The sequence below is a fragment of the Affinundibacterium fentianense genome, assembly GCF_018139545.1.
In the GTDB taxonomy this organism is placed as follows: Bacteria; Pseudomonadota; Gammaproteobacteria; order Burkholderiales; family Burkholderiaceae_D; genus Undibacterium; species Undibacterium fentianense.
In genome coordinates, this window is the sequence record NZ_JAGSPJ010000001.1 from 728,006 (window position 1) to 785,676 (window position 57,671).

51 protein-coding genes and 2 riboswitches (1 of these 53 cut by a window edge) are annotated in these 57,671 nt (G+C 45.9%); of the genes, 19 read left to right on the forward strand and 32 right to left on the reverse strand.

The window, feature by feature from the left end:
• The 15 genes from KDM90_RS03245 to KDM90_RS03315 form a co-directional block, all read right to left on the reverse strand.
• Window positions 1-746: the 5' end (the start) of a serine hydrolase gene (locus KDM90_RS03245; RefSeq protein ID WP_212674116.1), read on the reverse strand. 1,258 nt of this gene lie to the left of the window's left edge; only the first 746 of its 2,004 coding nucleotides appear in the window; its start codon is at window positions 744-746; the stop codon falls past the left edge of the window.
• A gap of 284 nt (window positions 747-1,030) precedes the next feature.
• The gene (locus KDM90_RS03250; RefSeq protein ID WP_212674117.1) at window positions 1,031-1,471 is read right to left on the reverse strand and encodes a hypothetical protein; all 441 of its coding nucleotides are present in this window, start codon (window positions 1,469-1,471) and stop codon (window positions 1,031-1,033) included.
• A gap of 698 nt (window positions 1,472-2,169) precedes the next feature.
• Complete coding sequence (locus tag KDM90_RS03255; RefSeq protein ID WP_212674118.1) at window positions 2,170-3,090, reverse strand: helix-turn-helix transcriptional regulator; 921 nt, start codon at window positions 3,088-3,090, stop codon at window positions 2,170-2,172.
• A gap of 449 nt (window positions 3,091-3,539) precedes the next feature.
• A complete protein-coding gene (locus KDM90_RS03260; RefSeq protein ID WP_212674119.1) occupies window positions 3,540-4,469 on the reverse strand; it encodes a TerB family tellurite resistance protein in 930 nt (309 codons plus the stop codon).
• A 104-nt stretch (window positions 4,470-4,573) separates the two neighbouring features.
• The gene (locus tag KDM90_RS03265) at window positions 4,574-5,002 is read right to left on the reverse strand and encodes a hypothetical protein (protein WP_212674120.1); all 429 of its coding nucleotides are present in this window, start codon (window positions 5,000-5,002) and stop codon (window positions 4,574-4,576) included.
• Window positions 5,003-5,605: 603 nt separating this feature from the next.
• Window positions 5,606-6,181 carry a hypothetical protein gene (locus KDM90_RS03270; RefSeq protein WP_212674121.1) on the reverse strand — a complete coding sequence of 192 codons (576 nt, stop codon included), beginning with the start codon at window positions 6,179-6,181 and terminating at the stop codon, window positions 5,606-5,608.
• Window positions 6,182-6,249: 68 nt separating this feature from the next.
• Complete coding sequence (locus KDM90_RS03275) at window positions 6,250-6,981, reverse strand: HNH endonuclease (protein ID WP_212674122.1); 732 nt, start codon at window positions 6,979-6,981, stop codon at window positions 6,250-6,252.
• Window positions 6,982-7,344: 363 nt separating this feature from the next.
• Window positions 7,345-10,224 (reverse strand): aminomethyl-transferring glycine dehydrogenase, encoded by a 2,880-nt coding sequence (gcvP, locus tag KDM90_RS03280; protein ID WP_212674123.1) that lies wholly within the window; start codon window positions 10,222-10,224, stop codon window positions 7,345-7,347.
• Window positions 10,225-10,431: 207 nt separating this feature from the next.
• Entirely contained in the window at window positions 10,432-10,809 is a 378-nt protein-coding gene (gcvH, locus tag KDM90_RS03285) for a glycine cleavage system protein GcvH (protein ID WP_212674124.1), read from the reverse strand.
• Between the two features lie 206 nt (window positions 10,810-11,015).
• Window positions 11,016-12,140, reverse strand: coding sequence for a glycine cleavage system aminomethyltransferase GcvT (gcvT, locus tag KDM90_RS03290; RefSeq protein WP_212674125.1), 1,125 nt, complete (start codon window positions 12,138-12,140; stop codon window positions 11,016-11,018).
• A gap of 82 nt (window positions 12,141-12,222) precedes the next feature.
• A riboswitch (glycine riboswitch) is annotated at window positions 12,223-12,358 on the reverse strand.
• An 11-nt stretch (window positions 12,359-12,369) separates the two neighbouring features.
• Window positions 12,370-12,473, reverse strand: a riboswitch (glycine riboswitch).
• Between the two features lie 128 nt (window positions 12,474-12,601).
• Window positions 12,602-14,281: a M14 family zinc carboxypeptidase gene (locus KDM90_RS03295; RefSeq protein ID WP_212674126.1), complete on the reverse strand. Its 1,680-nt coding sequence runs from the start codon at window positions 14,279-14,281 to the stop codon at window positions 12,602-12,604.
• Window positions 14,282-14,378: 97 nt separating this feature from the next.
• Window positions 14,379-15,527 (reverse strand): M28 family peptidase, encoded by a 1,149-nt coding sequence (locus KDM90_RS03300; protein WP_230409568.1) that lies wholly within the window; start codon window positions 15,525-15,527, stop codon window positions 14,379-14,381.
• A 192-nt stretch (window positions 15,528-15,719) separates the two neighbouring features.
• On the reverse strand, window positions 15,720-17,957 hold the full coding sequence (locus KDM90_RS03305) for a RelA/SpoT family protein (RefSeq protein ID WP_212674127.1): 2,238 nt from the start codon (window positions 17,955-17,957) through the stop codon (window positions 15,720-15,722).
• 1 nt (window position 17,958) lies between these two features.
• Window positions 17,959-18,303, reverse strand: coding sequence for a RidA family protein (locus tag KDM90_RS03310; RefSeq protein WP_212674128.1), 345 nt, complete (start codon window positions 18,301-18,303; stop codon window positions 17,959-17,961).
• 24 nt (window positions 18,304-18,327) lie between these two features.
• Window positions 18,328-19,191 (reverse strand): alpha/beta fold hydrolase, encoded by an 864-nt coding sequence (locus tag KDM90_RS03315; protein ID WP_212674129.1) that lies wholly within the window; start codon window positions 19,189-19,191, stop codon window positions 18,328-18,330.
• A gap of 117 nt (window positions 19,192-19,308) precedes the next feature.
• Between KDM90_RS03315 and KDM90_RS03320 the strand changes: the two genes are divergently transcribed.
• A complete protein-coding gene (locus tag KDM90_RS03320; protein ID WP_212674130.1) occupies window positions 19,309-20,103 on the forward strand; it encodes a 3-hydroxybutyrate dehydrogenase in 795 nt (264 codons plus the stop codon).
• A gap of 97 nt (window positions 20,104-20,200) precedes the next feature.
• Window positions 20,201-20,839: a DUF3617 domain-containing protein gene (locus tag KDM90_RS03325; RefSeq protein WP_212674131.1), complete on the forward strand. Its 639-nt coding sequence runs from the start codon at window positions 20,201-20,203 to the stop codon at window positions 20,837-20,839.
• A gap of 220 nt (window positions 20,840-21,059) precedes the next feature.
• Here the strand turns inward: KDM90_RS03325 and KDM90_RS03330 are convergent, their stop codons facing one another.
• Both KDM90_RS03330 and KDM90_RS03335 read right to left on the reverse strand, forming a co-directional pair.
• Window positions 21,060-21,698, reverse strand: a complete 639-nt coding sequence (locus KDM90_RS03330; RefSeq protein WP_212674132.1) for a CoA transferase subunit B — start codon at window positions 21,696-21,698, stop codon at window positions 21,060-21,062.
• A 49-nt stretch (window positions 21,699-21,747) separates the two neighbouring features.
• On the reverse strand, window positions 21,748-22,446 hold the full coding sequence (locus KDM90_RS03335; RefSeq protein WP_212674133.1) for a CoA transferase subunit A: 699 nt from the start codon (window positions 22,444-22,446) through the stop codon (window positions 21,748-21,750).
• 227 nt (window positions 22,447-22,673) lie between these two features.
• On the opposite strand from KDM90_RS03335, the gene KDM90_RS03340 reads away from it, so the two are divergent.
• Window positions 22,674-23,231 carry a PAS and helix-turn-helix domain-containing protein gene (locus tag KDM90_RS03340; protein WP_212674134.1) on the forward strand — a complete coding sequence of 186 codons (558 nt, stop codon included), beginning with the start codon at window positions 22,674-22,676 and terminating at the stop codon, window positions 23,229-23,231.
• A 153-nt stretch (window positions 23,232-23,384) separates the two neighbouring features.
• Here the strand turns inward: KDM90_RS03340 and KDM90_RS03345 are convergent, their stop codons facing one another.
• On the reverse strand, window positions 23,385-24,161 hold the full coding sequence (locus KDM90_RS03345; RefSeq protein WP_212674135.1) for an SDR family oxidoreductase: 777 nt from the start codon (window positions 24,159-24,161) through the stop codon (window positions 23,385-23,387).
• A 449-nt stretch (window positions 24,162-24,610) separates the two neighbouring features.
• Here KDM90_RS03345 and KDM90_RS03350 point away from each other — a divergent pair, with 449 nt between their 5' ends.
• Complete coding sequence (locus tag KDM90_RS03350) at window positions 24,611-26,233, forward strand: electron transfer flavoprotein-ubiquinone oxidoreductase (protein ID WP_212674488.1); 1,623 nt, start codon at window positions 24,611-24,613, stop codon at window positions 26,231-26,233.
• A 171-nt stretch (window positions 26,234-26,404) separates the two neighbouring features.
• Here the strand turns inward: KDM90_RS03350 and dnaJ are convergent, their stop codons facing one another.
• From dnaJ to grpE, 3 genes are all read right to left on the reverse strand, one after another.
• Entirely contained in the window at window positions 26,405-27,526 is a 1,122-nt protein-coding gene (dnaJ, locus tag KDM90_RS03355) for a molecular chaperone DnaJ (protein WP_212674136.1), read from the reverse strand.
• A gap of 170 nt (window positions 27,527-27,696) precedes the next feature.
• Window positions 27,697-29,634: a molecular chaperone DnaK gene (gene dnaK, locus KDM90_RS03360; protein ID WP_212674137.1), complete on the reverse strand. Its 1,938-nt coding sequence runs from the start codon at window positions 29,632-29,634 to the stop codon at window positions 27,697-27,699.
• Window positions 29,635-29,835: 201 nt separating this feature from the next.
• A complete protein-coding gene (grpE, locus tag KDM90_RS03365; protein ID WP_212674138.1) occupies window positions 29,836-30,414 on the reverse strand; it encodes a nucleotide exchange factor GrpE in 579 nt (192 codons plus the stop codon).
• A 278-nt stretch (window positions 30,415-30,692) separates the two neighbouring features.
• On the opposite strand from grpE, the gene rfbB reads away from it, so the two are divergent.
• From rfbB to waaC, 11 genes are all read left to right on the forward strand, one after another.
• Window positions 30,693-31,754 carry a dTDP-glucose 4,6-dehydratase gene (gene rfbB, locus KDM90_RS03370; RefSeq protein ID WP_212674489.1) on the forward strand — a complete coding sequence of 354 codons (1,062 nt, stop codon included), beginning with the start codon at window positions 30,693-30,695 and terminating at the stop codon, window positions 31,752-31,754.
• Window positions 31,755-31,792: 38 nt separating this feature from the next.
• Window positions 31,793-32,683, forward strand: a complete 891-nt coding sequence (rfbA, locus tag KDM90_RS03375; RefSeq protein ID WP_212674139.1) for a glucose-1-phosphate thymidylyltransferase RfbA — start codon at window positions 31,793-31,795, stop codon at window positions 32,681-32,683.
• Between the two features lie 19 nt (window positions 32,684-32,702).
• Window positions 32,703-33,260 (forward strand): dTDP-4-dehydrorhamnose 3,5-epimerase, encoded by a 558-nt coding sequence (gene rfbC / locus KDM90_RS03380; protein WP_212674140.1) that lies wholly within the window; start codon window positions 32,703-32,705, stop codon window positions 33,258-33,260.
• Window positions 33,257-34,198, forward strand: coding sequence for a dTDP-4-dehydrorhamnose reductase (gene rfbD / locus KDM90_RS03385; protein WP_212674141.1), 942 nt, complete (start codon window positions 33,257-33,259; stop codon window positions 34,196-34,198). The genes rfbC and rfbD overlap by 4 nt, the downstream gene beginning before the upstream one ends.
• Window position 34,199: 1 nt before the next feature.
• A complete protein-coding gene (locus KDM90_RS03390; protein WP_212674142.1) occupies window positions 34,200-35,543 on the forward strand; it encodes a flippase in 1,344 nt (447 codons plus the stop codon).
• A 61-nt stretch (window positions 35,544-35,604) separates the two neighbouring features.
• A complete protein-coding gene (locus tag KDM90_RS03395; protein ID WP_212674143.1) occupies window positions 35,605-36,438 on the forward strand; it encodes a glycosyltransferase in 834 nt (277 codons plus the stop codon).
• 7 nt (window positions 36,439-36,445) lie between these two features.
• Window positions 36,446-37,405 carry a UDP-glucose 4-epimerase family protein gene (locus KDM90_RS03400; RefSeq protein WP_212674144.1) on the forward strand — a complete coding sequence of 320 codons (960 nt, stop codon included), beginning with the start codon at window positions 36,446-36,448 and terminating at the stop codon, window positions 37,403-37,405.
• A gap of 30 nt (window positions 37,406-37,435) precedes the next feature.
• Window positions 37,436-37,996 (forward strand): sugar transferase, encoded by a 561-nt coding sequence (locus KDM90_RS03405; RefSeq protein ID WP_212674145.1) that lies wholly within the window; start codon window positions 37,436-37,438, stop codon window positions 37,994-37,996.
• An 81-nt stretch (window positions 37,997-38,077) separates the two neighbouring features.
• Entirely contained in the window at window positions 38,078-39,976 is a 1,899-nt protein-coding gene (locus KDM90_RS03410; RefSeq protein WP_329605287.1) for a polysaccharide biosynthesis protein, read from the forward strand.
• 105 nt (window positions 39,977-40,081) lie between these two features.
• A complete protein-coding gene (locus KDM90_RS03415; RefSeq protein WP_212674146.1) occupies window positions 40,082-41,458 on the forward strand; it encodes a phosphomannomutase/phosphoglucomutase in 1,377 nt (458 codons plus the stop codon).
• A 187-nt stretch (window positions 41,459-41,645) separates the two neighbouring features.
• On the forward strand, window positions 41,646-42,650 hold the full coding sequence (gene waaC, locus KDM90_RS03420; protein ID WP_212674147.1) for a lipopolysaccharide heptosyltransferase I: 1,005 nt from the start codon (window positions 41,646-41,648) through the stop codon (window positions 42,648-42,650).
• 46 nt (window positions 42,651-42,696) lie between these two features.
• On the opposite strand, the gene KDM90_RS03425 is transcribed toward waaC, so the two are convergent.
• From KDM90_RS03425 to KDM90_RS03445, 5 genes are all read right to left on the reverse strand, one after another.
• Window positions 42,697-43,191, reverse strand: a complete 495-nt coding sequence (locus KDM90_RS03425; protein WP_212674148.1) for a porin family protein — start codon at window positions 43,189-43,191, stop codon at window positions 42,697-42,699.
• 336 nt (window positions 43,192-43,527) lie between these two features.
• Entirely contained in the window at window positions 43,528-43,857 is a 330-nt protein-coding gene (ftsB, locus tag KDM90_RS03430) for a cell division protein FtsB (protein ID WP_212674149.1), read from the reverse strand.
• Window positions 43,858-43,978: 121 nt separating this feature from the next.
• Window positions 43,979-45,262, reverse strand: a complete 1,284-nt coding sequence (eno, locus tag KDM90_RS03435) for a phosphopyruvate hydratase (protein WP_212674150.1) — start codon at window positions 45,260-45,262, stop codon at window positions 43,979-43,981.
• Window positions 45,263-45,520: 258 nt separating this feature from the next.
• A complete protein-coding gene (gene kdsA, locus KDM90_RS03440; RefSeq protein WP_212674151.1) occupies window positions 45,521-46,375 on the reverse strand; it encodes a 3-deoxy-8-phosphooctulonate synthase in 855 nt (284 codons plus the stop codon).
• A gap of 30 nt (window positions 46,376-46,405) precedes the next feature.
• Complete coding sequence (locus tag KDM90_RS03445) at window positions 46,406-48,043, reverse strand: CTP synthase (protein WP_212674152.1); 1,638 nt, start codon at window positions 48,041-48,043, stop codon at window positions 46,406-46,408.
• Window positions 48,044-48,349: 306 nt separating this feature from the next.
• On the opposite strand from KDM90_RS03445, the gene KDM90_RS03450 reads away from it, so the two are divergent.
• Window positions 48,350-48,919 carry a GNAT family N-acetyltransferase gene (locus KDM90_RS03450; protein ID WP_212674153.1) on the forward strand — a complete coding sequence of 190 codons (570 nt, stop codon included), beginning with the start codon at window positions 48,350-48,352 and terminating at the stop codon, window positions 48,917-48,919.
• Between the two features lie 185 nt (window positions 48,920-49,104).
• The gene (locus tag KDM90_RS03455; RefSeq protein ID WP_212674154.1) at window positions 49,105-49,467 is read left to right on the forward strand and encodes a terminase; all 363 of its coding nucleotides are present in this window, start codon (window positions 49,105-49,107) and stop codon (window positions 49,465-49,467) included.
• Between the two features lie 24 nt (window positions 49,468-49,491).
• On the opposite strand, the gene KDM90_RS03460 is transcribed toward KDM90_RS03455, so the two are convergent.
• The 4 genes from KDM90_RS03460 to KDM90_RS03475 form a co-directional block, all read right to left on the reverse strand.
• On the reverse strand, window positions 49,492-50,466 hold the full coding sequence (locus KDM90_RS03460) for a lipid A deacylase LpxR family protein (protein ID WP_212674155.1): 975 nt from the start codon (window positions 50,464-50,466) through the stop codon (window positions 49,492-49,494).
• Between the two features lie 123 nt (window positions 50,467-50,589).
• Window positions 50,590-51,390, reverse strand: a complete 801-nt coding sequence (locus KDM90_RS03465) for an alpha/beta fold hydrolase (RefSeq protein WP_212674156.1) — start codon at window positions 51,388-51,390, stop codon at window positions 50,590-50,592.
• Window positions 51,391-51,446: 56 nt separating this feature from the next.
• Window positions 51,447-54,032, reverse strand: coding sequence for a DNA internalization-related competence protein ComEC/Rec2 (locus KDM90_RS03470; RefSeq protein WP_212674157.1), 2,586 nt, complete (start codon window positions 54,030-54,032; stop codon window positions 51,447-51,449).
• Between the two features lie 4 nt (window positions 54,033-54,036).
• The gene (locus KDM90_RS03475; protein WP_212674158.1) at window positions 54,037-54,855 is read right to left on the reverse strand and encodes a TatD family hydrolase; all 819 of its coding nucleotides are present in this window, start codon (window positions 54,853-54,855) and stop codon (window positions 54,037-54,039) included.
• 253 nt (window positions 54,856-55,108) lie between these two features.
• Here KDM90_RS03475 and KDM90_RS03480 point away from each other — a divergent pair, with 253 nt between their 5' ends.
• Entirely contained in the window at window positions 55,109-56,011 is a 903-nt protein-coding gene (locus KDM90_RS03480) for an EamA family transporter (RefSeq protein ID WP_212674491.1), read from the forward strand.
• Window positions 56,012-56,216: 205 nt separating this feature from the next.
• Window positions 56,217-56,504, forward strand: a complete 288-nt coding sequence (locus KDM90_RS03485; protein WP_212674159.1) for a DUF1272 domain-containing protein — start codon at window positions 56,217-56,219, stop codon at window positions 56,502-56,504.
• Between the two features lie 53 nt (window positions 56,505-56,557).
• On the opposite strand, the gene KDM90_RS03490 is transcribed toward KDM90_RS03485, so the two are convergent.
• Entirely contained in the window at window positions 56,558-57,145 is a 588-nt protein-coding gene (locus tag KDM90_RS03490; protein WP_212674160.1) for a hypothetical protein, read from the reverse strand.
• A gap of 229 nt (window positions 57,146-57,374) precedes the next feature.
• Window positions 57,375-57,578: a hypothetical protein gene (locus KDM90_RS03495; RefSeq protein WP_212674161.1), complete on the reverse strand. Its 204-nt coding sequence runs from the start codon at window positions 57,576-57,578 to the stop codon at window positions 57,375-57,377.
• Window positions 57,579-57,671 lie beyond the last annotated feature (93 nt).

A 57,671-nucleotide genomic window follows, 5' to 3' on the forward strand; every position in this document is an offset into this window, starting at 1 on the left:
AATCCATTCGCACCGGGCGCATGACCTGCTGCGTGCGAATGCTGGCTACGCTCAAAGCCTTCATATGCCGTGTTTTTCATGCCGAGTGGCACGAAGATACGCTGCTCGACAAATTTGGCGTAGGGCAAACCGCTCGCTTTTTCAATGATCGCACCGAGCAGAAAGTAACCCGAGTTACTGTAATTCCACGTCGATCCTGGTTCAAATTCGAGCGGATCATTTTTGAAGCTCGCGATCATTTCATCGACCGTCATGTCTTTGGCGATGGTGCTCACAAAGCCAGGCTTGCTGGTGTAATTGGGAATGCCAGCAGTATGCGTCAACAAATGTTCGACGGTGATTTTCTTACCGCTCTCTGGGTAGTCGGGAAAAAACTTTTGGAGATTGTCAGACAGCGACAATTTGCCTTCCTCCATCAACATCAAAATACCCACGGCAGTAAACTGTTTCGATACCGAACCAAGTCGCATCACATCATCCGCTTGCATCGCCCGTTTTTCTACCACACTCGCCAAGCCATAGCCTTTGCGCAAAAGCGTATTACCGGCTTTGGTAACGATCACCGTCGCGCCTGGTTCGTTGGATTTGTAGAAGCTAGCGCTCATCGCATCAAGCTGCTGCGTGATCGAGGCTTGTACCGCATTGACCTCAACAGCGGACATAGGCGGTTGAACGTTCTCAGCAAAGCTATTAAGCGTCGGGAACATCACAAGTATTGCAAGACAAAGTGGTTTTAATTGGCGCATACGATCCTCCTTAAAAAGGCCTACTCTACTTGCACATGAATCAAAACGGAAAGGATTTGCGATAGAACGGCACGTTGATGGGATGAAACTGACTTTATTTGCATAATTGCGTGAAATGGATTTATTGATCCAGAGTGGGCTCGATGGTTGTCGTCATTACCGAGATGCTGCTGTAAATCAAATTCCTCTCAGGGTCAATGTGAGTCGATCAATTGGCTCGTGTAAAAAAAGTGTGATTCGTTGCGCAGGCGTGCATACGACTGCGCTGCGTTTGAGACTGTTTTTCACGCCGCCGTTTCAACCTTCATTTGCCCTAATACCTTGCTTTGCTTGATAGCCCTCCAAAGGAAATAGATTCCAAGTGGAATCGTCACCCCACCAGCAAAACACAGCAACCCTAGAAATATGTTGAGATTTCTCTTCGAGGAAAACGTTGATGGAATATGGCTCACAATCGCCCCTCCTTCTCTCCTGACACCATATACATAAACAGCATCACCGAAAAGTTTGCTGAAAATTTTTGCCTTAACCAACTTAATTTCCAACTTCTCACCTAAGCGCAAGTAGTTATCCAAAATATTTCCAACTGCAACATTCTGAAGCGCGAGCATCTTTCCATTGACATCCTCAATCTCAATAATTGAGTAATTTTGAGCTTGCCTAGTAACTATCGAATTACCCAGCATTTTAATCGTTCCTGTTACGCTTTTGAAATCTTCTACCATATAAACTCCCTCTAATTAACTACTGAGATCGCAGCCATCTTGTAATCGAACATCTACGACAATTAGTGGACATCCATCCCAAATAAACCACAAAAAAATAAGCGAGACCTCAACTCGCTTCCATCTCCATTCTCACACAAATCTAATCCAATTCCAACGATCACGTTGCCGAATTTATCTCATCAATGTAATCATACGCGGTACATGGCAGACTTTGGAAGCGTGCGATGCTGAGTGAATTGCCGAAAGAATGAAGTGGTAATTTGTTTTGCTTTCCTAGTACCGCGGATGTTGATGATTGCTGCCGATTTGCCTTGAGTATTTTGTAGTCTTTCAAACGTAGTTGAATCGAAGTGTAATTCGAATTCTCGGGAAATTAACGATTCCGACGCGTATCGGATTGCGATCGACATAGGCACACCAAGCTAGCCAGCCTCATCTAAGATTGCTTGGCTCTTAAAGCGTCCTTCCCTAAACCTGCTCGTACATTGATCCTCTGCATTCGCGCGGCGGGCAATCGATTTATTTAAACAGCGCATAAGCATTGCGAAACAATTTATTAAATCATTGCTTTTTGAAGTGGGCCTTTATTTGGCTGGAATTTTTACTCAATTCTTGATCTAAGCCTCACCCAAATCCTTTTGAATCGAGGCACTGTCGCCGCCCTTGCTCTCAATTAGTTTAAATTTTCTTTTCGCTTAAGATTCCCCAGAATCAAAGCCTCTATTTTTCAGGTAATCCGATAGTTCTAATTCTAATTTTGTTTGTAAAGCGAGAGGCTCGAGAATTCGGATATACGGTATCCAGTAGCGAATAATAGGAAAAATCTGGTTGAGATGCGCGATCGTTGTGCTCACGATCAGGCGACCATCCGAATGCTCTTTTTCAATTTTTTGAAGTGGAATTAGTTTCCGTCGTTTGAAGTAAATCGCAACCTCTTTCGAAACGGACAATTTCAAAGTCTGTTTCGCTGCAGAGAACCAAATGCCGTCTTCGTCCAATAATTGCTGCTCTATTTCTGAATCCCATAAAAATTCTCTCGTTGTCGAGCCCAGCTCGCTAATTTTCGCGAAGCTATAGCTTTTCAATGTGTTGCCATCAACCGCAGCCAAGTACCAAATACCCTTGCTATTGATTAGTTTGTATGGACATACATTTTCGTATTGCTTGACAACATCTGCTTTGCGATAAGTAAAGCGAATCCTCTTCCGATGGCGAATCGCTTTTTCTAACAACGTAAAATCAGTACTGCGTTCCGACACGTCTTCATAATCATGGCCTTGAACATGTAAATTTTTTTCGATTCGCGTATCAAATAATTCACTCAAAAAATCATCGGACAAGGAAGGAAACAGCCCCTTTACGCCAGCCAATCCGGCAAAACGACTAATATCTTTGGTACTCAGTTGCCCCAAGAATCTCACGTCCATTTGATACGAACCACCATTTTTTTCTAGCGGGAGATAGGCAAATCTAAGATTTAGATCGCGCTGAATGGTCCGTATATTTACGCCGAATTCTTCGGCCAACTCTTTAGGGACAAGTTTCTGCCCTTGATTGAGTTTCACCAATATTTGCGAGAGCCGATACACCAGGGTCTCATGGTTTTCAGAAGTCATACCCTACCCAAAAATAATTTTCTCTAAATTTTCGACGAGCGTCAGTCGGAAAAAAGACTTTTGTCAGAAATCGATTAACTCTCTTTTCATCATCAAAAAAAACGACATCACCTGTCACTCCTCCTAGTCAAAATAAGGCCTCTATCAATATTCAGTGCGGAGGTACTCGATGTTTTGGCTCATTTTACTTATTACTGGCTTTGCCCTCATCTTTTTTAAATTGGGCAGCGTATCAGTGTGGATGGCATTGCTGACACTTGCTTTAAAATGTACGCTTCTCATTGTCTGCGTATTCGGCGTAACGATTCTTTGGCAAAGATGGAAGATATATCGCACACAAAAAACGCGCGCAACAAGTCAAAAAATCGAACATTAAATCGGGAATGCATGGCGCCGTTAAGGCACGGCACCATTCCAATAATAAAATTCAAGTCGGCGAAAATATGGCGCTATGGCTTCTTCAAAATCGAATTGATTAAACCTTTACCACGTGTAAGGGAATTATCGGCGATTCGCTTCGCGCCATCCTTTAGCACACTCACTCTGTTAAGGCTTCGATTCATTGCGCTTGAACTTAGAACGACGGATGAGTTTTTTAGAATAGCTTGTGACAAGTCGTCAGCGAATATCGCTGCCTTGGCACGGAGTAAGTGACGGCCCTTTTCCTCAAAAATCTGTTGAATTTCTCGGAGGGCAAGCTCTTCATGCTCATAAATAATACTATCTGCCTCAATAATGTCTTGAATTAAGGCAAGCACATCTTTGGTCATTTCTTGATAATTGCAGTCCGGATTTGCTTTACTAAACTCAGCGAAAGTTTGCGCTAATTTCGCCATCTCAAGCTGCGATAAGTTCTCTTCGATCACAGACAGACTTGCTTCCACATACCTGCAATCGTAGCCCCACGCCGAAACAAAATAGCTGCGAATAAATGACCGTTCATCGTCAGAGATACGCCCATCAACTTCAGCAACTTTGAGCGACAATGATGCGATCAATTCGAACAAATCTATAGCGAGAACATCAATAGGGGAATTGATAAATTTCGGAATAACGGAAACTCTATCCCCTGTTTGCTTTGAAACCCACCGACGTATTCCTACAACAGTGCCACCCGACAAAACAGCCGCAGCAACAATCCACCCCACCGGTGTTACGGCAGCGCCGATACCGAATAAAGCAGCTAAACCAGTTGGCGCAAAAAAAGTTGAGGCAACCACGGTGGATTGCGCGACTGCCGCACCCGTCATGGCGACGCCTCCGACCTCCCAGAAATCCGCTAGCCTATTTTTGAGTTTTAAGCTTGCGTAGGCATTCTCACCAATGGCCAGTTTTGACTTAAAACGAAGCTCATCCGATATAACCTGCTTGACATTCACAAACTGCTCAATATTCAATTTCTACCCTTACGATTAATTTTGATTCTCCCACATTTTAATCGCGGGCATATATTAGATCTACACGCTCAATTTTCGATAGAAATTTATGCTTGCAGTGGCGCAAAATGATCAACTAAAGAGTGAATCCTGTTCTCCATATCGCCTGATAAGAAATCCTGCTCAGCTCCTTTAATGACGCCAACCAGAAGCAAGAGTTTCGCAGCCATCGTTCCAAAAATAGCACCCAACAACGGAATCGAAGCAACCAGGGCGCTAAGTACCAAAGCCAAAATAATAGCAAACGAAATGTTGGGGAACGCACGCATCAAGACAAAAATGAAATCAAGGATCTTGCGCCCTATTTTTACGATAGCATGCCCAATCTTCAGAGTTGTCTTTGAAAACGCATATAGCATCGCCTTCGCATCTGCGGAAATTTCCATATTGTTGATATTGGCTCGCACTTCATCATCGTTTGTAACAGTATGCCTAACAAATTCATAAAACTCAGGTGAAGGTTCGGCAATTTCCATTACAATTTCTTCGGCTGTCTCAAATTTACTTCCAACGACTCTCATATGATCTCCATTGAATTGCAGCGGTCAACTATCTATGTGCAAAATTTTCGGCCAAATTTCACATAAATCGCTATGCTATCCGAAAACCGATTGTAATTTGACATTGTGACAGGTGGTGTCGTAATTTAAATAAGTTTTCATCAGGATTAGTGCATTTCTATTTCAAACAAAAAATTGAAAATGAGATTTATTGAATCTTGTGGATATCAACCTACAACAACCTTAAAAAAAATAAGCGTGGACTCAGCTCTCTACAAAATGGCGGCAATCACTCCGACAGAAGCGAGCCCCACTATTGCAAAATCTGACTCAAGGTAGGCCTCCTCATTCGAGGTACCTAGCAACCTCTTGAACAACGAGAGCCTTGAGCAATGGACGGCCTCAAGACTCTCCTCAACCATTGAAATTTAATTGGACGGTGCAACTACCCAACCCAATCCATGGCCGAATCACTATCAAAAATACCTACGCCCAAAACGCCATAGGCTGTTCTGAGAAAATAAGTTGAACTTACAGTCTATTGAAGCTGAGCCTCGAGCGGCGACTTGCCGACGCGAGTCAGGTCGAGCGAACTTTTTTTGCAGGAATAGATCTTGTTTGCCAAAGAATGAAATCAACTTTTTTTAAGGCTGTTAACCCGCAATAGTCTGGAGCAAACTGGTCAAACTCACTGATATAGAGCTTACCTTCGGCAGAATCAAGGAATTTTTCATACCAATCTTCAAGCGATGCGTATGCCACCTTGGCAAGTGCCAGCTTGTTTTTGCTGGCATAACTCGGGGCACCGTGGCCTGTATTCTTGAGGATGTGAATGTCCCAAATTGGCTTTAACGGGTCAATCGTCGCGACCAGCTTGCTTGCAAAGGACGGCTCATATCTGCCAGTAAGTCTATAAATCTCGTCGAGTACATCGGCAAATAGCGGTTTTGTTTCCTTTAGTTTTTGCATTAGGGTGTAATAGCTGAGGTACCAAGCCATTTGACGACGCTGAACGCGATAGAACGCGTTGTACTTGCGCTGGAAATCAACATCCAATGATACATCGACTTTAGGGAACTCATGCATCAGCACGGCGTACTGAGTAATACCTTTCTCTGCTTTTAAAAGTGCGTCTCGAATTTTGGCTATGGTCATAATTATTTTTCTGTGTAGCCTAACCCCAAAGTCCAGCGACGCTTCGGATGTCAGGCTGCAACACTTAGTTATGCGCGTGCTAGGCGCCTCTTCAATTCTTCTGGGGAAATGGCTGGCTTTTGAGTGTGAACCATAGCATGGCAATTAGGGCAAAGTGGTCGCAGGTCTTTAATTGGATCAACTTTATATTCCCTACCGATTGATGAGATTTCTTTCAGATGATGAACATGAATGAACCCATTGCCAATGTCACCGTACACATCACCAAAGTTGAAACCGCACACATAACACGAATTACCATAATGCGCTAAACAGGCGTCCCTGGCTTTGGGGTTTCTCTCATACGCATTAACTACTACAGATTTCACTGAGCCCTCAGAATATGACTCGTCAGTAATTTCGTCAGGAAATCTTGTTGTGGCATTTGTTCCAATTGGAACGTATATTCCACCTGTTCCATCAATCGTCTTTTTACTTAATGAAAAGCCATGTTCATTAAGAAAATTTGAAAGCTTTGACTCCAATCCCGAATACATAGGAGTGTTTCTATCAAGCTTATGAAACCAACGACTGAGGACTCCTTGAGTATCTGTGCCGGTACCTTCGCCAGCATAAGATTCAAGAGAGGTGTTTTTGTACCCAATAAACTTGCTTGGAGCAAAAACCCCTGTGTCTGGGAAATAGTACCAGTGGTAGAACTGACCAAGCCTTGAAAAAGCAGCTGACGATGCGAAACTACCTACATCGAAAAATCGAACAGAATTTTCTTCAGCTTCCTTAAACGTTTCAACCAATTCCATTATTTACTCCAATGTGGATAGTTAGATTTAGACGACAAAATAACGCATAACACTCTTCCTCAATATTCCCTAAAAGCGCTTGAACATTCCTTTTCCAAGCTATTGGAAAACATTGCACGATACCAAATCTTTAAAAGCGTCACACAACTAATCTGAATTCTATCAAGTCGCACAATCATGTCAATCAATTAAAACTCTCCGCATCAAGAAACGTCCAGAATAAAAAATATCTCTGCGAAGAAACACAAATTTTCATGCAAGCGCCCCCATCACTTTCATCACCAACACAAAATCTCGCTTCAAAAAAAACGGGCATGCTCACACATGCCCGTTCTTCTACCAAACTAAAACTTCAAACACCAATTACTCGTAATCACTCATCGGTACGCAAGCGCAGAACAAGTTGCGGTCGCCGTAGACGTTGTCTGCGCGGCCGACTGGTACCCAGTATTTTTGCTTACGCAATGATGCTACTGGGAAGGCTGCTACTTCGCGGCTGTAGGCGTGGTTCCATTCGTTGGCGACCAAGACTTCTGCCGTGTGTGGCGCGTTCTTCAGTGGATTGTCTTTGGCATCGAATTCACCGCTGGCCACTTTCGCGATTTCTTCGCGAATCGTGATCATGGCGTCGATGAAGCGATCCAATTCCGCTTGAGATTCACTTTCTGTTGGCTCAATCATCAACGTGCCTGGCACTGGGAAGCTCATGGTTGGTGCGTGGAAGCCGAAGTCCATCAAACGTTTTGCAACGTCTTCGTTGGAGATGCCAGTCGCATCGGTCAATGGACGCAAATCCAAAATACATTCATGCGCTACCAAGCCATCGTGGCCTGTGTACAGCACTGGGTAATGTGGAGCCAAACGTTTGGCGATGTAGTTCGCTGCCAAGATCGCTGTTTCTGTCGCCGCTTTCAAACCTTCTGCGCCCATCATGGCGATGTACATCCAAGAGATCGGCAAGATCGATGCAGAACCGAATGGTGCTGCGCTGACGGCGGAGATACCCTTCTCGCCACGTACGTAACCATTGGAACGTTGATTTGGCAAGAATGGTGCGAGATGCGCGCCAACTGCGACTGGGCCTACGCCTGGTCCGCCACCACCGTGTGGAATACAGAATGTTTTGTGCAAGTTCAAGTGACTGACGTCGCCACCAAACTTACCTGGTGCAGCTACGCCAACCAAGGCGTTCATGTTCGCGCCGTCAACATACACTTGACCACCGTGTGCGTGGATGATGTCGCACAATTCGCGGATGCCTTCTTCGAACACACCGTGGGTCGATGGATAAGTCACCATCGCCGCTGCCAAGTTAGCGCTGTGTTTTTCTGCTTTGGCTTTGAGGTCGACCAAATCCACGTTACCGTTTTCATCGCAAGCAACAACCACAACTTCCATGCCAACCATCGATGCCGATGCTGGATTAGTTCCGTGTGCAGACGATGGAATCAACACGATGTTGCGGTGATGATCGCCACGCGATTGATGGTAAGCCTGAATGATCAACAAACCAGCGTATTCACCTTGTGAACCTGCGTTTGGTTGCAAAGACACCGCATCGTAACCCGTTGCTGCGCACAACATCGCTTCGAGTTGATCGATCATTTCGCGATAGCCAACGGTTTGATCGTTCGGTGCGAATGGGTGGATGTTAGAGAATTCTGGCCATGTCACTGGAATCATTTCGGATGTTGCATTCAACTTCATGGTGCAAGAACCGAGCGGGATCATGGTGCGATCCAAAGCCAAATCTTTATCTGCCAAGCTACGCAAGTAACGCAACATTTCGTGTTCTGCGTGATAGCGATGGAAGGTTGGGTGCGTCAAGTAGCTTGTTGTACGTGCCAATGCTGCTGGGAAGGCATCTGCAACACTTGCTTCAGTCGCGTCAAACGCTGGCGCTGTTTTGCCTTGACCGAGGATAGTCCACAAAGCTTCGACATCCGCACGTGTTGCTGTTTCGTCGAGCGATACACCAACTTGTGTCGCGCTAATTTCACGCAAGTTGTAACCAGCTGCTTGTGCTGCTGCGTGTACTACTGCTGCGTCTGCAACATTAATCGTCAAGGTGTCGAAGTATGTGCTGTTTGCAATGGCAACGCCCATTTGTTTCAAACCAGTAGCCAAGGTGCCAGTCAAACGATGTGTGCGTTCAGCGATTTGCTTCAAGCCTGCTGGACCGTGGTACACCGCATACATCGACGCAATCACTGCCAACAATACTTGTGCTGTACAAATATTCGACGTCGCTTTTTCGCGGCGAATATGTTGTTCACGAGTTTGCAATGCCAAACGGTAGGCTTGTTTGCCTTGTGCATCGACTGTGACACCGACCAAGCGACCTGGCATCGAGCGTTTGAACGCATCTTTCGTGCCCATGTAGCCAGCGTGTGGGCCGCCGAAACCAAGCGGCACACCGAAGCGTTGACTGTTACCGACGACCACGTCAGCACCCCAAGTACCTGGCGCTTCGATCAAGGTCAATGCCAACAAGTCTGCAGCGGCGATCACCATCGCGCCTTTTGCATGCACGGCTGCGGCGAATTCGCGGTAATCACGGATTTCACCGTCAACACTTGGGTATTGCAAGAGCACACCGAAACAGTCGTTTTCTAAGGCTTCGTTGGCTGTCAAAGTACGCACTTCGATACCCAAAGGTTTAGCGCGTGTTTCGATGATTTCACGTGTTTGTGGCAAGACGTCATGCGCGACGTAAAACACGTTTGAGTTGGATTTACCAACACGCTGGATCAAGGTCATCGCTTCGGCAGCGGCTGTACCTTCGTCAAGCATAGACGCATTCGCGATATCCATGCCTGTCATGTCCATGATGACTTGTTGGAAGTTCAAAATCGCTTCTAAGCGACCTTGAGAAATTTCTGGCTGGTATGGCGTGTAAGCCGTGTACCACGCTGGGTTTTCAAAGATGTTACGCAAAACCACGCCTGGCGTGTGCGTGTTGTAATAACCCTGACCAATGAAAGACTTGAGCACTTTATTTTTGCTCGCTAAGGCTTTCAATGTCGCTAAGGCTTCAGTTTCAGATTTCGCTTCTGTGAATTGCGCCAACGGCAAAACGTCTTTACGACGAATATTCGCTGGAACGAGCGCATCGATCAACGCCGTGCGATCCGCATAGCCCAACACTTTGAGCATAGCAGCTTGTTCTGCTTCAGATGGGCCGATATGACGGGCGATAAAGGCATCATGTGCCTCAAGTTGGGAAAGGCTAGTACGTGTCATGGTATTTGGGGGATGAAAACGAGTTAAAACAGGTTTTGGAAGGTTACGGATGGGGTTAACTATCAACTATCCGGAAACGTTTTGTGCCCGTAGAAATTCAATTTTCGGGATGCAGTACGAGGCGCAAAGCACAGCAATATGTCGATATTGCGCGCATTTGCAACGAAGTAATGCGCCCGATAATTGGATTTATGCGGGCACAAAAAATTAACCAATATTCTTTGCGTACGCTTCTGCTGACATCAATGCGTCAACGTCAGCTGCATTGGCTGGCTTCAATTTGAACAACCATGCGTCGAATGCGCCGCTGTTGATCGATGCTGGCTCATCAACAACTGCATCGTTCACTGCAACAACTTCACCAGCCACTGGTGCGTACACATCGCCAGCCGCTTTCACAGATTCGATTACGCAGCAATCTTTACCCGCAGCCAAGCTTGCGCCCACTTTTGGCAAGTCGACGAAAACGATGTCGCCCAATGCGTCTTGTGCGAAATCAGTAATGCCGACAGAAACTGTACCGTCTGCTTCTACGCGTACCCATTCGTGGGATTCTGTGTATTTGCGATCTGCTGGAATTGTCATGTTGTTCTCCAAAAAAATTTGAATTGATTATGTCTAAAAATAAAATCTTTGCCGCGAAGGCGCAGAGAGGCCTAAACTTCTTTTCATGTCATTCCTGCGAAGGCAGGAATCCAGCGTCTCTGCTTGTTACGTCACTGGATTCCCGCTTTCGCGGGAATGACAAATTCAAAAATCTCTATGTACTCTGTGCCTCTTTGGCGAATACATTACGCTACCAAAACCTTACCATTACGCACAAATGGCAATTTCACTACGGTTGCTGCTAATTGTTTGTCGCGAATCTGCACATGCACTGTGTCGCCAATCGCTACGCCCATAGGCAAACGTGCCAAAGCGATGGCTTCTTGCATGGTTGGGCTGAATGTACCACTCGTGATTTCGCCGTCGCCATGTGGTGTTACAACCTTTTGATGCGCGCGCAAGATGCCGCCTTTTTCACGTAGGATCAAGCCTAAGAATTGTTGTGTTTGACCTTGTTCTTGCAATGCTTTTTTGCCGACGAAATCACGCTCTGCTACCAGATCAATCGTCCAAGCCAAACCTGCGTTCAATGGATTAACTGTTTCATCCATATCTTGGCCGTACAAATTCATACCAGCTTCCAAACGCAATGTATCGCGTGCGCCCAAACCTGCTGGTTTTACGCCAACTGCTGCCAAGGCATTCCACAAGTCAGTGATGCGTTCAGCGGAAACGGCGATTTCAAAACCGTCTTCGCCTGTGTAACCTGTACGAGCCACCATCACTTCACCGAAGGACGTGTTTTCCACGATGACTGCGTTAAATGGTTTAATTTCAGCACTAGCCGCTTTGGTTTCTGGCAAAACTTCCCATGCTTTTGCACGGGCATTTGGACCTTGAACAGCGATCAAACCGTAAGCATTCGCGCCATCGCGACGTTGTGTGATGGTGATGCCAGCATTGGTTGCAGTGTTGTGCGCATTCATCCACGCGACGTCTTTTTCCGCTGTACCCGCATTCACCACCAAGCGGAACCAAGTTTCATTCATGAAGTAGATGATCAAGTCATCGATGACAGTGCCTTCAGGTTTTAACATCGCTGAGTACAGCGCTTTGCCTGGCACTTGCAATTTGTCGACATTGTTGGCGACCAAACCGCGCAAGAAGCTACGTACGTTCTCGCCTTTGAGGTCAACTACGCACATATGGGAAACGTCGAACATACCGACATCAGTACGCACTGCGTGGTGTTCTTCGATTTGGGAGCCATAATTAACTGGCATATCCCAACCGCCGAAATCAACCATCTTCGCGCCGGCTGCACGGTGTGCTGCGTTCAAGGGAGTTACTTTTAGAGTTGCTTGCGTCATGTGAGTGCCTCAGTACCAAGATTGGACATAAAAAAGGGACGAAACCGCATGCGAACTGATCATCCGCATTGCTGTTGAATCGTTTTACCCCTCTGTCCTGGTACCTGAGAGATTACGAGAAGCTATCGATCCATTCATCGATATTTCTCGTCGCACCTTCGGTGGGTAGTTCAGTGCGAGCCATCTGTGCACTGCTACCGCTCTCCAGAGTAGGGGAGTTTTCACACCACCCCGCTGATCGGTCCTTTTGCCTGAGAGTTTGTTGGGTATTAGCCCCTTCGGCGGCCGTCTGCAAAATGCTTATTTCGCGCAGCTCTCTCCCGATCAAGTGCTGCGATTATAACCCGAAACCGCAAACGGTTATTCTTCAACAGCACTTTTTTTCACGATTTATTGCGCAATAAAGTATCAATTTACTTATTCTAAAAATCAAGTCTAATAGAGAAGTAATCTCACTCAACTCACTCTTGCACCTTTTCTATCGTTTTTCCATCGGCGCCTTGTCCATTGTTCTCTCCAACATAACCAACGGCCAAGATAGGTTGTCGTGGTGGCTCGCCCCACATCCCTTTTCCGCGCGCATAATAAGCATGTAAAAATCCCCAATAGACTAAGCCATCACCACTGCGAGGGTCGAGCAAATAGAAACCGAGACGACCCAGTGGTTGGTTAAGTGGGACATACAGAGCATTATCTAACGTTTCTTTAGACCAGCGATATCCAGCTCGTTTCTCAGGCAGTTCTGACTTCCACTGACCTTTGATTTGAACCGGAAATATGCCTTGAAAACTGTCTTTTGCAAGCACTCTTTCGCTTTCATGAAAATACAAGATTGCTTGTTTCGAAGGTCGAGAAATTCCTGACAGTACTTTTAAACCATGGGCTTCCAAGATGGGACGCAGCTTTTCTGCATACGCTGGGTCGATCAAATAGCCTTGGGGAATTTGAATTTCATCGACGGCTTTGAATGCCACATAGGCAGGCAATTCCATCTTGGTACGTGATTTCTCACCAACAATTTGACCTAATTCATTTTTAATCGGATCGACAACTTCAAATTGATAGGTTTCCGCTAAGCTCATTTCGGTCCGCAATGGCAACCGTGCAACACCCGTTTTCCATTGGGCTTCCCAGCGCGCACGTGCAGCGATTTGCTCTTGTTTTACCTCGTCTTTGTGCTGCGCAAGCCATCGCAACAATTCAACTACATACAAGCGATTATCTTCAATTCGTTGTTGATAGCTTCGATAAACATACGTCTCGACCAAGACGCCCAAAGCGTATTGCAAGGTGGGGTAATTACTGACCAAATTAGGTGTGGAAAAAGCAGATTCCCATGCTTCAATTTGTTTATCTTTGTTGTAGCGAAAATTTCCGTAATCATAAGTTGGCATTCCTCGCGGCAACATGGTCGCACGTACGTCCGTCAACATTTTACGATTGAGACTTTGTAAGGGTGCATCGCCACCCGTAGCCCAAGCTGGTTCATACGTAATATGAAAGCCATGGTAGCTGCCATTCGTTGTATGCAAATCAAATACCGCAGCAGGTTGAAAATCTTGATACATCGCAAGTAGCCATTTTGTATTGGCTGCGACGGCTTTCATCATGTCACGATTGAGATCGATTCCAAAGACATTTTCTCTTGGCCCAACACCATGTTCGGGATTCGGCTGGTAGCGACGATTCAGCGGATCTTGCGCATCTGCGCCATCGGCGTTGTAGGTTGGCAGCGTCACGATCTCTAGCGCTTGACGAATTTCGGGATACTTCCCTTGTATCAATTCGCGCATGATAATTTGCATTGCGTCCTTACCCTCAACCTCGCCTGCATGAATACCCGCATTGATATACACCCGCAAAGGGTCTTTCGCAGTCGCTGCCAAGCGCCAAGCGTTCAAAGGCTGCCCCGATTCGGTGCTGCGCGGTGCCGCTTTGGGTCGGTAATAGCTCAAGGATTTGTCACGCTTTTGTAATGCGCTCATAAATTGAGCGACATCCGCAACGGTGCTGGTTGAGGCGTAGTTATTTTGTTCAAATCTCGTCGTCGGCCAAGGCTCTGCGTGTTTTTTGTCAAAAGCATGCGCCACCATCGGTGGAAGAGCCATGAGCCCCAAAAAACTTACCAATAAACGCTTCATTTTTCTTATCCTTAATAAAAAAATGACCTGAGGTCGATCTGGGGCAGCCCACGATCTCGATCAGGTCAACTCAGTTTTCTCAACTTACTGGCGTTATTTACTTGGCGGTGTGACGTTGTTTCCACGCTTCTAGGTATTTGGCCGCCTTAGGATTTTTCTCGTCCCAGTTCGGCGCTACTGCACTGTTTGCAATGTGCTCGATGGCCACCGCAACCGCTCGATTGACTTTTGCCATGTTGTCGTAATCGATTTTATGCGCTTCATCACCAAGGCCATGATAATCAGGGAAGCCATAGGCAACGCTGATCGTATGAGCGGGAATACCTTGATCTGCTAAGGCTTGATTATCACTCGCACCAAAATAACGATCACTATTCACCGGATGCTTCCAAACATGGATTCCAGTTTTATCACCCGCTTGTTTGATAATGGCCCCTACTTCAGAAAAATCAAAACCTGTGACGCCAACGGAAGCAACTTGTGGCCCCTCGGAATCATCAGTACGTCCGACCTGCTCAATATTGATACCTGCGACCGTCTTTTCGATAGGGAAAATCGGATTTTTCCCGTAGTAGCGTGATCCCACTAAACCTTTTTCTTCACCAAAGAACGTCATAAAAACGATACTACGTTTCGGGCGCTCTTTCATTCCCGCGAAGGCTTTTGCCAACTCGATGACCGACACCGTGCCGCTTGCGTCGTCATTCGCACCATTGAATATTTTGTCACCTTCGGCATTTGCTTTCATACCAATATGATCATAGTGCGCAGTGACCAACACATAGCTATCTTTCAATGCGGGATCCGATCCACGCAAAACCCCAATCACATTGCGCACAATTGTTGGCGTTGCTGGCTCAGGTTCGGGCGGCGGCACCGCAGCACCCGGACGACGTCGAATCTCTTTCTTTAAAATATTCCAATCGGCTGTTTGGAAATATCCTTCATTACCAGCGGGTTCAAGGCCGATAGCACGAAATTGCGCTGCGATATATTCTGCGGCCAAATCCAAACCACGTGAAGGTGTATCACGCCCCTCAAGCAAATCGGATGCCAAGAAATTCAAATGGCCTCGCATCGATTCAGCTGAAATTCGATTGATCGTTGCCTGCATCGATCCAGACAAGCCCGCCGCATCTTTGGACTTCACCGCTGCTTGCCCTTGCAACTGTGCCTGCGCAAGACATGGAGAAAGCAAACCCAAGGAACAGACAACGGTAGCTAGTATTTTCTTATTAAAGTTCATACGCTTCTCACTTTTTCACATGACTAAATTAATTGAATTGCCGAACTCGACTGGCAGTTGATTTCGGACTGAAGCTGGTCAGAGCCTATTTCCGCCAATAAGTTCCCGCCAATTTACAAGACCAAGCGCCAACTAAGCGAATAAAAGGGAAATCTATTCGCTCAATCGGACGTCATCCGTTCGCACTCAGCCTTATGCCCTTCTCACTTCTTGGACACCACTAACTTCATGAATCACCATCAAGGCTTTTTGTAGTTGACTTGTGCCGTTGATCTCAGCGGTGAAGGACATTTTTGCCTGTCCTTTTGCACTTTGGGTATTTACCCCGATAACATTGATCTTTTCGCGAGAAAACACCTCGGAAATATCGCGCAACAACCCTTGCCTGTCCTGCGCCATCACAAAAATATCAACGGGATACACGGTGTCTTTACCACCATCACCCCATGTCGTTTGAATGACACGTTCCGGCGCTTTATGACGCATTTCAGAAAAGTTCTTACAACTCAAGCGATGGATAGAGACGCCTTTTCCACGCGTCACAAAACCGACAATATCGTCGGGTGGCGCTGGCTTACAGCAGCGAGCCAATTGCGTCATCAAACCATCTGTACCGACTACTAATACGCCAGATTTTGCGCCCTGCACAACACTTGACGCGCGACTCTTATTGGCGATGAGATAATCGACGGGCACTTCCTGTTCGAGATTGTCGCGGAGCGCCGTCTCGACTTGACGCAAGCTAAACTCCTCCTTGCCGACGGCCAAAAACAAATCATCGAGGCTAGCGAAACTCAATTTGCGCGCGAGCTCTTCAAGATTGACCGATGTCTTACCTTCGCGCTGCAAGGTTTTTTCTATCAATCCTCGACCCGCTGATAAAGTATTTTCCTGGTCGATCGCATTAAACCATGCGCGAATCTTGCTGCGAGTCCGTGTTCCAACCGAATACTCCGTCGTCAGCCAATCACGCGATGGCCCAGTCTGAATAGAACCGGCTTTTAAGGTGATGATTTCAACCGTCTGACCGTTTTTCAACTTTGTGTTTAATGGCACCATAACACCATCAACACGCGCGCCACGGCAGCGATGTCCTACATCCGTATGGAGTTGATACGCAAAATCGACGGGGGTTGCACCACTCGGCAACTCAATCACCCTCGCTTGAGGCGTCAATACATAGATTCGATCATCCAAAGTCGCGGCTTTGACTTTTTCGACCCATTCACGTTGTAACTGCTCTTGATCAACCACAACATCCGAAACCTCATTTTTCCAAGCCAATAATTGACGCAACCAAGCAATTTTCTCGTCATATTCTTGTGCTGAAAAATTGGAACCACCCGTTTCTTTATAACGCCAATGCGCTGCCACACCAAATTCAGAAAATTGATGCATTTCCTTTGTGCGAATCTGGACCTCTAAAGGTCGTCCATCTTCCACCACGACAACGGTATGCAAGGACTTATAGCCATTCGGCTTAGGACGGGAAATGTAATCATCAAACTCCTTAGGAATTGGCGTCCACAAGTTATTCAATATTCCCAACACCGCATAACAATCTTTGATATCGTCAACGATCACTCGGAAGGCGCGAACATCATACAATTCATCAAAATCAACACGCTTACCTCGCATCTTTTTCCAGATACTGTAGATGTGCTTAGGCCTCCCACTTACCTCCGCTTTGACGCCAACAGTGCGTAACTCTTGCTCGAGCCTAGCGATCGCAGAGACCACAAAACTTTCGCGCTCGACCCGTTTTTCTTCTAACATTTTGGCAATGCGCTTATATTGCTCCGGCTCCAAAAAACGAAATGAAAGATCTTCTAATTCCCATTTCAATTGCCATACACCGAGTCGGTTTGCAAGCGGTGCATATAAATCCATCGTTTCACTGGCATACTGCTGAGCTGCACCATCATTCCGCTTGCACTCAGCAAAATAGCGCAAGGTTGTTACACGCGAAGCGAGACGAACTAACACTACCCGCATGTCATTCGCCATAGCCAGCACCATTTTGCGTAGCACTTCCATTTGCGATGCAGTCCGCTCCGCTTCGTCTTTGCCGCGCCCAACATCATGCTGTGTCAATGTTGCTTCACGCAAGCGCATTAAGCGCCTTACACCGCTTACCAACTCCGCAATGTCTTTGCCAAACTTGACTTCAATTTTTTCGGCCGCCAAAGGATTTAATTCAGAAAGTTCAAATAACAAGCCGGCAATGCGTGTATCGACATCGGTCTTTAGCATCGCTAAAGTCGACGCCACGCCAATCGAAAATTGCAAAGCATCTTGCTCCGTGACGATCGACCGATTTTCATAAAATGGCGAGACGAATTCTAAAGCCTCAAGTACTCGTGCAGCATCTGATGCTGACAAGCCATCGACCAGCTGTGATTCAGAAATAGCGGCGGACAGTGAAACCATATTATTTTTGCGCTGCGGTCACGACAATTTCAACGAGCCACTCTGGATTGGCCAAAGCGGCTTGTACCGTGGCACGAGGTGGCGCGTTGCCTGGTGCAACCCAAGCATCCCAGGCTTGATTCATTCCCGCCATATTTGCCATGTCGGTAATAAAAATCTGGCACATCAGAATGCGTGATTTATCACTACCCGCCTCTTCCAAAAGACGATCAATTTGCATCAAAACATTGTTGGTTTGACCAACAATATCGAGACTGACGTCTTCGGGAACTTGACCAGCCAAATAGACCGTCTTATTAAAAATTGCAAATTCGGATAAACGTGGACCCACATGAAAACGTTGCATCTATCTCTACTCCAACGATAAAAATTAAGACAATAAAAATTCACGCACTATGGCAATCTGATCTTCCTGTACCAAACTCGGTGCATGTCCGACGCCTTGAATTTCACACACCTTTGCACGCGGACCACGCGAATGCATAACTTGCGCAGTGTCGGCGCTCAACAAGTCTGACTCCGCACCTCGAATCAAGAGGGTCTCGCAAGTCATGGCATCATAGGCAGCCCACAACATTTGCTCAGCCAACTTCGCAGTTTCAGCTGTGGTTGCCTGCACAGGTATCGCCAAACCCAAATCATAATGACGTACCCATTTGCCTTCAGCATTTTGCTTTAAGACATCGCGTGCCAATTTTCTCCATTGCGCATCAGAATGCTTGCCAAACGATTGGGAAACGTTACGAATAAATAGCTCCCCCTCTTCAAAAGTATCAAATCGCACGTCCTGTGCGATCAATTCACCGATACGTCGAAGCCCGTCAAAATTAAGGCTAGGCCCAACATCATTCAGTATCATCTTACGAATGGGATTGCCTTTCATCGAGGCCAAAATTAAACCAATCAAGCCACCCATGGACGTACCAAGCCAATCAACCGTCTTGGCATTGAGGCGCGCCAGCAAGGTGACCATGTCACTCACATATTGCGGTATCTGATATAGCTGTGGATTCGACAAAAAATCAGACTGTCCACGGCCAACGACATCGGGACAAATCACACGATAATCCTGCTCCAATGCTTGCGCAATCGCATCAAAATCGTCCGCGACGCGGGTAATTCCATGGACACAGATTAATACCTTGGTGTTGTCAGGATCTCCCCACTCTTTGTAAGACATCTTGTGCAAACCGGCAGGCGAAATACATTGAACAGATTGACGAGTGAAAGTCATAGAAAAAATCTTTGTTGGATTGGCGATGTAAGCTGTCATTTTACCGATGGTTTAGCATAAAATCTTTGGCTTAAGCGCAATTCACTCACTATTTTTGATTTTTATATAGGAAACAGCATGCAAATAAGAACACTTGTTGGTAAAACGGCGTTAGTCACAGGATCCACATCCGGAATTGGCTTGGGAATAGCACGTTCTTTGGCCGCAGCGGGTGCAAATATTTGCCTCAATGGTTTTGGTGACGCGCAAGAAATTAAGCAATTGCAAGTACAAATCGAAACAGATTTTCAGGTCAAAACTAGTTACTCTGGTGCCGATATGTCAAAGGCAAGCCAAATCGAATCGATGATGGCGCAATTCCAAGCAGAATTCGGCAGCATCGATATTCTTGTCAACAATGCTGGGATTCAGCATGTTGCGTCGATAGAGGAATTTCCTACGGAAAAATGGGATGCGATCATTGCGATTAACTTAACTTCCGCATTTCACACGACGCGACTCGCACTGCCATCGATGCGCGCCAACAATTGGGGGCGCATCATTAATATCGCTTCGGTGCATGGTTTGGTTGCCTCAGCGCATAAATCGGCCTATGTCGCAGCAAAACACGGCTTAGTTGGTCTCACAAAAACGACCGCACTTGAGACAGCAGAAAGCGCCATCACGTGCAATGCAATTTGCCCAGGATTTGTCCTCACTCCTTTGGTTCAAAAACAAGTCGATGCACGTGCAGAACGTGATGGTCTCTCCAATGAAGCGGCAAAAAAATCCTTGCTTTCAGAAAAACAACCGTCTGGTGAATTCGTGTCGCCGGAACAGTTAGGTGCGCTAGCCGTATTCTTCTGCAGTGATGCGGCAACCCAAATTCGTGGTGTTGCGTGGAATATGGACGGCGGTTGGGTCGCACAATAGTATTTTGCTCGCGCGAATTTTCCCTTTGTTGTTTCACTTTTGCTTTACTTCGCGTAACTTGGTATCGATTCATTGAATTTCACTTAGGCTCGCCATCTTGGCAAAACAAAAAAGATGGCTCTTTTCTCTCCATATAGGAGGTTTTATGCTCCAAAATTTGACAATCACAAGCATCTCATTCAACAAGCGCTCTCGTGATCTCATTCTCACAGGAATGTTTGCTCTTTTAAGTACTTCTGTCTTTGCAGAAGACAAAATGAAACCTGGCCTATGGGAAATGGCGGTCAAGTCAGACCTCTTAAATAGCCTAAAGTCGATTCCGCCCGCGCAAATGGAAGAGCTCAAAAAACGTGGTGTCAAGATTCCAGAGATCAAAGACGGCGCGATGCTACAGAAGGTGTGCATTACAAAAGAAATGGCTGAAAGAACGGGTAAGCCAGGAATGCAAAATAACCCGAGCGGCTGCAAAGAAAAAAATTCTAAGCGGGTCGGAAATTCATTTGTTATGGAGCTCGTTTGTGACACTGCAAAAATGAAAGGGACAGGAACGGTACAAGTCAATTTCACAGAAAAGAGTTTACAGACCACCTACGATTTCAAAGGACTTGCCTATAACCGACCGATGAATCAACACATTGAAACGAACGGAAAATGGCTAAGCAGCGATTGTGGTGACGTTAAGCCAGTTGGAGCGCCGGGATCCATTCCTTCGGCAGTGATTCCGGGTAACAAATGATCTCATTTCGTAATCAATATACTCGGCAAATAGCACAGAAATGACGAGCTAGTGATACAACGAATAGCCGTTTTGCGTGATACCAAGCGAGGATGTAAAAGACCTTGACTAGGCATCACAAAAAAACTAAAGCCGCCATGCGTTGCTGCATGGCGGCTTTAGTTTTTAATCGACAGTATTCATGAACTTGCTACAAGCGACAATCAACAAGCAAGAGAAACTAGATCGATCCCATATCAATGACTGCTTCTGTTTTCACTTGCATTTCTTCTTTGCTGACACCCGGAGCAAGCTCAACCAATTTCAATCCGTTTGGCGTAATGTCAATGACGCCCAAATCGGTGATGATACGGTCCACAACGCCGACTCCAGTCAAAGGCAAATTGCAGGACTTCAAGATCTTATGGGCATCACCTTTTGCGACGTGCTCCATCAAAACCACGACGCGTCCAACGCCTGCAACCAAATCCATTGCACCGCCCATACCTTTGACCATTTTGCCTGGAATCATCCAGTTGGCGAGATCGCCTTTTTCCGACACTTGCATCGCGCCCAAAATGGCGACGTTAATTTTCCCGCCGCGTATCATCGCAAATGAATCCGCTGAACTAAAAATCGATGAGCCCGCGAGCGTTGTCACAGTTTGTTTACCCGCATTGATCAAATCAGCGTCAACTTGATCCTCGGTTGGAAAAGGACCAATGCCGAGTAAACCGTTTTCGGATTGCAACCAAACTTCCATATCTTGAGGCACATGATTTGCCACCAACGTTGGCAGTCCAATCCCCAAATTCACGTAAAAACCATCTTGTAATTCTTTTGCTGCGCGCGCAGCCATTTCGTCACGATTCCATGCCATGATAAAGTCCTCTTTCTTGTTCTGTGAAATATCCCGATATCAACGCTGATTAATTCGGCGTGATGGTACGTTGTTCAATACGCTTCTCTGGATTGGCATTGACGACAATGCGATGTACGTAGATTCCTGGTGTATGGACTTCATCCGGATCAATTTCACCGATCTCAACCAACTGTTCAACTTCCACAACCGTAATTTTGCCCGCCATCGCAACGTTGGGGTTGAAATTACGCGCCGTTTTACGATACACCAGATTACCTGCTTTATCTGCTTTGAAAGCTTTAACCAAAGACACGTCCGCAACTAAGGAACGTTCCATCACATATTGTTCACCATCAAACTCACGGACTTCTTTGCCTTCGGCAACGATCGTCCCTACCCCTGTTTTCGTAAAAAATGCAGGAATACCGGCCCCACCAGCGCGTAACTTCTCGGCTAAGGTCCCTTGCGGTGTGAACTCCAATTGCAACTCACCGGCTAAATACTGCCGTTCAAATTCTTTATTTTCACCGACGTAGGAAGAGATCATTTTGGTGATCTGGCGTGTGGTCAATAATTGACCCAAACCAAAACCGTCAACACCTGCATTGTTTGAAATTGCGGTCAAATTTGTTTTCCCTGTATCACGCAAAGCTGCGATTAACGCCTCAGGAATACCACACAATCCAAAACCACCCACAGCGATCGTTTGACCATCTTTAACGATGTCCGCCAACGCCGTCGCAGCATCAGGATAAAGCTTATTCATATGTCTCCCTTTTCTAGAAATCCCAAAAAAATTAAGGATAGAGGGCAATTCAATACATTGCAATACCGTAGAACTACTACCCTCATTCCGCACAATGATTTTGCATATCAGCACATTTAAACGACTGAAATTTGCTTTTTCCGTGCAATCACTCGCCAATCACCGTACTTCATTGTATTCTAAGCAGCGCAAAATCGACCCGATCAACTCAAGCCCACCAGCCCACTATGCCACCAGCACTCCCCATCGACTACGCCAACATTTTTCACTTGGCACCGATCGGCATGTGCGTGTCGCAAAATCGTTGTATCACGGCATGCAATTTGGCCTTGGCGCGCATGTTTGGTTATACACAAGAGGCATTGATCGGTCAGTCATTCCTCGTCTTATATCCAAGTAATGATGAATTTGAGAGAACCGGCGCACGCATCGTCCCGATTATGAATACCAAGGGTAGTTATTCTGATGAACGCATTATGAAACGTGCCAATCAAGAATTATTTTGGTGTCACGTCTCGGGTCGAGCGTTGAATGCGGAAGACGTGCACGCTGCGGGAATTTGGACTTTTGATGACTTAAGTGCAAAGCGTCAAGTGTCCCAAGAATTGTCGACACGTGAACGCGAAATTGCTGCATTGATTGCCGAGGGCCAAACCAGTAAATTAATCGCACGCAATTTGCAGCTCAGCCCACGCACCGTCGAAATGCACAGGGGAAAACTAATGAAGAAGTTGAATGCGACAAGTTCGAGTGACTTAATAAATAAACTACTAAGACTCTCCTAAGCCCAGTAAATTTATCTGCAAAACGAAAGCTTGCGAAAGCACTGGTCTCTGTCACGTTTGGTTAAAAAAATGCCCGAATAATTCAATTCGGGCATTCGGTCTTACATCATTTGATTCAAAGTAAAAACGAGCAGCTTGCAATACACAAATAAATTATGAAGCGCTCAATCCATCATCCGCAGAGACAATTGCGCCATTAATAAAGCGCGATTCTTCCGCCGCCAGTAATAGCAAGAGTCCATCAAGATCTTCAGGTGTTCCGACACGTTTGCGTGGCAACATATCGATCAATTTTTGACCATGTTCAGTACGGAAATGATCCGCGTTAATCTCGGTTTCAATATAACCCGGACAAATCGCATTCACATTAATTCCAAACTTACCCCATTCGACTGCCATCGCTTTGGTCATCTGAATCACCGCGGCCTTACTCATACAATAAATACCCAATTGCGGAATCACTCGCATCCCTGCAACCGAAGCAATATTGATAATGCGGTGTTGCTTCTTATGATCACCTTTATAGCGTGTAATCATCCGCTTCGCCGTTTCTTGTGCCACAAAAAAAGCGCCGCGCTGATTCGTGTCCATCACAAAGGCGTAATCCTCCGGTGACACATCAACTAACTTTTGTTGGGTTGAAACGCCAGAATTATTAATCAAAATATCAATCGGACCCGCCTCCGTTTCAGCATGAGCGATCGCTGATTTAATGCTCGCGTAGTCAGTCACATCGAGAGAAACAACGTGAGCGGCGCCCCCATCAGCCTCGATTTCAGCGCGCAATTCCTTCAGGCGCTCGGTCCGACGCGAAGCAAGTACAACTTGCGCACCCGCCATCGCGAGTACCTTAGCAAAACGAGCCCCCAAACCACTTGATGCCCCCGTAATTAAGGCCACCTTGCCTTCAAAATTCACTTCAATTCCCATCTTTTATCTCCAACGAAGTTCGTACACAATACGAGTTTGATCAACAGACCTTCTCGGGTTTTACTGATTCAATTATGCTTGACCGCATCATACCTGCATTCAAGTTGCCTAGGTAAGAGCATAGATTGTCAAATCGCATGAAAACCGCGTTTTATTTCTGAGGAAACGTTCTATTTGAAGACAAATACAGCGCATTCATGATGATATAAAAGGCAAATTTGAAAAAATCTGGGATAATTCTGGCTGACAAGCGAACTCAAAATACAACAAGAATCGCGCATTAGAAATTCACCACTAGTCGATCATCTTGCGGATTTGAATGAGTGCTCATAAGATCGTGCATCGATTCAATCTAGCGACTGCCTTCAATTTGGAAAGCTCATACTATCATGCCTACATCTCAACAACTTTCGCAGCAATTATTAGAAGAATACGGTCCACGCGACGCGATGGAATATGACGTTGTCATCGTTGGTGGTGGTCCAGCTGGATTGTCCGCTGCAATCAAGCTGAAGCAATTAGCCGCGTCAAGTGGCAAGGAAGTATCGGTCGTTGTGCTCGAAAAAGGCGGTGAACCTGGTGCCCATATCCTCTCCGGCGCGATCATGGATCCGAAAGCACTGACCGAGTTATTCCCGAACTGGAAAGAATTGGGTGCACCATTGAACACGGCTGTCTCGGAAGACAGAATTTTTGTTTTGACTGAGAACAAAGCATTCAAAACCCCAAATTGGCTGGTTCCGAAGTGCTTTCACAATGAAGGCAATTACATTGTCTCGCTCGGTAATGTCACACGTTGGCTTGCCCAACAAGCTGAAGCACTCGGCGTTGAAGTATTCCCAGGATTTACAGCTGCCGAGGTACTGTTCAATGAGGATGGCTCAGTAAAAGGCGTTGCGACCGGCAATATGGGCGTCGATCGGGAAGGAAAAGCCTCATCCTCTTTCCAGATCGGAATGGAATTGCATGCCAAATACACCTTGTTTGCTGAAGGTGCCCGCGGTCATTTGGGGAAACAGATGATCGCAAAATTTGATCTGGACAAAGGTAAAGATCCGCAATCCTACGGAATTGGCATCAAAGAACTTTGGGAAATTGATCCCTCCAAGCATCAGGAAGGCTTGGTTGTTCATACAACAGGTTGGCCGATGATGAGCGAATATGCGGGTTCTTTTCTCTATCATTTAGAAAACAATCAAGTCGCGGTCGGATATGTAGTCGGACTCGCCTATGAAAACCCTTATATTTCACCGTTCGAAGAATTTCAACGTTTCAAGACCCACCCAAGTATTCGCGGCTACTTTGATGGCGCAAAACGAATTTCTTACGGAGCCCGTGCAATCACCGCCGGTGGTTTACAATCTTTGCCCAAATTAAGTTTTCCTGGTGGTGCATTGATCGGTTGTGACGCCGGTTTCCTCAATATGAGTCGAATTAAAGGCAGTCACGCCGCCATTAAAACTGGTATGTTGGCAGCCGAAGCTGCCTTTGACGCATTGGGCTCTGGTCGTCAGCATGATGAACTAAGCGCTTACGCAAGTGCATTTGAAGCGTCATGGTTACATGAAGAGCTACATATTGCGCGCAACGTCAAAAATTTGCTCAAGAAAGGCGCGTTGGGTTCACCTCTGGTGTGGCTCGACCAAGTGCTTCTACGCGGCAAAGCGCCTTGGACTTTACGCCATTCTAAGCCTGACCACGCCTGTTTACGTCCAGCTGCAGAATTCACGCCAATTCACTATCCAAAACCAGATGGAAAACTAACATTTGATCGTTTGTCGTCTGTATTTATTTCCAACACCAATCATGCGGAAGACCAGCCGATTCATCTTACATTGAAAGATGCAAGTGTCCCCGTCAATATTAATCTCGCGAAATATGCTGGACCGGAAAGCCGCTATTGTCCAGCGGGTGTGTACGAATTTGTAAAGACTGAAGAGGGAACAGATCGTCTGCAAATTAATGCACAAAACTGCGTCCATTGCAAAACTTGCGATATTAAAGACCCAACTCAAAACATTGTATGGGTTACGCCTGAAGGCGGTGGCGGTCCAAACTATCCGAGTATGTAACCACGCCTTTGCTTCCGGAAGATGAGGTGCGCGCAAAAAAATGACATGCACTTGTCGACTACGAATAAAAGCTCACCACAAAAATCAAAAAGCCCCAAAAGTCTGTTCTGACTTTTGGGGCTTTTTCATGATTTGTCTATATCGTCAATCCAACTTATCAGACGATTCGACCTACTCAAAAAACTTCTTTACTTTATCCATCCACGATTTGCTTTGTGGACTATGCTTCGAACCACCTTCAGTCGTCAATTGTTCGAAATTACGCAACAATTCCTTCTGTTTTTCAGTTAGTTTCACTGGCGTTTCAATGACAACGTGGCAGAACAAATCGCCAGCGTAACCAGAACGTACGCCTTTGACACCTTTACTACGCAAGCGGAAAGTTTTGCCTGATTGCGTACCTTCAGGGATCGTGAATGTCGCCTTACCACTCAAGGTTGGCACTTCGATGTCGCCACCCAGAGCTGCTTTGACAAAGGAAATCGGAATTTCGCAATGCAAATCATCGCCTTCACGCTGGAAAACCTGATGTGGTTTGATATGAATCTCAACATACAAATCACCTGGTGGACCGCCGTTAATGCCGGGTTCACCATTACCTGAAGAGCGAATCCGCATGCCGTTATCGATACCAGCAGGAATCTTCACTTCCAAAGTCTTGTTACGCTTAATGCGACCTGTACCATTACATGGATGACATGGGTCGGTAATCATCTTGCCGGTACCATGACACTTAGGACAAGTTTGTTGAATACTAAACAGACCTTGTTGCATACGCACTTGTCCATGACCAGCACAAGTCGTACAAGTGACAGGTGATGTACCTGGCTTGGCGCCTGAACCATGACAAGTTTCGCACTCGTCATAGCTTGGTACGCGTATCGTCGTATCAAAACCGTTGGCAGCCTGCTCCAAGGTAATTTCTAGGTTGTAGCGTAAGTCGGCACCACGATACACCTGTGGACCAGAGCTACGACCACGACCACCGCCAAAAATGTCGCCAAAAATGTCGCCGAATGCATCAGCAAATCCAGCACCGTGACCGCCTCCACCGCCGCCCATATTAGGATCGACACCAGCGTGACCATAGCGGTCATAAGCTTCGCGTTTTTGCGGATCAGACAGCATTTCATAAGCTTCTTTTGCTTCTTTAAATTTGTCTTCCGCAGTTTTGCTGTCCGGATTCCGATCCGGATGATATTTCATCGCCAGCTTGCGATAAGCCTTTTTGATTTCATCATCTGAGGCATTTTTTGCAACGCCCAGAATTTCGTAAAAATCACGCTTCGCCATCTCGATTACACCTTGTTTTCATTAGAGTATTGCGTTTATCAAGCTTCTAAACCTCTCAACACAGAGACACAGAGGCACAAAGAAAAACAATTAAAGCGTCTGTTTTTCTCTGTGAACCTCTGTGTCTCTGAGCCTCTGTGTTTAGAGGTTTTGACTTACTTTCCGCAAGATTACTTGCTGTCTTTCACTTCTTTAAAATCAGCATCCACGACGTCGTCATCTTGTGGTTTCGCATCTGCACCAGGTGCCGCACCTGCTGCGCCACCAGCCGCAGCTTGTTGTGCTTGCATGTCTGCATACACTTTCTCACCCAACTTTTGCGATACTGTCGACAAATTACCGAGCTTGGTATCGATCTCTGCTTTGTCGCCTGATTTCAAGACATCTTCTAACTCTTTGATTGCTGCTTCGATTTTCTCTTTTTCGCCAGCTTCTAACTTATCGCCGTGTTCGGCCAAGGCTTTCTTGGTTGAGTGAACCAATGCGTCGCCTTGATTGCGAGACTCAGCCAATTCTTTGACTTTTTTGTCTTCTTCCGCATTCAATTCAGCATCTTTCACCATTTTTTGAATTTCTTCTTCAGTCAAACCAGAGTTTGCCTTAATAGTGATTTTGTTCTCTTTACCAGTTGCTTTGTCTTTCGCGCCAACGTGCAAAATACCGTTCGCATCGATATCGAAAGTCACTTCAATTTGTGGTGTACCGCGTGCTGCTGGTGGAATACCTTCCAAATTGAATTCGCCCAAGCCTTTATTACGTGCAGCGATTTCGCGTTCACCTTGGAACACTTTGATCGTTACCGCAGGTTGATTGTCATCCGCAGTCGAGAACACTTGGCTGAACTTGGTTGGAATCGTTGTGTTCTTTTGAATCATCTTGGTCATCACGCCGCCCAAAGTCTCGATACCCAAAGACAATGGTGTAACGTCCAACAACAACACGTCTTTACGGTCGCCAGACAAGACAGAACCTTGAATCGCAGCACCAACCGCAACCGCTTCATCAGGATTCACGTCTTTACGTGGTTCTTTACCGAAGTATTCTTTGACCAGTTCTTGCACTTTCGGCATACGAGTCATACCACCAACCAAGATCACATCATCGATGTCAGAGGTTTTTACGCCTGCATCCTTGATCGCCAAACGGCATGGCTCGATCGTTTTTTGAATCAACTCTTCAACCAAAGCTTCCAACTTAGCGCGAGTGATTTTCAAGTTCAAATGCACAGGTGCGCCGTTTGCCATCGCGATATATGGCTCATTGATTTCTGTTTGCTGTGAGCTAGACAATTCGATCTTCGCGCGTTCTGCAGATGCTTTAATACGTTGCAACGCGATAGGATCTTTAGACAAGTCCAAACCATTGATTTTCTTGAACTCGTCAATGATGTAGTCGATCACGCGTTGGTCGAAGTCTTCACCGCCCAAGAAAGTATCACCGTTAGTCGACAATACTTCGAATTGCATTTCGCCATCAACGTCAGCGATTTCGATAATGGAAACGTCGAACGTACCACCACCCAGGTCATACACAGCAATCTTGCGATCGCCTTTTTCTTTTTTATCCAAACCAAACGCCAACGCTGCTGCAGTTGGTTCGTTGATAATACGTTTGACATCCAAACCAGCGATACGACCTGCATCTTTGGTTGCTTGACGTTGTGCATCGTTAAAGTAAGCAGGAACGGTAATCACCGCTTCTGTCACTTCTTCACCGAGGTAGTCCTCAGCGGTCTTTTTCATCTTACGCAACACTTCTGCAGAGATTTGTGGTGGCGCCAATTTCTTGTCACGCACGGAAACCCATGCATCACCGTTGTCTGCTTTAGAAATGCTGTATGGCATCAAGCCGATGTCTTTTTGTACTTCTTTTTCATCGAACTTACGGCCAATCAAACGTTTTACCGCATACAAAGTGTTTTTTGGATTCGTCACAGCTTGGCGTTTTGCTGATGCACCAACCAAGATTTCGCCATCTTCTTGATACGCAATAATGGATGGCGTGGTACGCGCACCTTCTGCATTTTCGATCACTTTTGGCTGGCCGCCTTCCATTACAGCGACGCAAGAGTTGGTTGTACCCAAATCAATACCGATCATTTTTCCCATGATATTTCCCTATCCTTAAAAATTATATTTTTGAACTTGGCGAGCTACATTTTGAGAAAACATCAAATTGCGCTCTTCTGTGTCTGATGTATGGCAAAAAAGCCGCTTTTCAAGATACTTTTCGCATTTTTTTGAATTTTTATGCGATTTTTCTCATGTTTCTAAGGCTTTTATCGCGTTCTCGTTCAGTAAACAGTTTTTTTATTTTGCTTGTGCAACCGTGACGAGTGCTGGACGCAAAAGACGATCAGCAATCATGTATCCTTTTTGCAAGACTGTCACAATCGTGTTTGCCTCTTGTTCCGCTGGCACCATCGAAACGGCTTGATGCTTAGATGGATCCAGTTTTTCACCTTGCTGGGGATTAATTTCTATCAAACGATTTTTTTCAAAGGCAGCATTTAATTGCTTCAACGTCATTTCCACGCCTTCTTTGATCGATTCGACCGTTTGGGTTTCAACTTTCAAACCCATTTCCAAGCTGTCTTTTACAGGCACCAAAGACTCGGCGAAACTTTCGATCGCAAATTTATGTGCTTTAGAAATGTCTTCTTGGGCGCGCCGACGGATATTTTCACCTTCAGCCTTGGCACGCATAAATGCATCTTGCAACTCCAACACTTTGGACTCTAATTGCGCCAAAGTTTCTGCAGAAACACCTGGCTCAACGATAGACTCTGGGCCAACCTGATTTTGCGCAGCGGCGGCCTGCAATGCCTCAACGTCAATCGAAGTTGCTATTGTTTCAGTATTTTCGACTGGTTTATCTTGCTCTTGCATTAACAATCTCCATAAAAATCAACTATTGCCCCTTTAAATGAGGTGGGTATTCGCTAATTCAAGTGTCACACCGTAAATTTTTTGGCTTTTTTTGAAATTCGACCTACTGTTGTATGACATTTTATTAAATAACAACATCTTAGGGCATCAGATCAAGAGATAATGCACCTCTCTTTGATCGGTAAAAAAGACGGAAGTCCCTGCCGATTTGGACGACAAGTGGCGTAAAATTGCGGGCTTTGAAAGATAGCCTTGTGCTGGCACATAAAAGTTAGGATATTCACATGATATTAGTCACTGGTGGCGCGGGATTCATAGGCGCAAATTTTGTCTTAGATTGGTTAACAGAATCTCAAGAATCTGTCATTAATCTCGATAAACTAACTTACGCTGGCAACCTGAATAACCTCGTCAGCTTAAAAAATGATCCGAGACATCTGTTTATCCACGCTGACATTAACGACAGTGAAACCTTAAAAAAATTACTATCAGAATATCAACCTAGGGCCGTACTCCATTTCGCTGCGGAAAGCCATGTGGATCGATCCATACATGGTCCAGCTGCGTTTATACAAACCAACGTCAACGGCACATTTGCGCTGCTAGAAACCGTACGCGCCTACTGGCAAAATTTAGACAGTGACAAAAAATCGATGTTTCGCTTTTTGCATGTTTCGACAGACGAAGTGTACGGAACTTTAGAGGCGGATGATCCCCCTTTCACGGAGACAACCGCTTATGCGCCGAATAGTCCTTATTCCGCGTCTAAGGCAGCCTCAGACCATCTAGTACGAGCCTACCATCACACTTATGGCTTGCCAACTTTAACAACAAATTGTTCAAATAATTATGGGCCCTTGCATTTTCCGGAGAAACTAATACCGCTCGTCATTACCAACGCCCGCGCGGGAAAAGAACTTCCGATCTATGGAGATGGAAGTCAAGTGCGCGATTGGCTCTACGTCAGCGATCATTGCGCGGCGATTCGACGTGTGTTGGAGTCGGGTATTCCCGGTGAAACTTATAATATTGGCGGCTGGAATGAAAAAACGAATCTGAATGTCGTACATGCCATTTGCGATTTACTCGACGAATTGCAACCAAAAGAAAATGGCAGCTATCGTGACCAAATTCGCCATGTCAAAGATAGGCCGGGTCATGATAAGCGTTATGCGATCGATGCAAGAAAGATTGAACGAGAACTTCACTGGAAGCCAGCGGAATCATTCGAAACCGGGTTACGAAAAACTGTCGGTTGGTATCTTTCCAACGATGTTTGGACGGAACAAGTGTTATCAGGTGACTATAAGAACTGGGTAAATTTGCAGTACCAAACTTAAACCGTACCCGTGCACAATCAAAAAAAGAAGAGACTCAAATGACACAATCACGACGCAAAGGCATCATTTTGGCTGGTGGTTCTGGCACCCGCCTGTACCCAGTAACAAAGTCCGTATCCAAGCAATTATTGCCAATCTACGACAAACCGATGATTTTTTACCCGCTCACTTCTTTGATGTTGGCGGGTATGCGCGACATCCTAATCATTTCCACCCCACAGGACACGCCACGATTTCAGGAACTTCTTGGCGATGGATCACAGTGGGGCATCAATCTAAGTTATGCAGTCCAAGCGTCGCCAGACGGTTTGGCACAAGCCTTTATCATTGGAAAAGAATTTGTTGGTGACTCCCCATCCGCTTTAATTTTGGGGGACAACATCTACTATGGACATGAGTTTGAAGCCATGTTGCGAAGCGCAGATAGTAATCTCGTCGGGGCGACGGTCTTTGCATACCACGTGCAAGATCCAGAACGCTACGGTGTCGTTGATTTCGATGACCAACGCAAGGCATTGAGCATAGAAGAAAAACCTTTAAAACCGAAATCAAACTATGCAGTGACCGGTTTGTATTTCTATGATCAACAAATTTGTGACATCGCTGCCAGCATCAAGCCATCAGCCCGCGGTGAATTAGAGATTACCGATGTCAATAATGTCTATCTTCAGCAAGGACAACTCAAGGTTGAGCTGATGGGGCGCGGCATGGCTTGGCTAGATACGGGTACGCATGACTCCCTATTAGAGGCAGGTCAATTTATCGCCACAATCGAAAAACGTCAGGGTTTGAAGGTCGCCTGCCCCGAAGAAATTGCTTTTCGCAAAGGCTATATCACTGCATCACAATTAGAAGAATTAGCACAACCTCTTAAGAAAAACGAATATGGTCAATATCTGTTAGGCCTGTTAAATCACAAAAGCTTCTAAATTTTCGCCAACATTTTCTATGAATATTATTCAAACCGACTTGCCTGAAGTCGTCATCCTAGAACCAAAAGTTTTTGGCGACGCACGTGGTTTTTTTTATGAAAGCTTTAACGCAAAGACTTTCGCTGCTTGCACGGGCATTCATACCGAATTCGTACAAGACAATCATTCTCGCTCAGCCAAAGGCGTTTTGCGTGGCTTACATTATCAAATTCAGCAGGCTCAAGGCAAGTTAGTTCGTGTCATCGCGGGTGAAGTATTCGACGTCGCAGTTGACGTGCGTCGTAGCTCACCAAACTTCGGCAAATGGACTTCGGCGGTGTTATCCGCCAGCAATTCACGACAAATGTGGATACCCCCTGGCTTTGCGCATGGCTTTATTGTCACTAGCGAGTACGCAGAATTTTTATATAAAACAACCGACTATTGGGCACCAGAACATGAGCGCTGCTTGCTCTGGAATGATCCCGCATTGGCCATTACTTGGCCGTTAGATGCTTGCCTCAATGAGCAACCCGCTTTGTCGGGCAAAGATCAACTAGGTAAATTGCTTGTTGATGCCGAGGTTTTCGCATGAAAATTTTGTTGACAGGAACAAGCGGACAGCTCGGTCAAAGTTTAGTCAAAGCATTAAACGATGTGTGTGAATTGATTACACCGAACCGTCACGAGTTGGATTTGTCGAACGTGGCTTCAATCGCTCCTTATATCCAACAATGCAAACCCGACTTGATCATCAATCCTGCCGCATACACGGCCGTCGATCTCGCGGAAAAGGAGCGTGAAACGGCATTTCGTGTCAATGCGCAGGCGCCAACAGTGTTCGCGCAAGAAGCGAAAAAATTGGGTATTGGCTTGATTCACTTTTCCACTGATTACGTATTTGATGGAAGCAAAGCAACAGCCAATGGTGAACAGCTACCCTACAATGAACAAGATAGTTGCAAACCATTAAATGTCTATGGCGCCAGCAAATTAGCCGGTGAACAAGCAATTACGGAATCCGGATGCCAGCATTTAATTTTACGAACCAGTTGGGTTTACTCAGATTTCGGAAAAAATTTCTTGCTGACTATCCTGCGCCTTGCCAAAGAAAAGACCGATCTGAATATCGTGAATGATCAATGGGGTACCCCGAGCTCCACTTTATTTTTAAGTGATGTGACCAAACAAATTTGGCTCCAAATGCAAGGCGCCAACAATGCAGCGTCATGGTGGCAAAATCATAGTGGAATTTATCATTTAACGCCCGATGGATTTACCAACTGGTGTGAATTTAGCCAAGAAATCGTTAACAGTGCTTCGCACTTGGGCTTATTAGACATGCCACGACCAAACATTCATGGCATCCCTAGCTCCGCCTATCCGACGCCAGCGCAACGACCAATGAACTCGCGCCTCGATAAGACGAAAATCATTCGTGACTTTGGCATTACGATACCTGATTGGCGTACAGCCTTACAGGTCTGCATGCAAGATCTCGCTGGGAAGAAACAATCAGGCTCCAGCATCTAATATGTCCCTAAAGAAAAACACAATTTGGAATCTGATTGGTAGTGGTTCGCCCTTGTTGGCAGCGGCGGTCTGCATCCCTTATACCTTGAAGGCATTGGGCGCTGAAGGCTTTGGCGTCTTGACCTTAATTTGGGCACTCATCGGCTATTTTAATTTTTTTGATTTTGGCGCTGGGCGGGCCTTAACCTACGAAATTAGTCGCCTTCAAACCGCAATGTTCGATGCGATTTCCGAACAACGTAGACAGGCTATCCATCAAATCTTGAAGGCGGGCTTAATTCTTACCGCTGTCACGGGAATTTTGGGGTTTCTATTAATTATGGGTTTTGCCTACCCGCTTGCACATGATTGGCTGAAGATCACACCCACATGGCAACATGACGCCAAACTTGCCCTACAAATTACCGCCGTTGGGGTGATTCCGGCAACGCTGACAAGTGGAATGCGTGGTGCACTCGAAGGGCTCGGTCAATTCAAAGAATCAAACATCAACAAAATCTTCCTTGGATTTTGTATGTTTATACTACCCGCGCTATCAATTTTCATCCATGGTTCCAGCTTATGGCGCATCACCATTTATCTTGTTTTAGCTCGCTTGGTGACGGTTTTGTACGGATGCATTCAACTCAAGCACTACCTTTTTATTCCTGAGAAATTACATCCGATCGATGCAGCAACCCACAATTTTAGCAAAGTCAAACTGCAAATCCGTCAATTAGTTTCTTATGGCTTTTGGGTCACCATCACAGGCATCGTGAGCCCGCTGATGGTATACGGTGATCGTTTTTTTGTCAGCGCCTTAGTCGGAGCAGATAAACTATCTGAATATGCCATTCCCCAAGAAGGCTTAATGCGATTGCTCATGATTCCTATCGCAATTTGTGGGGCGTTGATGCCAGTATTTGCGACCATCGCAAAGAAAACAGACTTACAATTATCGTATGCAACCAATTTACGTCGTATGGCAAAAATCATGGCAGGTCTATGCCTTTTGACCTTGATCCTGGCCTATCCTGGCTTCGCTTGGTGGATTTCACCAGAATTTGCAGAAAAAGCTTTTCCGATTACAGCGATACTCATCTTCGGCACCTTCATCAATGGAGTTGCTGTAGTACCATATACCTTGTTACATGCAACGGGAAATACCAAGACAACCGCACTCTTTCATATTTTTGAACTTTTTTTCTATATGGGATTGTTGGTACTGTTAACTCGACATTTTGGCTTAATCGGCGCCGCCTTTGCGTGGGTCTGTCGCGTCACAGTCGATTGGGTACTACTCCACTTTGCTGCACAACGTCTACTCAATATAACTTTGCAGGATCGCGAATGTTCACCAACTTAATGTGGAAGCAGACGACCCCATGTTCTGATTTTAAACAAGCTCTTAACGTGAGATTGTCTGCATGATCCATGTCGCCATTATCAGTCATGGTCATGAAGAATTGTTGATCAGCAGCGCGCTGGGCGGCTTACTCGACGCTGCTAACGCACCAATAGGATTACCTCACCTCAAAATCTGGGTTAAAGACAATCGACCTTCCGCCAGTTTAAAGGCCTATTGCGAAACTCATCAGGTTTTTTACACGGACGCGGATGCCGGACTAGGCTTTGGCGAAAACAATAACTATTTATTCGACTTAATACATACGAACACTGGATTCAAAGATAACGATCTTTTTCTAGTGATGAACCCAGACATTACGGTCACACCAGAGACCGTGTTCACGCTCGCAAAAAATATGCGCGAGACAGGACAAGCGTTAGCTACCTTGAATTTATATCGCGATTCACAGATGGCAATCACCGACAACAATATCAGACGCTTTCCAGGATTGCGTTCTATCATCAAAATTCCATTGACTCATACTTTTAGCGAGACATACGATAAAGAACGGATTGCGGCATCATCGGATAATATTCCCGTTGAATGGGCATCTGGTGCATTCCTCGCATTCACGCCCAAGCTATATCAAAATCTCGGTGGATTTGATCCAAGTTATTTTATGTATTTTGAAGATGTCGATATTTGTTATCGCGCTATTCGCTATCATGGTGAAGCTGTGCACTACTATCCCCATCTGAAAGCAATACATTCCGCGGCACATAAAAATCGGAATATTTTCTCTCAACACGCGATGTGGTTTTTTCACAGCTTTCTCAAATTTCTGCTGCGACGCTATCTACACCTGCGACCTGCAAGATCTGGCATAAAGTCAGACAGTTCTCGACTTTCATAATTCACCTATGCCGAATAAAATTCTCATTACCGGAACCACAGGTTTTGTCGGATCGCATTTACAGCAAATGGCCGAAACACAAGGTCGTGTAGTCATTTGCCCGGTGCGACGTGTCAGTGCGAGTCAGAATAAAGACACGCCAATTATCGAGCGCATTGACGCTGACACGAACTGGCTTCCCTATTTGCAGGAAGTCGACACCGTAATACACTGCGCTGCGCGCGTCCATGTGATGAATGAGACTGCGGCCAATCCTTTAAACGCCTTTCGCGAAGTCAATTTATATGGAACTTTGCGTTTAGCAGAACAGTCTGCCTCGGCTGGCGTGCGTCAATTTATCTATCTCAGCTCCGTGAAAGTCAATGGAGAAATGACGCAACCAGGTAAAGCTTTTACAGAGAATGATACGCCGCAAGCAAGCGATTCTTACGGTATTTCTAAACAAGAAGCTGAGGCTGCATTGATTGAACTAGGACAAAAAACAGGAATGGCGATCACAATTATTCGCCCCCCCTTAGTGTATGGACATGGCGTCGCGGCAAATTTCTTGAGTTTGCTCAGATGGGTAAAAAAACAAGTTCCTTTACCATTGGCGAGCATACATAATCAACGTAGCTTTATTTTCGTCAAGAACCTCGCCGATTTCATACTACACTGTGTGCAAAATCCAAGCGCTTTTAACCAAACATTTCTGATTTCTGACTGCGCTGATTTATCAACGACAGAACTCTTACGAGAAGCGGCGAAAGCATTAGAGGTGCCTTCACGTCTATTGCCGCTCCCCGTGGGCTTGATTCAATTTGTGGCGAAGACGATCGGGAAAAAAAATATTGCGGATCGCTTGTGTGAATCCTTGTGTGTTGATAGCAGTAAGGCGTGCACGCTATTGCATTGGTCTCCGCCCTACTCTGTACAACAAGGTTTGCGTGAAAGTGCCAGTGGTTTAGCGCAGACAAATAACAAATGACAACAAAGAATGATTTGAGAGATTAACTTGATGAAACGACTAACTGACTTAACGATCGCGTTTATCGCCTCGGTAGTTTTATTTTTGCCGTTTGTATTGGTGGCATTGATGGTACGCTTCACGTCAAAAGGCCCGATTATTTATTGGTCTGATCGTGTCGGGCGCAACAATCAGCTATTTAAAATGCCGAAATTCCGCTCCATGTTGATCGACACACCCGCTGTCGCGACCCACTTACTAAGCAACCCCGATCAATATCTGACGCCGATTGGTTCCTTTTTGCGAAAATCTAGCCTAGACGAACTCCCCCAATTGTGGAGTATCATCAAAGGCGACATGAGCTTCGTCGGACCACGACCAGCGCTATTTAATCAAGAAGATTTAATTGCGCTTCGTACCGAAAAACTAGTTCACACAATTGTTCCCGGATTAACTGGATGGGCACAGATCAATGGTCGTGACGAACTGCCCATTCCTCAAAAAGTTGAACTAGACAGCTATTATTTGCAAAACCAATCACTATTCTTGGATTTCAAGATCTTGTTTTTGACATTTTTTAAAGTGATCAAACGTGATGGCATCACGCACTAGTGTTCTGTCAAGCGTCATCGTTTTCTGACCGATTCCATTCGATTCACCCGCTACTGAAATTTCACACCTCAGACTATCATCATGATGCATTCGTTAGTGAATCTTCCCCGCCTGCACAAGCAACTCATCGCTGGTGTGGTTGATGCTATTTTCCTGCCATTAGCATTCATTCTCGCCATACTAACGCGTTACGAATCGGTCAATTTTGATTTAATTAAACATTACGCTTGGCTGATTGCGGCCGTGCCACTGTTCGCGATTCCTCTCTTCATCAAACTTGGTCTGTATCGCGCGGTGATCCGCTACATTGATCATAAAATGGTTAGCGTCATTGTTATTGGGGTTAGCCTGTCAGTCTTAGCTTTGGCTTTTCTCAGTTTCATGCTGCAGTTGACAGCGATCTCGCGCGCTGTTTTTGTTATCTATTGGTTGGGCGCAATTCTCTATGTCGGTGCAAGTCGATTCGCTGCACGTGCCTATCTTGGCGGGCTAAGACGCAATCCCCATGCAATTAAAGTGGCAATATATGGCGCGGGCACAGCGGGAATGCAATTGGCGAATGCCTTGCGTGCCGGGCATGAACTCGATTGTGTCGCTTTTATTGATGACAATCAAACCATGCATGGGTCATCGATTGCTGGCATTAAGGTCTATCCTGTCACCGCCATACCGCAATTGATCAAGAATTTTGGTATACATGAAGTGTTGCTCGCGCTACCCACGGTTTCTAAAGCAAAACAAAAACAAATACTGGATCACCTAGAAGGATTTAAAGTCCGTGTCAAAGTCACGCCTTCAATTAAGAGCCTTATCAATGGCGAACTACGTGTACAAGATATACGCGATGTTGAAATTGACGATTTGCTAGGACGCGATCAAGTCGAACCCGATGAAAGCCTTTTAGCGACCTGCATCACAGGGAAAAATGTTTTGGTCAGCGGCGCAGGTGGTTCGATTGGTTCCGAGTTGTGCAGACAAATTCTGCGCCAGAAACCACGGTGCTTAGTGCTATTAGAAATATCCGAGTTCTCGCTTTATTCGATAGAACAAGAGCTCTCTGCGTTGCGCGATCAACTGAACTTGCGCTGCGACATTAAACCATTCTTAGGCTCAATTCACGACACAGCCAAACTCGACAAAATTTTCCACGGATTCCAAATTGACACCGTCTATCATGCGGCAGCGTATAAGCATGTTCCGCTGGTCGAGCACAATCCAATTGAAGGTATACGGAACAATGTTTTCGGGACCAGCAATTTGGCCCAAGCAGCAATCCAAGCGGGAGTAAAACAATTCGTGTTGATCTCCACAGATAAAGCAGTACGCCCAACCAATGTAATGGGTGCCACCAAACGCTTAGCTGAGCTAATATTACAAGCCAATGCGAGGCGTCAAAATACAACCCGATTTTGTATGGTCAGATTTGGCAACGTGTTGGGCTCATCAGGCTCAGTCGTTCCCTTATTTCGCAAACAAATCATGCAAGGTGGCCCCATAACGCTCACTCACGCTGAGATCACTCGATACTTCATGACGATTCCTGAAGCAGCACAACTCGTTCTACAAGCTGGTGCGATGGGACAAGGGGGTGACGTCTTCGTACTCGACATGGGTGAGCCCGTCCGTATCATTGATCTGGCACGTCGCATGATTCACTTATGTGGACTTGAAGTTAAATCATCAGAGCATCCTGAAGGTACAATTGAAATTCGCGAAGTAGGACTGCGCCCAGGAGAAAAACTCTACGAGGAATTGCTAATTGGCGACAATGTCGAGAGGACAAGCCATCCACTTATCATGCGCGCACAGGAATCCGAGCTATCTTGGGATGAATTGCATCATGCACTAGGAGAACTAGAACAAGCCTGCAGCCGTTTCGACTTCGAAGGAGTGCGCACCTTGCTTCAACAATTGGTGCACGAATATCAGCCCCAATGTGGCATTGAAGATTTTATTTGGCAAATTGAAAAGAAGACCTAAGCAGACAAAGCTAAGCACTGTTTCCCCAAGTGACTCAATGCTTGATAAGGACTTCGGCAGCACATCAGAATTATTCGAACTTCATAGATTGAGATTGAAAACATTATGTCCCTACTCTCCAAAAGTATCTTTAAAGCCTACGATATTCGCGGCATCCTAAATAAAACCCTCGATGCCGAGATCGCCTATTCGATCGGGCAAGCTTTCGGTAGTGCCGCGCTTGCGAAAGGTGAAAAAACGATTGTAATCGGTCGCGATGGACGCCTGTCCGGACCATCTCTGGCTGCAGCGTTGGCCAAAGGTCTACAGTCAACTGGGGCGGACGTCATTGATCTTGGGGTTGTCGCGACACCGATGGTGTATTTCGGTACAAACGTCCTCGGCGCCAGCTCTGGCATTATGGTCACGGGCAGTCATAATCCTCCCGACTACAACGGCTTCAAAATGGTACTCGCTGGTGAAGCAATTTATGGCGATACTATCTTGGCTCTATATGATCGTATTTTGGCCAAAGATTTTGTTAAAGGCGATGGCAAATATAGTGTACATGACATCAAAGCGAGTTACCTTGAGCGTATCATCAGTGATGTCAAACTCGCCCGCCCAATTAAAATTGCTATCGACTGCGGCAATGGTGTTGCTGGAGCATTCGCGGGAGATTTGTATCGTGGCATGGGTTGTGAAGTGATTGAAATGTTTTGCGAAGTCGATGGCAACTTCCCTAACCACCACCCCGACCCTGCGCATCCAGAAAATCTGCAAGATTTGATACGCTGCTTACAAACATCCGATGCAGAAATTGGTTTGGCATTTGATGGTGACGGTGATCGTCTCGGTGTCGTGACGAAAGATGGCCAAATCATTTATCCAGACCGTCAGTTAATGTTGTTCGCTGCCGACGTTTTATCGCGCAATGCAGGCGCACCAATTTTATATGATGTGAAATGTACTCGCCATTTGGCGCCTTGGATCAAATCCCATGGTGGCCAGCCTTTGATGTGGAAAACAGGTCATTCACTTGTTAAAGCCAAACTTAAAGAAACAGGTTCGCCACTCGGTGGCGAAATGAGTGGTCATGTATTCTTCAAAGATCGCTGGTTTGGTTTTGATGACGGCTTATATGCCGGTGCGCGCTTGCTTGAAATATTGAGCAAGGTCACTGATATGACCAAGACATTAAATGATTTACCACAATCAACTAGTACGCCAGAACTCCAACTTAAACTCAAGGAAGGTGAGAATTTCGCCATCATTGAACAGATGCAAAACGATGCTGACTTCCCTGGATCTACCGAAGTCATTTGTATCGATGGATTACGTGTTGAATATCCAGATGGCTTCGGACTGGCGCGCTCGTCGAATACGACGCCAGTCATCGTCATGCGTTTTGAAGCAGAGACACCAGAGGCTTTAGCACGAATTCAAGCAGCATTAAAAGCGGCGATTCTGGCAGTGAAGGCAGATGCAGTTTTGCCGTATTAGATACGTTGTCGGAGCAAGCGACTACCTAGCCGCAATGTTCCCGTTCTCGTACATTCGAGAGGGCTAGCCAAAAACCTCAAGCAATACGCTTCATTGAACTAGCCCCCAAATCGTGCTTTGACTCCCCCACCCCTTTTCTCATTTAGTCGAGAAAGGGGCAACCCAAAAAATCCTGTGGACCAACAAAGTGAAAATTCTCCTTATCCGCGTTTCTTCTCTAGGCGACGTCCTGCACAATATGCCCATCGTCGATGATATCAAGGCGCACTATCCCGACGCACAAATTGATTGGGTGGTCGAAGAAGCTTATGTGAATTTGGTTAAACTTCAACCCAAGGTCAACAAGGTCATCGCCTACGCGCAACGTCGTTGGCGTAAAAGCCTGGGAAATAAAGAAACACGTGCTGAGATCAAACATTTTTATCGTACATTGCGCGAAGAAGCTTACGATTTTATTTTTGATACCCAAGGATTGCTGAAAACTGGAATCATTATGGGGATGGCACGTAAATCACCGAATGGAAAGAAAGTAGGTCTAGCAAATGGTACGGAGGGATCAGGGTATGAAGGAATATCGAGAATATTTCATGACTTAAGTGTACCAGTAGATCGGCGTACACACGCGGTGTTGCGAGGTCGCCTTGTCGCCGCAACAGCGTTAAATTACCAAGTCGATACACCAGCTAGTTTTGGCTTGCAAAAGCTTCAAATTCAGCCAACCTGGATGCCAACTAGCCCTTACATCGTGTTCTTTCATAGTACTGCGGGTGAATCCAAAAGATGGGCGCGTCAAAATTGGATTAGCACAGCACGCGATCTGCAGGTAACTGGTTGGCCGATCTTGATCCCATGGGGATGCGAGTTAGAAAAACGAGAATCCGAAGCGATGGCAGCAGCGATGTCCAACGCGCTTGTGCTACCTCAGCTCTCTATGCAGGAGGCGATTGTCCTTACACAGCGAGCAGCCTTAGTAATTGGCGTAGATACCGGACTCGTGCATATCGCGGCAGCCTACGAAACTCCTACCATTGAACTCTACTGTGATTCTCCGAAATGGAAGACTGAGGGGAACTGGTCCGACAAGATCATCAATTTAGGGGATCAAGGACGTCCACCTAGTGTCGCTGAGGTTGAAATCGCGTTTGAGAAACTTTTGTCTATCAACTCAATCGCAAATATAAAAAATAACTGACGAAGAATCGCCAGTTATTTGCGTCACATCTAGCGTAGCGAAACAATCAGAACTTCCATATCATCGCCGCACTGAAATTAGTCATGTCTTTAGCGGGTCGCTGCGCTTCAAGGCGAACGCTAAAGTTTGTATTGACGTTGTAGGCAAAACCAATGCCGAATAAGCTTCCCGAATCGGATGCAGAACCACGTCGACCGGAATATTCAGCACTTGCGGCGATTTTATTGTAGCCAACACGTCCAAAGAAATCAAAATTATTTCCAAGATCAGTTGTCCCAATGAGAGAGATCGCGCTTTGCGTTAAATTGGCATCCACCCCCAACAACTCCAGGGTTGCAAGTCGACGATATCCACCTTCAACAGACAAGCTCTTCGTCATTTGGTAGCCGATAAATCCTCCGACGCTCCCCATGCGTCCCGACAAATCATTGATTTTTGAACTACCTGCATCCAAGCCAGCGTAAAAATTCCCTTGATTATCTGCGGCAAAAGCATTCATCGTGCAAGAAGCGATTGCAGCTACAAAGATTTTTCTCAACATATTCGATCCTATATCAACTAAAAAATTAAAAATTAACCAAAGAAAGATGCGAATTATACATGGCTAAAATTAAATATTAGAATGAAATATTATAAAGGTGATTACAAAGTTCGCTACAAGGACAATCACAAAGTCGGCGTGATTTCTTAACGCGTTAGAAATATCGCAATTTGAATATCGACAGGAGGAAGCTGAAGCGAAACCACGCGATCAGTGTGATCAGCGCATTGAATGACATGCAATTTTCTGTACGAATGGAAGATCAAAGAAATCGGCCATTTTGTTTATTCGATCTCTACCCTATCGATAAACTAATTTGGCAGCGAAACAAATGTTTTAATTATTTTTCTTTGCGGGAGTGTGACTGGTTGCAGGTTTACTTTCAATCTGACTACCCGCTTCTAAAATCTGCACGAATATTTCATCTTTTTTTATCATACCAAGCTCAAAGCGAGCTCGTTCTTCGACAGCCGAAGTTCCGTTCTTCAGATCTTGCACCTCGGAGTCCAATTTTGCATTCCGTGCTTTAAGGCCATCATTGTTCACTTGCGCAGCGGTCACTTGTTTATCCAATTCCCAAACGCGCAGCCATCCTCCCTTTCCTAACCACAGTGGAAACTGGATCAAAACTAATAAAGTGAATAAGGCGATGGTAATCAGGCGCATGCAAACTCAATGAGCATTAATTCAAACAACTTGACTATATTTTAAAACAATAAAAAGGGGAAGCTAACTTCCCCCTTTTTATTATTACTTTTTCGACCGCAGTCTCTACTATCAATATCAATTACTTCAGATTATAGAACGCATCACGCCCTGGGTAGCTCGCGATTTCACCCAAATCTTCTTCGATACGCAAGAGTTGGTTGTACTTCGCCATACGGTCAGAACGCGACATAGAACCCGTTTTGATTTGCAAGGCATTCATACCGACAGCGATATCCGCAATCGTGCTGTCTTCAGTTTCACCAGAGCGATGAGAGATCACCGCTGTGTAACCTGCGCGTTTCGCCATTTCGATCGCCGCGAAGGTTTCTGTCAAGGTACCGATTTGGTTAATTTTGATCAAGATAGAATTAGCGATACCTTTTTGGATACCTTCTTTCAAGATTTTTGTGTTGGTCACGAAGAGATCGTCACCCACGATTTGTACTTTTTTGCCGAGTTTCTCAGTCAAGATTGCCCAACCTTCCCAATCGCCTTCAGCCATGCCGTCTTCGATAGAGATAATTGGATATTTGTCGCACCATGTCGCCAACAAGTTAGTGAAATCGGTAGAAGACAATGTCAAGCCTTCGCCTTCCAAATGATACTTACCATCTTTGTAGAATTCGCTTGCAGCGCAATCTAAGCCCAAAGCGATTTGTGTGCCTGGTGTGTAGCCAGCCGCTTCGATCGCTTGAATGATCAACTTGATCGCTTCTTCATGATTTTCTACGGAAGGCGCAAAACCACCTTCGTCGCCGACAGCAGTTGTCAAACCTTTGTCATGCAAAATCTTTTTCAAGCTATGAAATACTTCAGCGCCATAACGAATCGCTTCACGGAAAGTTGGTGCACCAACTGGAATGATCATGAACTCTTGCAAGTCCAAGTTATTGTCGGCATGAGCACCACCGTTGATCACGTTCATCATTGGCACGGGCAATTGCATTGCGCCAGAACCACCGAAATAACGATACAAAGGCAAGCCTGCTTCTTCAGCCGCTGCTTTAGCAACCGCCATAGAAACCGCCAACATCGCATTCGCACCTAAGCGTGCTTTGTTTTCTGTGCCATCTAAGTCGATCAAGGTACGATCCAAGAAAGCTTGTTCATTCGCATCCAAACCCATAATCGCTTCAGCGATTTCAGTATTGATGTTTTCGCAGGCTTTCAACACACCTTTGCCGAAATAACGAGATTTATCGCCATCGCGCAATTCAATCGCTTCGCGTGAACCAGTCGATGCGCCTGATGGTACGGCCGCACGGCCCATCACACCAGATTCCAACAAAACATCACATTCCACTGTTGGATTGCCGCGTGAATCAATCACTTCACGACCGATAATATCTACGATAGCACTCATTCAATTTCTCCTAAACGATCAAATTACAGTAAATAAAGGTTCATGCTTAAGCAAGGAATACAAAAACTCAATTTGGACGATATAGCACTCTCTGTCAGAGCTCTATATGGTGCAGATAAATACCGCGAGTCGCAGCGCATTCATCAGGTTTCTCGCTTCAAAACATTCTGCGTCATGAAAGCGATTTTTCGTAATACCAAGCCTGCAAACCGATGATAAAAAATGCCTCGCAAAGCGTTTGCTCTGGGAGGCATTTTCTTAATTAAAACTAGATTCTAAGAATCCATTTTTCTTCACTACACGATCTAAATCCATCAATGTAGCCAACAACTCTTTCATACGCCCTAATGGTACGGCATTCGGACCATCTGACATCGCTTGCGCTGGGTTTGGATGAGTTTCCATAAACAAGCCAGCAATACCGACAGCGACCGCAGCGCGCGCCAAGACTGGTACGAACTCACGTTGACCACCTGAAGATGTACCTTGACCACCTGGCAATTGTACTGAATGCGTCGCATCGAAGACGACTGGGCAATTGGTTTCACGCATGATCGCTAACGAACGCATATCGGAAACTAAATTGTTATAGCCGAAGGACACACCACGTTCACAGGCCATGAAATTATCTTCTGGCAGGCCCGCTTGTTGCGCTGCCAAACGCGCTTTCGCAATGACATTGATCATATCGTGTGGAGCCAAAAATTGACCCTTCTTGATATTCACAGGCTTACCAGATTGGGCACATGCTTGAATAAAATCAGTTTGACGGCACAAAAATGCTGGCGTTTGCAAAACATCGACGACTGCCGCAACAGGCTTGATTTCATCGATTTCATGGATATCAGTGAGCACAGGTACATTCAACTGTTTCTTCACATCGGCCAAAATTTCCAAGCCTTTTTCCATACCCAAACCGCGGAAGGAAGTGCCAGACGAACGATTCGCTTTGTCGAAAGACGATTTATAAATAAAAGGAATACCGAGTTCTGCCGTGATATCTTTCAAAGCACCAGCGGTATCGAGTGCCATCTGATGCGACTCGATCACGCATGGGCCTGCGATCAAAAAGAAAGGATGCTCGAGACCTACGTCAAATCCACATAATTTCATGCTGTTTTTTCCTTCGGACTAGGCCAAGTATTAAGCTTGTTGCGCACGTTTGTGTGCGATAGCTGCTTTAGCAAAAGCGGTAAACAGCGGATGACCATCACGTGGTGTCGATTTAAACTCTGGGTGATACTGCACACCCAAGTAGAAAGGATGCACGTCTTTTGGCAACTCAATAATTTCACACAGATCTTCTGTCGGCGTCCGTGCAGAAACCACCAAGCCCGCATCTTCCACGCGTTTGAGATAGTGATTATTCGCTTCATAGCGATGACGGTGGCGCTCCGTCACAACGTTTCCGTAGATATCCGAAGCTAAGGTATTTGGTTGAATTGCACAAGTTTGTGCGCCCAAACGCATGGTGCCACCGAGGTCGGAGTTTTCATCACGCAACTCAACTTTACCGTCATGGCTTTGCCATTCATTGATCAAAGCAACAACAGGTTGTTCTGTTTCCAAATCAAACTCTGTGGAATTCGCCATCGACAAACCCGCTTTGTTACGGGCATATTCGATCAAGGCGACTTGCATACCGAGACAAATACCTAAATAAGGGATCTTGTTTTCGCGAGCATAGCGCGCTGCCAAAATCTTGCCTTCGACGCCGCGTTTGCCGAAGCCACCTGGTACCAAAATCGCATCGTATTTTTCTAAAGACTTCGTGCCATGGGCTTCGATTTCTTCAGAATCAACGTATTCGATATTGACGCGGCTTTCGGTATGGATACCGGCATGACGCAACGCTTCCGTCAAGGATTTGTAAGACTCAGTCAGATCAACATACTTACCTACCATGCCGATCGTGACTTCTTCTTTTGGATTTTCCAAAGCATAGATCAACTTATCCCACATGCTCAAATCAGCAGGTTTCGGAGACAGACCTAGCTTATCGCAGACGATGCGATCCAAACCTTGGTCGTGCAACATTTGTGGAATTTTGTAAATCGTGTCGGCATCCCAAACCGAAATAACGCCCTCTTCGACCACATTTGAGAACAAAGAAATTTTTGCACGTTCATCATCCGGAATACGACGATCAGCGCGACACAATAGGGCATCTGGGAAGATACCGATTTCACGCAGTTTTTGGACGCTATGCTGAGTTGGTTTGGTTTTCAACTCACCAGCAGAGGCCAAGTAAGGCACCAAAGTTAAATGCACGAATGCGGCTGAATTTTTACCCGCACGCAAAGTCAATTGACGGGCAGCTTCTAAAAATGGCAGCGATTCGATATCGCCGACTGTGCCGCCGATTTCAACCAAAGCCACGTCAAAACCTGCCGCACCACGGTGAATGAATTCTTGAATTTCATTGGTGATATGTGGAATAACTTGTACGGTTTTACCCAAGTACTCACCACGGCGCTCTTTACGAATCACGGATTCATAAATCTGGCCAGTCGTGAAGTTATTCACCTTTTTCATCTTAGCAGTGATGAAGCGCTCATAATGACCCAGATCCAAATCAGTTTCAGCGCCATCGTCTGTGACGAACACTTCACCGTGTTGGAATGGGCTCATGGTACCCGGATCCACGTTGATGTAGGGATCGAGTTTGAGCATAGTGACTTTGAGACCGCGCGATTCGAGAATCGCAGCGAGTGAGGCGGCAGCGATGCCTTTGCCTAGTGAGGAGACGACGCCCCCAGTAACGAATACGAACTTAGTCATTGCAGAAGGTGCCCAACGGCACAAGCGGGAAATTCGAATTATACCGCAGGATGGGTTCGCTCGCACAAAACAAGGAAGAATTTTATCAAAGCAAACCTCGATTTCATTTCCAGATTGAAATGAAAATGGGCGATGAATTGGTCCCAAGAGAATGGTCGATAAATTGCTTGCCTGCACTCCCTCGATGTGCGAGAAGACATCAAATTGCATTACAATTAACAGAAAATCGCGCTGAATTTAGGACATTCCCTTGGTTCATCGGCACGCTAATTTTTACCAAAGAACCTATTTATTTTCTTGTCGACCATGCCAATACAGTCCCTCCGCCAGCTCGCAATTAATCCATTTCAAGGCCATCCGCTGCCATCGTTATCGATTCCAAACTTGTGTTTGCGCTTGATTAAAGACGATGATTTACCAGACTGGTACGACTATTTACGCCTTCCCGAAACACGATTGAACATGAGTTGGGATGTCAAATCCCCATGGGACTTGCAACAATTCACGCAGGTTCAAGATTGGTCAAACCCAAACGCACAATTAAAACTCGCGATCTGCGACACGAACACACAGAAATTAATAGGAACGATTGGTCTCCATAGTATTTCTACACAACATATGAGCGGGGAAGTCGCCTACGACCTCAATCCGGCTTATTGGGGCCATGGAATTATGCGTGTAGCGTGCGCTAGCATTACACATTGGGCGCACGACGAAATTGGATTTGAGCGCATACAAGCCTTGGTAATGGATAGCAATCTGGCATCCGCGTCGGTACTTCAATATTGTGGTTTTTCATTAGAAGGCTTACTACGTCGCTATCGCAAAGTAAGGGGATGCTTTCGCGACTACTACATCTATAGCCATTTACATTGAAATAGTCCCTCTTCAGCCTTAGTTCCCCCCTCTTTTTCCTAAACTGATTTTTACTGACTCATATCAACAATTCACTTTTCTCAAATTTCTGCACACTTTTCGTGCTCATGAGAAAATCCTGAAGATGCCCCATAAGTTCAACAAGTACTCAGATAATTGCAACGCAAATTGAATGGAATAAAAACATGAAAGCTTTGATCGAATGGCAATGGAAGGGTTATCAGCAGTTTCATCAATCGAGAAAAAATCTCCTCATTCACATTTTTGCTGTGCCCGCTTTTTTGCTCGCCAATATCGGATTGCTTGTGAGTTTTATCCGAGGTTTTTATCTAATCGCACCACTCATGCTGGTGGTTATGCTTTTTTCGATTGCGGTTCAAGGTAAGGGTCACGCGCAGGAGCCTGTAGCGTCAATTCCATTTAATAGTGCCGGCAATGCAATCGCACGTTTGCTAATAGAGCAATGGATTAACTTTCCACGATTTGTTTTGAGTGGTGCATGGTGGCGCGCTTGGCAAACAAGCGCGCAAGGAAACCAAAACAGCTAAACAGTGGAACAACTGAGGAACGATTTAATGCGTTCCCAACTTGTAATACACTTGGATTTTCGCAAAATTCTGTGCTGCTTTGGCATGGGACAACTCTTTGATTTCACTTCCGCGTCTCAACACGGATGCATACAGCCCCCACTTGCTGCCTTGAAATTGGTATCCCGCCTCCACTTCAGCCACCAAAGGACGCGGATGAATTGCCGACTCATTTTGACTAAAAAGACCGCCTTGTAATGTCGCATTGTAAGCAACGATACTGAGGTTCGCTCGGGTAAAAATAAATGATGATTTATTTTGTGTTTGTTGGTTCAAATTTCCATACCGCCAAACCAACTCACTTTGTAAGTCGGTGAAAATATTTCCGACCCGTAGTTTGACCCGATTCGCCAAGTCCATATCCGATTGGAGGTTCCACCTTGCAGGGGCGGCTTCCAAATGCGCGACAATTCCCCACTCACGTCGCAACTGTGTGCTCCACGCTTGAGGTAAAGCTTGATTCAACAGTCGATGCAAATTGGTTTGGGTCCATTCTCCTCCAGCACATGGACCAAGACATCCAAAATCCAATCCTAGTCGCAATGCTCTACCATCGTTATTTTGAACCTCACGAAACGCACCAAGATATAGCCAGCCAGCATAGGGGTGATCGAGCGGTGATAATTGGCTTGGCTTCAACTTAATATCAGAGGCTGTGTAAAGATCCTGTCCGATGTGCCAACTATATGTGACGACCGCATCATCTTGCATCAGCTTTTGGAGCAATGAAAAATGACTACCGCTGGTGTAAAAACCATCATCCCTTTTCAATAGTAAGCTGTCGTTCTCAACATCAAAAACAACACTATTCTCTGCTTTTTCCTGTACACGTTCCCACTCAGCTCTTGATGGCAACCAAGAATCGAGCTTGGTCAATTCCAAACTCAATTTCGACTGCGCTGCAGCCGACGTAGCAACCCAGAAAAGGACAAGCGCGAGATTAATTTTAGATAATGGCATATTGAGAATTCGACTCGTGAAAACACTTTATTTTAAGTCAGATTGCCACGAACTGCGGATTAGTCTGCCTGCTCAGATCTTGCCGATCGGCAAAATCATGCAAATTTCACCCAATGCGAGCGCCTATTTCATAAGTTTTTCTAACATTTGACGACAAGCGTCAGCCGTACGCTCAGGCATTTCCATTGGTAGCAGATGTCCCGCCGGCAATTGTACGAAGTGCTCGCGGCAAAGTCGCTTGGTCGTCGCCAAGCCGCCTTGACGACATTCGACCGACTCCGTCCCACCCACGAATCCGATCGGGACTTTATTCTTCCTAATTTGACGAGCTATCTGACCTAAATTTCCCGGCAGAGTTAAATAAATTTGTGTCTCAATTTCACGAGCAAATTTCAAACACAATCCTTCAGGATGTGGCTTCAATCCCGCTCGCACGTAATCTCTCAATACCTCAGGTGGCCAAATGGCAAACTTCTCTTTCGACGAAAAATGCTCGAACGCCTCTTGTTCATCGCGCCAAATCATCCGCCTCCGAATAGAAAATTGAGCCGGCGAGTAGCGTTCCAGCAAGCCCAACAATCGAAAACCACGTAGTATCAAGGAACGCCATCCTGTCACCACGGGTGAGTCAATCATCAACACACAACGAACTAGATCTGGACGACGACTGGCTGCCATCAACGACAAAATCCCGCCCAAGGAATGCCCAAGCAGAGCGACCGGTTCCGTATAATTCGCTTCCAAGGTGTCAATGAGTTCTTGCACAAGAAATGGCCAATTCACTGTCACTGGATAGGCCTGATTGTGCCCATGCATTTCTAAAAATCGGATATCAAAATGCTGTCCAAGATGTTGCAACATATGACGATATGAACCAGACGGAAAACTGTTTCCGTGGCAAAAATGAACAATAGCTTGAGGCATGTAAAACCTGATTAATCAAGAACGTTGCAGACAAGGTGCGAGAGGCAATACAGCCACTACGGATACCAATAGCGAGCTCGCTTCTCTCGATATTGACTCACACTGAGCGTGTCGCCAAATTGTAATGTGATTGCACCACTTATATCCGTCCTTAGAGGTTTTATTCCAAAATCATGATAGCGCTGCAATATGTCGTGTTTGGGATGGTGATAGCGATTTAGGTAACCAACTTGAAAGATCGCCCATTCCGGCCGCACACTTTGTAAAAATCCCGAACTGGATGAAGTACCACTCCCATGATGTGGAGCAAGCAATACGGTTGATCGCAGCTTATCAGGTATGCTGTTCACCAACTCGTCTTCCTGAATTGCCTCAATATCACCCGCTAACAATAGGGATTTGGATTTCGTTGACACTTTCAAGGTACAACTCAAGGCATTGGTCTTCCATTTTGGACTGGTATAGATCACTGGGACGGGATGCAAGATTTCAAAATGGACGCCATCCCAATCCCAACTTTGCCCTGCAACGCATGATTCAGCATGCTTTGCTGCTTCAACAATAGGATGATCACTAGGCAACGAGGAAGATAGCGTGTTGACCTCGATTCCATTCAGTATGCTGAGTGCTCCCCCGGAATGATCGTTATCTGCATGTGAAATAATCAATTTATCGAGCGAACCAATGCCACGCGCTTGAAAGTACGGCAGCAAGATTCTTGTACCGCTATTCGAATCAATCTGCAATCCAGGTCCCGTATCATAAAGAACGCGGTGTTCTGCTGTCTCAATAAGTACGGCAGAACCTTGCCCAACATCAAAGGCTGTGACCGACATTTCCCCTTGTTGCGGTTTCGATACTGGATTCAACAAGAGAGGTGCGTAGAAAATCCAGCCTACTGCGCGAAAAGGAATTCCTCGAGGTGCCAAAATCCAAAGCGTTCCGACCACCGCGAGCAGAAACATCCACCAACTCGGCACAGGTATTTGCCAAACCGCGAGCCGACTTGACCCAAGAATTGAAAGTATCTGCACAAGAGATTCGACGCCGACAAGCGCAAACCCTAATACCCATTCCGATAATGGAGAAAAAAGTACACTTCCCGCCAATGCTAAAGGTGTCACGATAAAACTAATGAATGGGATCGCCAGCGCATTGGCAATCGGCGCAACAAGTGAAATTTGCGCAAACAAGAGCAAACTCAAAGGGACAAGTCCCACGGTAATTGCATATTGGGCGCGCGCAGCAAGTCGAAGTTGCCCGAGGCAACGCGTCCATATTTCGCGCCATTGGCCTAATTTCCCTCTTTCTATTTGTGCCATTTGATGCGATGAGCTAGCCAGTGCTTCAGGCGAAGCATAGGGTAACAATTGAGCAGTCTCGGTCGGTTCGGCATGAGCAATCTCGAATCGCCCTACATTCACATACATTAGAAGTGCGACAGCACAAAAGGAAAGCCAAAAACCAGGCCAACAAATCGCCCAAGGATCGACCAGCAACACGGCCAACAATGCCAAACTCAAGACCTGAGTTGGATTGGAATCACGTCCAGTCCAAACTGCGAAAGCTAAAATGGTGATCATCCACAAAGTTCGTTGTGCTGGGATACCGAATCCAGCAAGCGCCACATAAATCAATGCAGTTATCCAAGCAACAAGAACCGCGACTTTGGGCGCTGGCAATAAAAGCGGCAATTGCCATTGCGTAAAAAAAGAATGTCGCCAAAAAAAATGCGCTAGTCCAGCGAACAAGCCCGCGATCATCGTGATATGCAAGCCAGAAATCGAAATTAAATGCCCTATCCCCGTCCGATTGAATAAAGTCCAATCATTCGCGGAGATATTGCGCTGATCACCAATCACCAGTGCGGTGACGACGCCGGCATAACGGGCATTCGGAAGTGCCCCTTGAATTTTCTCCCGCAGATAGAAACGCCCGAGTTGAATCCAGCGGTGCAAGCTAGGAACAAATTCGTCCAGCTTGCGCGTGCTTTGCGCAGTCTCTGCAGAATTCGCACGCACCACGCCTGTGGCTCGCACGCCCTGTTCGAACATTAGAGCTTCATAGTCAAAACCATATGGATTCGCGTTACCGTGCACACGCTTAAGACGAACCGCAAGTTGCCAGCGTTGGCCGGGTTTTAACGCGACAGTTTGCCTCGGACTTTGTGCTTCACTGTACCAAGCCAAAGCGATACGTTCAGGAAATTGTTTATCAGAATAGCTGGCTTGGTCTGCCCAATTTGGGGAAATGAGCTTCTCAACTCGCAGTAAAAATGATTGTCCATTCGAATGGAAGTCTGGCAAGCTATCTATTACGCCGACAATCAGGGCATCTTGATTTTCCAAGTTCTTCGGCAGTTCTTGCCGCAGCACTTGATATGCTACGATCCCCGCCCAACAGAAACCGAAAACAATCCCAATACCTAACAAATAGACATGTCGCAGCAGGTACACTAGATCAACAACATGTCGCGCCTGTGACTTTTGTATCAATAGCGCATATCGAGTCAGAACAGGGATCAACGCCATCAATGGGAACATCGCCAGCGTGATCAAAATCAATAAGTTGTATGACCACAAAGCGGCCTGTTGCTGCAATAGAACGACACCAATAACAAAACCTATGGTTGCCGAGCGCACGCAGCTATCTCAATGGATAATGCGCTGCCATTCGCGGAAGCGCACTCAGAACATTCAAAGTGGTTTGCTGCGCTAGCTCTTTGGGCTCAAGACCTCGCATTTCGGCTAACTCCAATCCAATTTGCACTAACTCGCCAGGAGAATTGATTCCCGGATGACACCAGCGTGGGGCAATATCAGGCGCATCGGTTTCGAGCACAATGCTCGAAAGCGGCAAGCTAGTCGCTAGTCGCCGAATTTGCAAAGCTCGTGTAAAAGTCATCGCTCCACCAAATCCCAATTTAAACCCCGCTTGAACAAATTGCTGCGCTTGCTGTTCACTGCCATTAAAGGCATGCGCAATACCTCCAATCACAGAGATCCGGCGCAATTGTTTTAATATTTTATCTTGCGATTTTCGCACGTGCAATAAGACAGGTAAACCAAAATCTCGCGCAATTTTCAATTGCTCTGCATAGAAAAACTCTTGTTTCTCACGAAGCGGTGCTTCACACAATGCTGGAACAAAATAATCCAAGCCAATCTCACCGATTGCGACTAAGCGACTACCTTGCTCTGTGTTCGTCAACAATCTTCCAATTTCACCACGTAAATAATCGAGATCTTCAATTTTTGAATTGGCGACGAACATGGGATGAATGCCCAGCGCATAAAAACACATGTTACTTTGAACGGAAAGCTGCATCACATCCACAAAATTCGCTCTATGCACGGCTGGAATCACGATCGCCGAGACTCCCATTCTTGCTGCCTCAGCAGCCAATATCAATGAACGTCCGGCAAACTCGCTTGCATCCAGATGGCAATGACTATCAATCCACATAATTGACTTTCTTTCGATACTACGTTCAAAGTTTTTAGAGGGCACATCAAGATAGGCGTCAACGACACGACTTCATGCGTGATCGAACATCGTTCTTTCCTTGCGGTTCTGTGCGAATCCCAGCATCACCGTGGAACCGATTTACTTAATCACACGCAAGATTATGCTAAGCTCTTCGCTTCCGTCAACGCGTGATCGCGCTCGATTTTTCTCAAACCTTCAACTTTTGTTTTCGCGCATGCCTCATTCTCAACTGAGACCACAACATTTACTCACTGCCCTTCTAGTTATCATTATATGGGGGATGAATTTTGTTGTGATCAAAATCGGACTCAAGGGCATGCCACCTCTCCTGCTCGCAGCATTACGGTTTGTATTCGTCGCGTTCCCTGCAATTTTTTTCCTCGCTCGTCCCAAAGTGCCATTGAAATTTTTATTTGCTTACGCGGCCACAATTAGTTTTGGGCAATTTGCCTTTCTTTTTTCGGCGATTGCCGTGGGAATGCCGGCTGGACTTGCGTCCCTAGTCCTTCAAGCTCAGGCCTTCTTTACCATTGCCCTCTCCGCACTTTTTTTTGGCGACAAACTCAAAGCCCATCATATTCTGGGCATGCTGGCCGCCAGCCTTGGGCTTCTCGTACTAGGCGGCGGAAGTTTGCATTTAAGTGGTAGTCAATTAAGTATTGCCGGATTTGCGTTAACTTTGTGCGCAGCACTCTCTTGGGCGAGTGGGAATATTATTAGCAAAAAATTGGGGTCCGTCGACATGTTAAATTTAGTTGCATGGAGCGCTCTGATACCCATTATTCCCTTCTTGCTCCTTTCCTGCGCCATTGATGGCGCCGCGACTGTATGGACGTGTCTGATCCATATTCGTATCGAGGCAATACTCGCGGTACTATACTTATCTGGTGCCGCGAGTTTAATTGGCTATACTTTATGGGGAAAATTATTGGCGACTTTGCCCACTCAGGTCGTCGCACCACTGACCTTATTGGTGCCGATAGTCGGGCTTAGTTCGGCTTGGTTAATACTTGATGAAGCTCTCAACTCGATACAAATAATTGGAGCAGCGATCGTGATGGCCGGCCTTTTAATTAATGTCTTTGGCGCCAAGATTTATACATTCTTTCGCCAAAGCACGCCACTTCAATGACGCAAATAGGATCCCTAATGTCATCCCAATAGAATATCTCTGCAGAAAAATAGACATGCATCGATCGGAAAAGACGATTTTTATCAGAACAGACATCGCGATAAAAAGCTCGCTTCATCTCATTAATTTAGTTCCGATCACTTCGTATCAATGTGAATATGTTTGAGAAATCCATCGAACCAATTAGAAAGGAGAAAGTGGAAGCATGTTAGAACTCCGTCCGAATTGCGAGCACTGCAATCGCGATTTACCACCAGAGCATGAAGATGCAAGAATATGCTCCTTCGAGTGTACATTTTGTCGCGACTGCGTTGACAATCTATTGCATGGAATTTGTCCGAATTGCGGAGGCAATTTTAGTCCCCGTCCGATACGACCACCTCGATTGGGCCGCAACGACAACGATCTTTTACACTACCCAGCTAGAGAGTCACGCGTCCATCGCCCAGTGGATCTGCCCGCGCATGCAAATTATTTGAAAAAGCGAAAATAGGAGCTGGAGAGCAGCAACTGTTTTGGAATTGAGCAAAAAATAAATGCCTGTCACTAATGCGAACTATGCGAATTCGAAGGATCCGGCATGGTATCGGGTCGAAAACTCCATTGCGGGCTCAGAAGAACGACAAACACAGCGATAAGCGCAATCGCAACAGACAAAGCAAATGCAACCGACGAATCGGCCATTCGTTGCGGATAAATTTTCGCAACGGCGCCTAGTCCTATCAAATTTCCACCTGCCACCAAAATTGCCGTCGCATAGTCATGAAACCTTCTCGCTTTATTCGCACCGACCGCCCATTTGGCATGGGTATTGTAGCTAGGCAGCTCCTCATGTGCATTCTCCAATTGCTCAAGTGCCGACAAAAATCTGCGTAAATTAGTAATCGCACTTTCAGCTTTAAAATTGAGAAACGCTAAACTGATAGAAGCGACGGGAAACCCGAGCATTAGCCATTCAACGGGAACCTCGCCACGCGCTTCGCCCGACTTCAGTGCAACAAGTGCAGCGAGTAAACTCACGACCAAAGTCACATAAAGCGCCAAAGCCTGCTGGCGCTGAGCGATCCTAGCATTCACTTCATTATATGCAGCGATAAAACGGTAATTTGCATCGACTGAAAATTTCTTAGACATACGAAGCCCAACGTAGAGTTAAATTCGGCAGCTTATCCTGCCCATCTAGAGAGATGTGCGATCGATCCTGGTCGTCGATTAAATCATAAACAATTCTATTTTATAAATCGTCTATGACAGCCCCTTTATCCAAGACAAAAAAGGGGAAATGGGAAAGCCATCCTATCTTCAGCAAGATAGGATGGCTTCATCGAACGTCAATGCTGATAATCTACAGCAAAATGAATCCTTACGGTTTATATAGATTCGCTCGGCAACTAAAGCTAGTCGTCGTTACTTTATCCACATTCCCTTGACCGCACGTCGAGATCGCTTGTTGAGACATGATCGCAATTTGCTTACTACTCTCGACATTACTCTCACTGACAGAGATACAACCCGTCAACACCCATGCGAAACAAAACATTACGCCGATCTGTATTCGTTTTTTCATTTTCCTATCCAATTCATTTACATTACATCGAGTTCAAATCGCGATGTCTATCGCGATCTCTTCACAAAATACCGCCAATCATCATAAAAATCA

Coding starts and splice junctions, on each gene's coding strand:
- rfbD (WP_212674141.1), top strand. CDS start 33,257: ATGAAAATTTTGTTGACAGGAACAAGCGGACAGCTCGGTCAAAGTTTA.
- KDM90_RS03460 (WP_212674155.1), bottom strand. CDS start 50,466: ATGCCATTATCTAAAATTAATCTCGCGCTTGTCCTTTTCTGGGTTGCT.
- KDM90_RS03295 (WP_212674126.1), bottom strand. CDS start 14,281: ATGAAGCGTTTATTGGTAAGTTTTTTGGGGCTCATGGCTCTTCCACCG.
- dnaK (WP_212674137.1), bottom strand. CDS start 29,634: ATGGGAAAAATGATCGGTATTGATTTGGGTACAACCAACTCTTGCGTC.
- KDM90_RS03485 (WP_212674159.1), top strand. CDS start 56,217: ATGTTAGAACTCCGTCCGAATTGCGAGCACTGCAATCGCGATTTACCA.
- KDM90_RS03465 (WP_212674156.1), bottom strand. CDS start 51,390: ATGCCTCAAGCTATTGTTCATTTTTGCCACGGAAACAGTTTTCCGTCT.
- KDM90_RS03340 (WP_212674134.1), top strand. CDS start 22,674: ATGCCACCAGCACTCCCCATCGACTACGCCAACATTTTTCACTTGGCA.
- KDM90_RS03320 (WP_212674130.1), top strand. CDS start 19,309: ATGCAAATAAGAACACTTGTTGGTAAAACGGCGTTAGTCACAGGATCC.
- KDM90_RS03255 (WP_212674118.1), bottom strand. CDS start 3,090: ATGACTTCTGAAAACCATGAGACCCTGGTGTATCGGCTCTCGCAAATA.
- KDM90_RS03455 (WP_212674154.1), top strand. CDS start 49,105: ATGAAAGCTTTGATCGAATGGCAATGGAAGGGTTATCAGCAGTTTCAT.
- ftsB (WP_212674149.1), bottom strand. CDS start 43,857: ATGCGCCTGATTACCATCGCCTTATTCACTTTATTAGTTTTGATCCAG.
- KDM90_RS03400 (WP_212674144.1), top strand. CDS start 36,446: ATGCCGAATAAAATTCTCATTACCGGAACCACAGGTTTTGTCGGATCG.
- KDM90_RS03350 (WP_212674488.1), top strand. CDS start 24,611: ATGGAATATGACGTTGTCATCGTTGGTGGTGGTCCAGCTGGATTGTCC.
- KDM90_RS03315 (WP_212674129.1), bottom strand. CDS start 19,191: ATGACTTTCACTCGTCAATCTGTTCAATGTATTTCGCCTGCCGGTTTG.
- rfbC (WP_212674140.1), top strand. CDS start 32,703: ATGAATATTATTCAAACCGACTTGCCTGAAGTCGTCATCCTAGAACCA.
- KDM90_RS03475 (WP_212674158.1), bottom strand. CDS start 54,855: ATGTGGATTGATAGTCATTGCCATCTGGATGCAAGCGAGTTTGCCGGA.
- KDM90_RS03395 (WP_212674143.1), top strand. CDS start 35,605: ATGATCCATGTCGCCATTATCAGTCATGGTCATGAAGAATTGTTGATC.
- KDM90_RS03445 (WP_212674152.1), bottom strand. CDS start 48,043: ATGACTAAGTTCGTATTCGTTACTGGGGGCGTCGTCTCCTCACTAGGC.
- KDM90_RS03425 (WP_212674148.1), bottom strand. CDS start 43,191: ATGTTGAGAAAAATCTTTGTAGCTGCAATCGCTTCTTGCACGATGAAT.
- KDM90_RS03495 (WP_212674161.1), bottom strand. CDS start 57,578: ATGAAAAAACGAATACAGATCGGCGTAATGTTTTGTTTCGCATGGGTG.
- KDM90_RS03490 (WP_212674160.1), bottom strand. CDS start 57,145: ATGTCTAAGAAATTTTCAGTCGATGCAAATTACCGTTTTATCGCTGCA.
- KDM90_RS03335 (WP_212674133.1), bottom strand. CDS start 22,446: ATGAATAAGCTTTATCCTGATGCTGCGACGGCGTTGGCGGACATCGTT.
- KDM90_RS03275 (WP_212674122.1), bottom strand. CDS start 6,981: ATGGAATTGGTTGAAACGTTTAAGGAAGCTGAAGAAAATTCTGTTCGA.
- rfbA (WP_212674139.1), top strand. CDS start 31,793: ATGACACAATCACGACGCAAAGGCATCATTTTGGCTGGTGGTTCTGGC.
- KDM90_RS03345 (WP_212674135.1), bottom strand. CDS start 24,161: ATGGGAATTGAAGTGAATTTTGAAGGCAAGGTGGCCTTAATTACGGGG.
- dnaJ (WP_212674136.1), bottom strand. CDS start 27,526: ATGGCGAAGCGTGATTTTTACGAAATTCTGGGCGTTGCAAAAAATGCC.
- KDM90_RS03405 (WP_212674145.1), top strand. CDS start 37,436: ATGAAACGACTAACTGACTTAACGATCGCGTTTATCGCCTCGGTAGTT.
- KDM90_RS03305 (WP_212674127.1), bottom strand. CDS start 17,957: ATGGTTTCACTGTCCGCCGCTATTTCTGAATCACAGCTGGTCGATGGC.
- KDM90_RS03390 (WP_212674142.1), top strand. CDS start 34,200: ATGTCCCTAAAGAAAAACACAATTTGGAATCTGATTGGTAGTGGTTCG.
- KDM90_RS03450 (WP_212674153.1), top strand. CDS start 48,350: ATGCCAATACAGTCCCTCCGCCAGCTCGCAATTAATCCATTTCAAGGC.
- grpE (WP_212674138.1), bottom strand. CDS start 30,414: ATGCAAGAGCAAGATAAACCAGTCGAAAATACTGAAACAATAGCAACT.
- KDM90_RS03300 (WP_230409568.1), bottom strand. CDS start 15,527: ATGAACTTTAATAAGAAAATACTAGCTACCGTTGTCTGTTCCTTGGGT.
- gcvT (WP_212674125.1), bottom strand. CDS start 12,140: ATGACGCAAGCAACTCTAAAAGTAACTCCCTTGAACGCAGCACACCGT.
- KDM90_RS03250 (WP_212674117.1), bottom strand. CDS start 1,471: ATGGTAGAAGATTTCAAAAGCGTAACAGGAACGATTAAAATGCTGGGT.
- kdsA (WP_212674151.1), bottom strand. CDS start 46,375: ATGAAATTATGTGGATTTGACGTAGGTCTCGAGCATCCTTTCTTTTTG.
- KDM90_RS03310 (WP_212674128.1), bottom strand. CDS start 18,303: ATGCAACGTTTTCATGTGGGTCCACGTTTATCCGAATTTGCAATTTTT.
- KDM90_RS03415 (WP_212674146.1), top strand. CDS start 40,082: ATGTCCCTACTCTCCAAAAGTATCTTTAAAGCCTACGATATTCGCGGC.
- gcvP (WP_212674123.1), bottom strand. CDS start 10,224: ATGACACGTACTAGCCTTTCCCAACTTGAGGCACATGATGCCTTTATC.
- gcvH (WP_212674124.1), bottom strand. CDS start 10,809: ATGACAATTCCAGCAGATCGCAAATACACAGAATCCCACGAATGGGTA.
- KDM90_RS03410 (WP_329605287.1), top strand. CDS start 38,078: ATGATGCATTCGTTAGTGAATCTTCCCCGCCTGCACAAGCAACTCATC.
- eno (WP_212674150.1), bottom strand. CDS start 45,262: ATGAGTGCTATCGTAGATATTATCGGTCGTGAAGTGATTGATTCACGC.
- KDM90_RS03330 (WP_212674132.1), bottom strand. CDS start 21,698: ATGGCATGGAATCGTGACGAAATGGCTGCGCGCGCAGCAAAAGAATTA.
- KDM90_RS03265 (WP_212674120.1), bottom strand. CDS start 5,002: ATGGAAATTGCCGAACCTTCACCTGAGTTTTATGAATTTGTTAGGCAT.
- KDM90_RS03270 (WP_212674121.1), bottom strand. CDS start 6,181: ATGACCATAGCCAAAATTCGAGACGCACTTTTAAAAGCAGAGAAAGGT.